Here is a 57,671-nt window from a genome sequence, read left to right on the forward strand (position 1 = left end):
CAACCTGCAGCGGTGTGTTGGACAGCGACCGGAGTATCTGAAGTTCCGTCTCCTCCTTAAGCGGCATCAGATTCAGCAGTCCGATCCTGATGGGGCGGATATCCTGATGTGTCGCCCGGAACTCATCCATCACAAATATATTCTCGCGCTCTAATATCTCTTTGACCGGAAGATCATTCTGTACTCTGATAGGCATCTTTATTTTCCCTCACTTTCCTTTTTCTCTGTCTTGTACTCTTCGGAATGGATATATTTTCCCTGATTGTCCACATAGCTCAGCATGTCATAGTATTTTGAGTCCGCCGGCAGCTTTTTCCGCTCAAGCTTGTTGTTCAATATCATCTGTACGATGTAGTAGATAACCGCAAATGTAGGGACTCCCATGATCATACCGACAAATCCGAACAGGCCTCCTCCGAGAAGGATCGCCACGATCACCCAGAAAGCCGACAGACCTGTGGAATCACCCAGAATCTTCGGACCGAGTATATTTCCGTCAAACTGCTGCAGCAGCAGTACAAAGAGAATAAAGTATATCCCTTTTACCGGGTCTGACAGCAATATGAGCACAGCGCTCGGTATCGCGCCGATATAAGGGCCAAAAAACGGGATCACGTTCGTGACGCCGATGATCACGCTGACAAGCACCGTGTAAGGCATGTTGAGAATGGAAAGGCCCATAAAACACAACACTCCGATGATCAGTGAATCAATGATCTTTCCTATAATAAAGCCGCCGAATATCTCATTGCTCTTTGTCGCCAGGTGCAGCAGCATATTGCCGTGTTCCGGTTTCATGAGCGCATAGACGGTTTTCTTGCTCTGCCGGGAGAAGGTCTCCTTGCTGAACAGTATATAGATAGATATGATAATACCGATGAGCGCATTGATGATCTCACTGATGATACTGATGACCCCTACCGTCAGATTGGACATGATGTCATTCGCCCTCGTCAGAAGGTCCGTTCTCAGCCATGTCTGCAGCATGTCTGTCCCTTCCTCCACTGCGGTCTTGATGAGCGCCCCTGTCGTAGAGTCCTCAAGCTTTACATTGTTAAGCTTGTCAACGAGCTCATTGAGCTGGCCCGGCAGTGTGAATACAAGATTACGTATACTGGAATATAATTCCGGTATGAGCAGATTGCACAGCGTAATGATCAATACAAAGAGAATAATGATGGACAGAAATATCCCGCATGCTCTCGAAAGCTTTCGCGCGCCGTCGTGTTTTTTTATCTTCTTTTCAAGGACCGGTCTAAGGTAGTTGTCTACCTGCTTCACAATGGGATTCATCAGATACGCAAACACACAGCCGTAAATGACAGGCTTTAGCACATCAAAAATCTTCGTAAATCCTTCCGACAGATTCGTCAGCCGCAGCAGCGCAAAGTAAAACAAAATACTTGCCGCCACTACAAGAAAAGCCGTCATTCCCCTGTTGAACTGCTGGCGGATCTTCGACGGACCCTTGCCCCCGAACCGGGGCTGTTTTGCATAATAGTCAGAACGCTTCCCTTTTTCCTGACTTTTTTCCTGACCGTCTTCCTGGTTGTTTTTATTTTCATTATCCATTTAAATGAGCACCTCTCTACGCAATTAAAATTATTATACCCTCTGTACAAAACCGCGTCAACCAAAAAGGGAAGCTTAATGCTTCCCTTTTTATCGTACGATACTATGCTTTTTTGGCTTTGATCCGTTCTCCGTCCGGGCCTTCGTATTCCCTTCCCCATCCGGTCAGCACGGAGAATACAAACACTCCGAACAGCGCGATACAGTGGAAGGTAGCGCCCGCCAGGGCGATCGGATTTATGGCCTGTATAAAAGAATATTCCTCCATCAGTCCGGTGATACAGCTGATCACAATAAAGATAAACGAACTGGTGAACGGGATGATGACCGACAGCGTGCTGGCAAATCCGTCCAGCAGGTTGGACCGCCGGTATGGGTGAAGCCCGCTCTCCTGCCCTATCTTGTCAGCGATCGGACCATACATGATGATGGCCGGTCCATTGGCAGAACCAAGGCAGATAGAAGTAAGGATGATACCGAAGCCGATGATGAATTCAGAACCGATGATCGACTTGTTCAGCTTGCTCTTTAGCAGCGCATCTATCATCTTCTGCATCATTCCGCTCTCATTGAGCACCCCGATAATACCCGCCACTGCATACAGATAGCCCACCGTTCCGAGCATGTTCTTGATACCGTCTATGGCAAACCCGGCGAGCGCTCCGTCTTCCACAGAGACGATATCAGCCGGCGTAAGGATCCCCGCCACAAGTCCGATGACCGTACCGGATATGATCCCCCATGTGACTGCGATAAAGATATCCCGCTTAATGATAGCTACCGTGAGGAGTACCGCAACCGGAATGAGCATGATAAGCCCCTTCGGGTCTTTGTAGGCTTCCAGTATCTCTTTGCCGGCCGGGTCGCCCGCGCCCGCGTTGCCGAGCACGAGGAAGAGGCCGCATGCGATCACCATGGCAATAAGAGCATACTTCATACGTGTAGCTACAACACCTCCGATATCCGCAGTACCTTTTTTGTTCTTATAACTCTGTGACGCGGCGGATGCGATCGTTGTGTCAGATATAGGCGCAACATTGTCGCCGAATATGGCTCCGGACAGGATTGCGCCTGCCAGATACAGCGGATGTGCTCCGAGCAGGATTCCTGACGGGTAGAGGATCGGAAATCCTGAGAACAGTGTACCGATGGATGTTCCGGTCGACATGGATATGATACTTGTGGCGATAAACGCGAATACGACGAACATGCCGCCGTGCAGTCCCATGGAATCTCCGAGCCATACAAACCCCTGGGCAACGCCGCCCCTTGACATCATTTTGGCGAAGATTCCTACCACGAGCAGAATCAGGGCAAGTGTGTTCATCATCTCAGATGTCATTCCCTTGACAACAGCGCGCCAGTAACGGCTCCAGTCCTTTGAGAACAGACTTCCGACGATCAGCACGAGTATACCGCCCATACAGAGGCCTTCCATCTCAAACACCTTAAAGACCACAAAGAGCATGATACAGACAACTACGAACAATATGAGCGGAAGTACGGCAAAAAAGCTACCTCCTCTGAATTCCAAACGTTTTTCTTTATTTTCTTCCATAAATTATGCACCCTCCTTTTCCTTTAAATTTTTCACACGGTTTTCAAAATAATTAGTCCCCCACACGCTCAGTATTATCAAACATCCCCCCACGATCTGGTACCAGTATAAATGTTCTTTCACAATGAGTACGCCGGCCGCAATGGATATGACGGTGGCAAGATTGATAAATACTGCCGCATTGACCGCTTTCAGCTTTGAAAGCATATAGTTCATACAGAAAAATGCCACGGCCGATGTACCGATACTGAGCTCCACAACCACAAACATCATTTTTGCAGAGCCAAACGGAATGAGATATGCCCTCCAGACATCCCGCTCGAAGATACCCTGGATGAATGAGATACAGGTAAATATAACAGCCCCCAGGCATATCATCGTGTACGTTATCTCAACGGATGAAAAATATTTGGAATATTTCCGCGAGAGTACGTTGTTGACAGAACCTCCGAGCACCGACACGAGCATCAGCAGTATTCCGAAAAACGTACCCTCGTTCCCGCTGCTCCTGGCAAATACGACCGTGACCAGCACCCCCGTCACTGACAGGATGATAAAAAACACCTGTATCCGCATCGGCTTTTCTTTCAGTATCACAATGCCGAACAATGTCACGAATATCGGCATGATCGATACAAGGATCCCTGCCTGGGAAGACGAGACATACTGCAGGCTGATCGTCTCAAAGAAAAACGAGATCCCGGGATAAAACACCGACAGGGCGATCACACCCATCACCGGCTTATTTTTATAACTGATATGTATGACGCCGAATGCCCTCAGAATTGTCATAAAAACCGCTGCCAGCGCAAACCTGAAGCTCATCAGGACCATAGGGGGTATCTCCGCCAGCCCCTGCTGTGTCACCAGAAAGGACAGCCCGAAGAATACTGCCATCACAACACCTGCCGCATACGGCAGAATACCTGTTTTTTTCATATTGCCCCTTTTCCTGCCCCCTCATCTTAAAATGCAGGCATTATTCCTTTATCCCTGTCCACTACGGCCGAACCGTCCCTGTATACCTTCCGTATGCGTTCCTTGTCCTGGAGGATCGTGATATCCAGGAGAGGGTTTCCGTCGACAAGGAGCATATCTGCGGTCTTTCCCGGCTCCAGGCTGCCGATATCCTCCTGAAGCAGCGCTTCTGCATTTACAGATGTGGCGGCTTTGATGGCTTCCATCGGTGTCATCCCGTTGTCTGTCAGACATTCCAGTTCATAGGCATTCTCCCCGTGATAATTGAACGGAGTGCCCGTATCCGTGCCGACTCCGACTTTTACCCCCGCCTCCAACGCCTTATGCAGGTTCACGTAGTGATGCTGCGCGAACATTTCCACCTTTTTAAGATGTTCTTCCGGCACGCCGGCTGTCGCTCCGTATTTGATCGTTCTGAAAGCGCACAGCGTACTCATGAGAAATGTCCCTTTTTCACTCATCCTGCGGATCGTCTCTTCGTTTAGAAATGTTCCGTGTTCGATCGTGCGGACACCGGCTTCCACGGCATTAAAGCAGCCCTCCTCGCCGATACAGTGCGCGGCTGTACAGATCCCGTTCTTAACGGCTTCCTGTACTGCCGCCGCCATCTCAGCGATATTCAGCTGGGCGACTGTAGCCGGCCCCGGAGACATCCCCCCTCCGGTGGCCATCAGCTTGATGTTGTCCGCCCTGCGCTTGATCCGCTTTCGCGCGCACTTTCTCACTTCATCCTCTCCGTCACAGACTTCCGCTATCCAGTCCGCTTCCATTGCACTATGTGAGAACATATCCCCGTGTCCTCCGGTGATCGTAAGCGCCTTCCCGCTCGCCAGAATACGGGGGCCTGCGATCGTGCCTTCCTGCACGGCCTGCCGGATATCCATATCGATCTCGCCTTTTTCACCGCAGCAGCGGATCGTCGTAAATCCGGCCTTCAGATCTTCCTGTGCTCTTTTTACACCGTGAATGACGGCAAGCCCCGCATTTTCCATGATCATATTGCGGAAATTGTCCGGTTCTCCGTTCATACAGAGATGTACATGCGCGTCGATCATACCGGGCATCACGGTCCGGCCGCCGGCATCTTCCATCTCCCAGCCGCGGTACATCTCAAGAGCTTCCGCCGTCTCCCTGCCCGCATAGCAGACCCGGCCCTCATCCACCGCCACCATGGCGTGGTCCACGCCTTCGTCTGCCAGACCGTCTATGAGAAAACAATTTCTGATTATATACATTTACACCACCGTCTTTCTTAGAACGGCCCGTAGTCGAGCATCTGGGCTATCACCAGACTGACGCTGCCAAGAACCGTTACTATCAACATGTACTTCCAGATAAATTTCACCCATTTCTGGTATGGGATCTTTGCAAAGGCCAGACATGCCATCAGTACCCCCGACGTCGGAAACAGCAGATTCGTAAAACCATCCCCCATCTGGGATGCCAGTATCATCGTCTGGCTGTTGATGCCGACCAGCGCTCCGAGCGGAGCCAGTATGGGCATAGTGATCAGGAACTGTCCGGAACCTGAGTTGACAAGGAAGTTAAACAACATCTGTATGATAAATATCCCGATCACCGCCAGTGACGGAGGAAGAATTCCAACTGCCTGAGACAGCGCATGGATGATAACATCAATAATGCTTCCCGCGTCCAGAATGACCATGATGCCTCTTGAAAGGCCGCATACGATCGCCGCGGCGATCACGCCCTTGGCGCCGTCTATCATATTCGTACAGACATCTTCAACCTTAAGCCTTCCTATGACCGCTGCAACGATAGCCGCAATGATGAACAGACCGTTGATCTCCTCCATATACCATCCTCTGGAGATGATTCCGTACACCATGACCGCCAGGATGATAACGAGCGCAAGGCCGATCAGCTTATGCCGGCCCGTAGCCTCGGTCTCACCGGTCTGATTCTCGTACCGTTTTGCCAGCGCGGCGCTCTCTTCATATACAAGGCTGCTCTTCGGGTCCTTTCTCACCTTCCTGGAGTAATGCAGGACATACAGGACACCTGCGGCATAGAACACGACCTGAAGAATGATCCGGAACCACGCGCCGGAATACAGCGGAAGTCCTGTGATCTCATCCCCGATGCCGACCGTAAACGGATTCGTCACTGACACGGAAAAAGCGGAGAAGGCGGATACAACCACCATACCGGTCGCCGTCATAGAGTCAAATCCGAGAGCAAGCATAAGCGGCATGACCGCCGGCAGATATACAAGCATCAGCTCAGCGCCCCCGATAATGGCAGCGATAAGCGCAAACACAAACATCAATATCGGAAAGATGAGCATCTCCTTTCCCTTCAGCTTCTTTGCGATGGAGTTGATCCCTACCGCAATCGCTCCTGTCGCATTGATGACCTGCCAGCACGCGCCGATTATCAATATCGTGAAAGCAACGAGCGACGCCCCCGTCAGCCCCTGTGTCACTGCCTTGAGCAGGAAAAACGGATTCAGGTAATCTTTGTCCGTATACTGGAACGAATCCGTCACCACCACCTGCGACGTACCGTCCTCGAGCACAGCCCGCTCATATGTCCCTGACGGTACGATCCACGTAGCGATGAGCGCTATGACCATCATCAGAAACAGGATGGCAAATATATGGGGAAACTTTCTTTCTTTTATCGATTTCACTTTTTCTTTCATAGGCTTATTTCTCCTCGGTAATCTTGATCAGAGCATCTACCCCTTTCGCTCCTTTGCCTTTCTCGTACAAAAACAAAGGATTAATGTCGATCTCCTCGATAGATGGCTGATCTACTGCGAGTTCCGATACCTTCAGGAGACTGTCCACGAGGGCATCCAGGTCATATTCCGTCCTCCTGGCCCCTCTGATTATCTGATACAGCTTTGTCTCCTTTATCATTCTCACTGCTTCTTTTCGGTCCACCGGAAGCAGGCGGAGCGCGATGTCCTGAAATACTTCCACATAGATCCCGCCGCTTCCCGTCATGAGCACTGGCCCGAACTGCGGGTCTTTCTTCATCCCGACGATGACCTCCAGCCCCTGCGCGGCCATCTCCTGTATGAGCACGCCGTCGACCGCCGCATCGGCCTTGTAGGATCTGGCATTCTCCAGGATCTTCTCATATGTTTCTTCTACCTCTTCTTTTTCCACGCCGAGACATACGCAGCCCGCCTCGGTCTTGTGCTGGATATCCGCGGACAGTATCTTCATGACAACGGGAAATTCCAGTTCCTCTGCCGCCCGGACCGCCTCTTCCTTCGTCCCGGCCACCATACTCTTTGCCATAGGCACGCCGTATTCAGAAAGAAGGTTCTTTGCATCCAGTTCATTTAAAAATCTACTCATCCGCCTCTTCCTCCTGACCTTTTAAGAATTGGCCGTAGGCCGTCATATGGCTCATGGCCTTCACGCAGTGGGCCGGGGTGTCAAACGTGTGTATCCCGCCCTGTTCCAGGATCTGCCTGCACTCCCACACATAGTTTCCTGCCATGATACAGATACAGACAGGTTTTTTCTTCCCGTAGCCTTCCTCCACGAGCAGGCGGAGCAAAGCTTCTGCCAGTTCCCGGCGGGGCAGGAATGTAGGTACGACGGTGACGAAGATCACGCTGTCCACCGCATCGTCATCCATGACTGCTCTGAGGCTCTCCACGTGGTGTGATACTGTGGCCGCCGCCGTGATATCCGCATACCCTTCCGGAGAACAGATATTTGCCATCGGCGGCAGAACGTCCGCGAGCCTGCGCTTTGTCTCCTCTGACACGAGTGGAAACTTAAGGATCTTCTCGTCCACAAATGCGTCTGTACAGTAGATGCCAGGGCCGCCGGCCTGCGTAAGCAGAAAACAGTTCCGGCCGGCCGGTATCTTCATGGCGTCAAACGCCTGCAGCGTATCCATCATATCCTCGATCGTGTACACTCTGATGATCCCAAACTGACGGAACGCCGCATCATATACGGAATCTGCTCCCGCGAGTGAACCGGTGTGTGAATTGGCCGCCTCAGCCCCGATACTGCTGCGCCCGACTTTCAGAATAACGACCGGCTTCTTCCGCGCGATCCTCGCCAGTGTGTCGATCAGTTTCCTGCCGTCCGGGTAGCCTTCCAGATACATGCCGATGACCTTTGTGTCCGCATCCTGTTCAAAATACTCCAGCAGGTCGATGCAGTCCACGTCCGCCATATTTCCGATGGAGATAAACTTGTTCATGGAGATCGGCGCCGGACCGGATGCACCCATCATCAGGATGGATGCCGCCATGGCCCCGCTCTGGGAGATAAAGCTGATCCCGCCTTTTTGTCCTCTCATCTCTTTCGGTATGAGTGTCTCCACGAAGGTCGTATCCACGCGGTTGATATTGTCGATGATCCCGATGCAGTTCGGTCCCACCACCCGTATCCCGTACTTCTCTGCTGTCTGAATGAGGCAGTCCTGCCTGCGGATCCCTTCCTCTGTCTTCGTCTCGCCATAATCTGCTGCAATGCACACGATCACCTTGACATCACGTCTCTTTTCCATGCGCACGGCAAGGTCGTCCATAATGTCATATATCATTTTCGCCGGTGTCCCGAGCACGACCAGCTCCACCGTCTCTTCTATCTCCGAGAGCTTCTTGTAACATTTCCGGCCGAGGATCTCATCGGCGGACATCGTAACGGGAAACACCTCTTTTGGATATCCGATCTGATTCAGGTTGTAGATCACCGTATATCCTGCCTTCAAAGGATTATTGCTGGCGCCGACCACCGCGATATTCTCAGGATCGAATAATGCGTCTAAATTATGTACCATGTATTCCTCCTTCTCCCGTTAAAGGCTGGCAAGCTTTGTGAGTCTGTTCCACTTGCGGTCGACCAGTTCCTGGATCTCCGCGGCCTCTTCCTCATTCAGATGTTTGAACTTCTTCATGCGGCTCAGATATTCTTTTACCGGCTTTGGCTCCTTGAATGTCTTATTGATCGTGAACGCTCCGTTCTCCACCTCATAGAGTGGGAAGAAATTGCTTTCCACGGCAAGTCTCGACACTTCGATGCTCGTATCCGGCCTGATCCCCCATCCGGTCAGACACGGATTGTATACGTGGAGATAAGCCAGCCCTGTTTTGGACGCTTCCATCGCCTTCTCCAACTTTCGCACCATATCCGGTATGTACGCCGGGGAACAGGTTGCCATATAAGGGATATCGTGCATGGCCATGACCATGGGGAAGTCTTTCTTGTGCTGCTTCTTGCCGCCTCTTCCTTCCGTGCTCACAGGAGTCGTCGTTGTCCACGAATATTTCGTCGTAGCGCTGCTTCGCTGGTATCCTGTGTTCATATATCCTTCGTTGTCATAACAGATATAGATCAATTTGTCCCCGCGCTCCGCGGCGCCGGACAGACACTGCATTCCGGCATCTGTGGATGCCCCGTCTCCTGCGAAAGCCACCACATTTACCTCTCTGCCCTGCTTTTCATAATGCATCTTGATCCCTGCCAGCATGGATGCCACATTGTCAAGCAGCGGGAAAAAAACCGGTATCTTGGAGCCGGATTCTGTATCCCAGCCCACGACACCCACGCCTCCCATGCATCCCGGCGGAACTGCATAGATCGTGTTCGGGCCGAGCACTTTCATACACGTGCGCAGCGTCAGTTCTACATTACATCCGACGCAGGCTGAAATGCCCGGAGAGACCATATCTTCTTTTGACGCTAATTTATCTACAATATTCATTCTCTTTACACCTGCCCCTCTTCTACCATAAGCCATACTGTCTCACTGTCTTTCTGTTCTTTCGCGGTGCAAACTACCGCATCGATGACGTCTCCCATCATCTGAAGCGAGATATCCTCCCCGCCGAGACCTCCGATCACCGGCACAGACGGTACGGTGTTTCCGCCGTACATGGCAGCTTTTACTTCCTGGTACACGATTCCTGTGTCACAGCCAAAGGACACATTTTTATCTACCACGCCGAAGGCTTTCACGCCTGACAGCGCTTTTCTTATTCTCTCCTTCGGGAACGGGCGGATCATGCGCATACGGATGAGGCCTGCCTTCACTCCTTCTTCCCGCTTTGCATCCACCATATCTTTTGCCGCGCCGGACATGGAACCGGTCGTTATGATGGCATACTCCGCATCTTCCATCCGGTACTCTTCGACTGCGCCTCCGTAGGAGCGGCCAAACAGTTCTCCAAATTCTTTGTCCACCTCGTCGATGACCTCCAAAGCGGCCTGCTGAGCCTTCAAATGTTTGTACCTATATTCCATCAAAAGCGCGCCGTTTGTAAGCGGGTCCACTGCCATAGGGCGCTCCGGATCAAGTATAATGTGTTCCGGACGGTAAGTTCCAAGAAAGGCATCCACCTTCTCCTGCTCAGGTACCATCACCCTCTCTGTCATGTGTGACAGGTAAAATCCGTCATAACAGATATTGATCGGAAGCAGAACCCGCTTATCCTCAGCGATCTTAAATGCCTGCACTACAAGGTCCAGTATCTCCTGGTTGTCTTCCGCATAGATCTGAAGCCATCCTGCGTCTCTGACGCTCATGGAATCCTGCTGCCCGCCCCACACACTCTGGGGCGATATCATCTCACGGTTGACGATGGCCATCACGATCGGCAGCCTGAGCGTCGACGCCCTGAAGTAAGGTTCATACATCAGGGACAGTCCCTGGGATGCCGTCGCCGTAAACGTTCTCGAACCGGCCAGGGAAGCTCCGGTCACCACGCTCATGGCCGACAGTTCAGACTCCACTTCGCTCATGGCCGCGTCGATCTTTCCGTCCGCCGCAAACTGTGTGAGATACTCTACGACCGGCGTCTGCGGTGTGATCGGATAAGCCGCGATGACGTCTGGTTTTGCAAGGGCCGCCCCGACGGCCGCGGCCATATTGCCGTTTAAAACATCTAATCTCTGCATTTATTTTCCCTCCTCCGGTATCATCGTGATCGCATTTTTCGGACACTCATGGGCACATATTCCACATCCCTTACAGTAGTCATAACAGATCGTAAATGTTCCGTCCGTCTTTCTTATAGAATTCACCGGGCAGTACAGAAGGCACGTGCCGCATGCAATACATGTCTCCTGGTCGAGTACCGGGCGCTGTGTCCTCCAGTCCCCTGTATTGAGCACATGGATCCCATCTGCTCCCACAGGCACGATATATTTACTTTTAAACTCCATCTTCTATGGCACCTCCCTTATCGCATATCCGCCGTCACGGCAGACTCATAACCTTTGTACAGAGCTTCTTTATTTTTGGTGCCCCACAGTTCTTCCACTTTTTTCGCCACCTCGTCCACCGACACAAGCCCTGTCGCCTGACAGAACGCGCCGAGCATAACCGTGTTCGTGATCGGCCTGCCGATCATATCAAGGGCGATCTTTGTAGCGTCCACCACGGTGACGGAAGCAATGTTTCCGGGTATATCCATATCTTTTGGGTCATGCGTCGTGTTGAGCACAAGGATACCGCCCTCTTTGACACCTTCAAACACATTGACCGCGTTCATGATCGTAGGGTCCAGCACAATAATGATATCGGGATGGTATACCCTGTTTTTTGGCCGGATGGGTTCTTCGCTGATCCTGACAAAGGCGGTTACCGGCGCTCCCTGGCGTTCAAATCCGAAAAACGGAATCGAATTGCCGTATTTCCCATCCATCACCGCAGCATACACAAGTGCCTCTGCTGCTTTCACCGCACCCATGCCGCCTCTGCCATGTATTCTGATTTCTTTCAAGTCAAGTTACCTCCTATCGCTTCACCATATGTCCTGACGGAGCGTCTGCTACGAGCATTCCGTTTTCCATCACGATACTGCCTCCCTTGACAGTCATCACCGGCCACCCGGTAAGACGCCTGCCCTCAAAGATAGAAAAATCTGAGCGTGAGTGCAGATCCCGTGCATGTACTTCCCTCGTCTCGTTCATATCTATCACCACAAGGTCCGCATCGCTTCCCGGAAGCAATGTCCCTTTCTGCGGATAGACACCGAATGTCTCCGCCGGACGTCTCGTCATATGGGTAATTAATGTTTCAATACTGATTCCTCTGTTGACTGCACCTTCTGTCAGTACCGACGCCAGATGCGTCTCCACTACGGAGTAGCCTGGAACGACGTCCCATATGGAACGGTCCGGCTGTTTTTCCTTCCTGTTCTCGCACACATTATCTGTTCCTATCGTATCGATGACGCCGTCGTCAAGCGCCTCCCATAGCGCGTTTTTGTCTTCCGCATTCCGAAGAGGCGGCTCCATCTTGTAGAGCGGGCCGTCGAACTGTTCACTTGTCACGGACAGATATGGACTCGTTGTTTCGATATGTACGTATTTGTTAAACGGTTTGATCTGGCGCAGTTTTTCAATTCCTTCCCTCGTGCCGATATGCACGAGATACACCGGAACCCTGCTCTTCTCGGCGAGATAAGAGATACGTACCGCCGCCTCCTCCTCTGCCATGGCAGGGTGGCTTTCCATCCAGTCCTTCACATCTGCGGCCTCACCGTATTTTTCTTTCGCGTCACGCAGAGCCCTCGATACGATATGCGTATTTTCCGTATGACAGCAGAGGATACACTGCCTGCCCGTGCGCTTCATCTGCTCCATGACATCGAGGATGAACCCGTCGTCCACGCTCGGGATCATACCCGGTATACCATTCATATATACTTTGAAGGATGTCACCCCGAAGTACCGCGCATAATCCGGGAGTTCCCGCATCTGTTCTTCATTTCCTATGACGAGGTGCGGAATGATATCCGTATAGGAACATCTTCCGGCCTGCTCCTCGATCTCCGGAAAGGTGGAAAAGTGGGAAGCCGCGCCGCCGAAGAATACGCCGGTCGTAGTGATCCCGCCCATAACGGCAGCCTTTGTCTCTGATGCCATATCCGTCTCCATCGGCGCAAACAGGCCGAGATGTACGTGGGGATCGATCAGGCCGGGGCAGACATATTTCCCTGACGCATCCACCGTCTTTGCCGCACGGATGCCCTCTCCCTGGCCCAGGGACAGGATCCGGCCGTCCTTGATAAAGACGTCGGCTTTAAAAATGCCGTTGCCGGGCAGTACCACCATTCCGCCTTTGACCGCAAGGTCCGCGCTGCCGCCCGCCGGCGGCGCCTGAAATGCCTGCATATCGGAAAGCTTCTGGCTGATCTCCCTGAGGACGTGTAACGTCTCGCCGCCCCCGTCTGTTTTTACCGGTTCCCGGTCCACAGCATATGAAAGGGCTGGACTGGCAGATGAATTATTCTGTTTTAAATTCCGGATGTAATCTGCAAATATATCATTTCCCATAAGCTATGTTCTTCCTTCCACACCTGTAATTGCCGCAATCGCAGCATCCCGTGCGCTTCTGACTTCACTTTCCGTCCCGGATATATACATTCTTCCGAACCGTCCGACCGGATCAAAGGTAACGACCTTGATGTCAGCGTTCTTCTCTGCTTCATTGACCGCTATGGATATATAAGCCGCAGGCTCCACTTCCATGATAAAGAGCGTCTCCCCCGGTACGAGGATGGAACCGTGCCGGGAATCCCTGTTGATGAGCTGTGCCTGATAGGCGTCCGTGTTGGAGATGATCTGCTCCGATACGATCTTCGGCTTCATGCGGTCCAGCACCGTGAGACTGCATGCATCCAGCACCGCCTCGCCTGCCTGTTTGACATCCTCGGGGGAATAGGAATGCAGCTCGATCTCCCCGTACTCTCTCTCCACGATCTGGAACGCCGGCTTTGCATTGGAAGACTTGAGCGCAGCGTTCAGCAGGTCGTAGACTCCGCTTCCCGGCGCCAGTTCAATGTACAGCTCGCTCATCCCGGCAAGCGGTATGTCTCCTTTGGACACGGTCCCTGTGACGGCCGCATACTGAGGCTGCATATTGTCAACAATGATAAAGGTTCTGAGATTTAAGTTTTCTTTCTTCACATCTTCCATAAGACACCCGCCTTACTGCAGGAATGAATCGATCTCGGCATCCGGCCTTGCGATAACATGAACGCTCACCAGTTCTCCGACTTTCTGCGCTGCTGCCGCTCCCGCATCCACAGCCGCCTTAACGGCTCCTACGTCGCCCTCGATGATGACGGTCACGAGTCCGCCGCCGATCATCTTCCTGCCGGCCAACGTCACGTTCGCCGCTTTCACCATTGCGTCAGCCGCCTCAATTGCTGCCACGAGACCTCTTGTCTCTATAAATCCTTTTGATTTCATATATTCTTTCCTCCTATTTCTCAATTACAGTCATAAGTGTCTACGATTCCCACAACGACCATATCGGCCGGACTCTCCGCGCCGAGTACGGCACGTGCGCCGGATCCTCTCGTCACAAGCACAGTCTCACCTACGCTGCACCCGATCGTGTCAACGGCCACAAGCATCTCGCCCACCGGACCTTTCGTCTTGTTCAGACGCTGCATCGTGATCAGGCTGCAGCCTTTCAGATGCTCATCTTTGATCGTGGAAACACATTTTCCCTGTACCTTGCAGATGTACATGCGACGCACCTACCTTCCTTCCAGAATGTCCTTGATACAATCCAGAGCGTAGTCTATCTCTTCCGGCTTCGTGTAGAAATGAGGCGCGATCCTTATTACGTCGCCTCTGCCTGAACCGATAACGTTTCTGTCTCTCAACAGTTTTTCCATTGTATGGGAATCTACCTTGTCGCAGCACACAATTGCGGTCGTGCCGCCTTTTTTGCTCACATCAAACGGGCTGATCGTCTTAAGCCCTCTCGCCGCCACGCCGTTCAGCGCATGCGCGCTCAGCATGTCGATCCTGTCCTTGATCTTGGGCACTGTGACCTCGTTGATGATCTCAAGCCCCGCCCTTGCCGCATAAGCGGTCAGTACAGGCGGCGTTCCTGTGTCGAACCGGCTCGTCTTGTTGGCCCAGTCAAGATATCTCGTCTGGAAGAGGAACGGATTCGTCTGGCCGAACCATCCGGTCACGGACGGCTTCAGTTCCTGTATGAGATTCTTATTTACATACATGAACGCCACGCCCGGAATGCCAAACAGATATTTCAGACATCCTGACACGAGAATGTCGATATTCATCTCTTTTACATTCAGCGGCTCTGTCCCGAGGCACTGGTACGCGTCCACGAGTATGAGGGAGCCCTTCCTGTGGGCAATGTCTGCGATCGCTTTTATATCCTGTTTAAATCCGTTCAGGTAATACACCTGGGTTATGGATGTCAGAAGCGTATCCTCGTCTATGTATCTTTCATATTCATTTATATCTATTTCATGATTCTCATTAACAGAGACAAAGTCTACCTTGGCCCCATGTCTCTGGTTGGCGAGCCATATGTAATCCACCGTCGGAAATTCCATATCCGTCACCACTACTTTTTTCCGCCTGCCTGTGTAGTCCAGTGAATTGGCGACAGAGCTTACAAGGTCTGACACGGAAGAAGCAATGGCGATCTCATCCGGCTCGGCGCCTATCAGTTTGGCAAACTCTGCTTTCGCAAGATCGATCTCCTCCATCCAGGAATCCCAGTCCATGCCCACGCTGCCCCAGTTGTCCAGATATCTCTGTATCCCGGCGAGCACCTGCTTTGACTGTGCGCTCTGGGAGCAGTTCCCGAGATGGGCCACTGATCTCAGGATCGGGAAATCTTCCCTCCACCGGTCGATCTCCGCCTCGCTCAACAGCCCCTTATAAGGCAGTGCCTTAACCTGAGGGTAAGAATAGGATGCCGCCGGAGCTGCGGCCGGTGCCGGCTGATATACAGGCGCGGCTGCCGGTGCCGGCGCCGGACGGACGGCCGCCGGCTGCGGGATACCCGCAGGCGCTGCCGCAGCTTCTCCCGCTGCAAAGCGTATCCCCTTTTTTTCGGCCTCCTCCCTCGCAATGGACGTCACCACGTCACCCGGATTGATATATATCACCTGTTCTCCTTTGGAGGCACTAAAATTAACATCTGCTGCTGTATAAAATTTCTTCAATCGTTACAACTCCTTTCCTGCTGCCGTATCATGCGGCTGCCTACGCCTCCTCTTTTTCGAGGAACAGATCGAGCAGGCCTTCGTTCGGCCTTGGAATCACGTGGGCGCTCACAAGCTCCCCGACTCTCTGCGCCGCCTCGGCTCCCGCGTCAACAGCTGCTTTCACCGCTCCTACATCACCTTTGATGGCAATTGTTATGTATCCTCCGCCAATCTCCATCTTTCCGGCCACTTCCACGTTGGCCGCTTTCACCATCGCGTCTGCCGCCTCCACACTGCCAACAAATCCTTTTGTCTCAATAAAACCGTATGAGTTCATACTCAAACCTCCTTATACATTTTTTCGATCGGCCATCCATCGTCCGGAAACAAAATCCGCGTCACCGGATCCATGGGGCTTGTTTCTTTTCTTATCCGGGGGACTACCTGTTCATATCCGTCCCCCCACGCCATTCCATAGCTTAACAAGTCTTTGAACTCTTCAAATTCCCACGCCGGGTTGTATCCCTTTTCTCTCAGCCGCGCATATGCGCTTTGAACTTCCGGGAATTTGTACAGGACCCACCAGTACACTCGTTTATCCTCTGGAATATCCGGATTTTTCTCCAGACAGAAAGATAAGCCCTGTTCTCTCATGATCCGTTCAGCCTCTGCCTCCAAATGTTTCAGATCAGAAGGGGGAAACGGAGGACTGAATGCTATCTTTTTCACCTCCTGGGCTACGCATTCACCGAAAGCCGCGATCATACCGCAGATAAAAGAATGCCGGTCAATCTCTGCCATGTTTTCATCTCCTTTCCTGTTCAATTATCTGTCAATTGTATTAATTGATTCTTATTGACAATTATAGTAATCATGCTATAATTTTTCTGTAAACTATTTTACAAACAGCCGTAATTTTATAATTTATTATTTAACAAACTTTAATCGTCGGAATATTTTATTATTTTTCGACTTTATTACAGTTAAAAGGAGTGTGCTGCTGATGCCCAAAAATAATTCTTCTGATCTGATCGCGCCTTATATGTCCCCGTGGCTGAGTATGGATGATGAAGACTGGGAATCGATCCTTAAGGATTCCACCGTCAAAACTTACGCCCGGGACGCCGTCATTTACCGGCAGGGCGATGAAACTCCCTATGTCTATCTCGTCAAAGAAGGCCGCGTCGTGCTTGACCTGTATGGAATAAACGGCAGGCGGCGCAGCATCTATATCGCCGACAAAGGCACCTGCTTCGGTGAACTTGCCTGTCTCGACCGGCTCGCCAACTACTGCACCGCCACAACATGTACAAAGACAACCTTGTATCTCATCCCCAAAAAACGGTTCATCGAAGAGATATACAAGAACCCGGATTTCAGCATGACGCTGTTAAAGGCGCTCTCGCTGAAGACTCGTCTCATAACAAGTCTATTAGAACAGATGAGTTTTAATGACTCCAGTTACCGTGTCTACCACTCACTCCTGAGCCTTATTCAGCTGTATGGTGTCCAGACAAAGGAAGGTTCCTACAAACTGAACATCAAATTCACCCATCAGGAGATGGCCTACCAGACCGGCCTGTCCCGTGTATCAGTGTCAAACATATTCCTGTCACTTACAAATAAGGGCTTGATAGAAAAAGAAAACGGGTATCTCATTGTCAAAGATATAAAGGCGCTGAAAGAGTACCTCATCAAAGAAGACTGGGAACTGGAATAAACATATTACGATCAAAAGCACAGGACGGCGGAAAACCGCGTATAAGTCTGTCACCGTCTTATACGCGGTTTTCCGCCGTCTTTTCCTTCTCTCTATTTTGGCCGAAAATACTCTGCGGCTTCTCACACTATGCTCTCATCATGCGGACCGCTTAGCCGGTTCATATAATTGTAAAAGTAGTCGACATCAAGTATGTAATAATAGCGGTTGACCTTCTCTATGACACCTTCCTTTTTCAGCCTGCTGAAAAAGCGTGATACCGTCACGCGGTTTGAATAGACGAGGTCCGCCATCTCCTGGTGCGTGAATGGAATATTGATCTTGATCCCTCTGCTGCACGGGGAACCGCTCTCCCGGATCAGATACAAAAATGCCCGCACGATCCTCGTATCCGCAGTCTGGAAAGAAAGGGAAGATATATTCCCCGCCAGTATCCTCATCTTGGCGCAGAGATCCTGTATGAGAAAATCCTTGAATCCTGGTATCTCCGCTGTCATCCTGGAAAATATCTGTCCCGTCGTGCGATAGAGACTGCAGCATTCTTCCGCCGTAGAAGCGGTAAAAAGGGAAGGATATCCGTCAAGGCTCGACAGATTCCCAAGCAGGCTTCCCGGGCCCGCTATCATGAGATGCTTTTCACTTCCGTTTTCATCGCCTGTCAGAATACGCACGACACCGGTCCTTACGATATAGACGTCCGGATTGTCCTCACCCTGCGTAAATAAAATCGTATTTTTCCTGCATGTACATAGTTCCATCTTTGACTGGATATCCTCCAGTAAAGATGGCATTTTCTTTGAAAAAAATAGCCATGGCGATTCATACTCCGGTAAAAGGACGTCAAAATCGGCCATGGTCTGTTTTAATGTTGTTATTTTAACCACCCCCATTAAGAAACCATCTTAATTATACCACCCATGCTTATATATGCCAATCCAAAAAATTTTCTTCTGTTTTGTAGTGCAGGCTACTTTCAGGCAGAAATGCAGGTGGTAGAATACTGACAATATACAAAAGCATGGTGAATAAACAGACAATATTCATTCAGGAGGTGAAATGATGAAACTAAAGTTAATACTCCCGGTGGCGGATACTCCTGCCACCCGCAAGGCGAACGAAGGGATCCCACTTGCACTGCGAACACTGAATCCGGAGACCGAGGTGTCGGTAAGTTTCCTGAAAAAAGGATTTGAGGCGCTGAACACGATCACCCGCATCGGCTACAACAGTCCCGGAATCGCAGAAGCGGCGGTAACGGCGGAGAAAGAAGGGGCTGATGGTATATTTATCAACTGTTTCGCAGATCCGGCCGTGGATATGGCGCGGGAACTGGTACACGTACCCGTCTTCGGTGGTTTCCGGTCCGCCATGATGGCTGCTCTCGGATGCGGCAAACGCTTTGCCGTCATGATTCCGGGCAAAGAAGACCCGGCAGGTACGTTTCTGCTCAACAAGGTCATCGAAAATAACCCGGAATTTAAAGACAGTATCGTACGCCGGGATTTTACAGATCTGGATGTGCTTGAGCTTCACGACAAGGAAAAGCTGCTTGAACGTCTGGCCGGCTTTGCAGAGGAATCTGCCTGCCGGTATGACTGTGACTGTCTCATACTGGGATGCACGGCCATGTCCTACATCATCGATGACTTAAGGGCCGGGCTCTGCCGGCGCGGATGCCGCATCACCGTGCTGGAGCCGCTGTCGACCGGGCTTAAGATGCTGGAGAGCTTTGTCACTCTCGGACTAAACAACAGCACCGCCCATCTCGTCAACAATGAAATGGATCAACTGATCAAATAGGAATGAGATCACGAATGAGTAAGGAGGAAATCATATGGCATCATTTTGGAAATTTCTCGAAGAAAAAGCATACGCCGGCGGAGACGATGACTTTGCGCGCAAGCCGGTACCTGAAGATAAGAAACGCGGATGGGCGAGCAGCGCCGTCGTATACATCGGCTGCGCCATCAGTATATCCGCTTTCACACTCGGAGGCAGCCTTGCCACCGGCCTCACACTGAACGAATCTATCATCGCCGTTCTCGTCGGAGCCCTCATCCTGGCGGCCATGGCCTGTCTCTGCGCGGAGCCCGCCATGTATACCGGACTCTCAACGAGTATGATAGGAAAGTTTACATTCGGCCTCAGGGGAGCGGCCCTCGTCGGCCTCCTCTATGCAGGCTGCGCCTGGGGCTGGTTCGGCGTACAGGCCGGACTGTTCGGAGATACGATCGGTCAGATGTTCCGGCTTATGACCGGCAGCGCCCTCTCTCCCTTTACAGTAAAAGTGATCATTGTGATCGGCGGCCTTCTGATGACGACCTCAGCCATTTTCGGCTTTAAATCCATTGAAAAGCTTAGCTGGGTCGCGATTCCGGCCATTGCCATCCTGATGGTGTCGTCGCTTGTCATGGTACTGAAAGGCCATACTTACGCCGACCTAAACACCTCGTTTATCACAAATCCCATGTCGCTTGGAACCGGCATCTCCCTTGTCATAGGTTCGTTTGCCGCCGGAGCGGTGGGAAGTCCGGATATCCTGCGTTATGCGAAAAACTTTAAAGATACGGTGAAGGCCATGGTCATCGGGCTTGTCATCGGTTACGGCATCACGATCGTGATAGCCGCCGCCTGCGCCAAAGCAGTAGGCGACGCCAACATCGTCACTGTCATGATCGGACTCGGCTGGGGCGTCCTTGCCATGGTCGTCCTCGTACTTGCGCAGTGGACATCCAATGACAATAACGTATACAGCGGTTCCCTCGGCCTCTCCGTCGTATTTGAGAAGATGCCGAAATACAAACTCGCCATATTTACCGGCGTCTCCGGCACTATATTTGCTGTGATCGGCCTGTCCAACATGATGATCCCGTTTTTTTCCGTGCTCGGGATCTTTACGCCTCCTCTCGGAGGATGTTATCTGGCCGACTTCTATCTGTGCAGGAAATTCTACAGCTTTGACCGGCTGAATAAGCTGAAAAAGGTGCGTATCGAGAGTATGGCCGCCTATCTCATCGCAGCTGCCATAGGCTTTATGACAACACAGACATCCCCGGGATTCGCGCTGTTTGAGATCACCACCATTCCAGCGATCGACTCTTTCGTGGCCGCATTTATCATGCAGATCGTCTGTGTGAAGCTGTTTAATAAAAATCACGGAAAAGATTGTTAGATCATCTGTATATAAGGAGGACTTGATATGTCAGTAAAAATGAACAGAGAACAATTATATGATATGACGAGCGGAGCAATCATTCTCGGCAGCGGTGGAGGCGGGGACGTCAAAACGAGCTACCGTCTGCTTGAAGACATCCTCGCGCTCACCGAAGAAGTAGAATTTGCCGGACTGGATGAAGTGCCGGACGACGCGAATGTAGCCATCATATCCGGCATGGGTTCCCCCGCAGCCACAAAGGAACGGGGATTCGACTGTATCGCGTGCGTCCACGCGCTGAAACGGCTGGAGGCCGTGACCGGCAGGAAGATCGACTATGTAGCCGCCTTTGAAGTAGGCGGAGGCAATTTTATGCCTCCCGTATACACGGCATGTTACACCGGGATCAAAGTCATCAATGCCGACGGTGTGGGACGCGCGGTCCCTGAGTCATTCATGATCATGCCGGAAATACATAAGATCCGCTCCGCCCCTTTTGCAATGGCGAATGAAGAGAACCTGAGCGCTGTTCTCTACTATGAGGACAGCAGTGACTGTGAGCTGATCGGGCGTCCTATCGTAAACGTATTCGGCGGCTCCGCCGGCGTAGCCAACTATATCATGGACGGAGCTGCCGCCAAAAAAGCGCTTGTGGCAGGCTCATATGAACTGGCCCGCTCCATCGGAGAAGCCGTGCGCCTCGGGATCGCCGCGGGCGGGCGCCCGGTGGAATGTATCGCCCGGGCCACCGGAGGTATCGAGATCATCGAGGGAAAGCTTACCGAACTCAATATGAAAACGGAAAACAGCCACGACTGGGGTTACGAGATCATCGAAGGAACGGGCAGCTATACAGGGAAAAGCATTAAGATCATGATTGAAAATGAAAATATCCTTGCCTTTGACCAGGACGGCGGCGTGCGCTGCGTAACACCCGACGCGCTCTGTGTCTTCCGGTCAGACGGAACGCCGCTTACTAACGCGGATCTGGAGCCCGGCATGGATGTGGCCTTCGTAGGCGTGCCGTGCAACCCGAAGTGGCTGGAAGGAGACGCTGTATCTGTCTTCCAGAAAGCATTCGATCATTTCGGTTATAAAGGCGGATACATACCTGTGACTGAACTGAATGCACATAGTTAGAGAGGGATCACCATGGAATATGTGTTAGACAAACTGATCGAGAAATACCGGGAAGATATTGTCCGCTGCACCAGGAATCTCGTCCGCATTCCAAGCGTCAAGGATACGCCCCTGCCGCAGATGCCGTTCGGGCGTCCCATCGGGGAGTGTCTCGACGAGACGCTGGCGCTCTGCCGCTCTCTCGGGATGCGCACGAAAAACTGTGGAGGTTATGCAGGATGGGCCGAGACCGGCAGCGGAGAAGAACTGTGCGGCGTCCTTGTACATCTGGATGTCGTACCGGCGGGGGACGGATGGACACACCCGCCCTTTGGCGGACTCATGGAAGACGGGAAGATCTATGGACGGGGGACGGTTGATGACAAAGGCCCCGCCGCCGCTTCTATCTTTGCACTGAAAGCGATCATGGAGAGCTCTCTTACGCTCTCCTCAAGGATACGGATCATCTTCGGCACAGATGAAGAAAATGACTGGGCCTGTATGGACCACTATAAAGAGCAGGAAGAAATCCCGTCCGCCGGGTTCTCCCCGGATGCAGAATTCCCGGTCATTTACGCCGAAAAAGGAATCCTCTTCGCCACACTTGCAAAAGAAGGAACGCTCCCGGAAGGTATACCGTATATACGAAGCCTGTCCGGCGGCCGCAGGGCGAATATGGTGCCGGACGAATGCCGGGCGGAGATCGCTCTGCCAGAGCCGGATGCCGCCTTTGTCCGTCAGCTCAAAGCTGCCGCGGACTCCGCCGGGGAAGCGGAAGTCACCGTCAGCGGCTCTCTGATCACGGTAAGAACAGCGGGGAAAACTGCGCACGGAAGTACGCCCGAAAATGGGGTGAACGCAATATCCGTCATGATGAATGTGCTCGCTCCTGTCATGACAGAAAATTCTTTTCAGAAGGATTTCCTAGATTTTTATATGTCACATATCGGCAGTGAGACCGACGGCCGCAGTATGTTCGGCAGCCTGAGTGACGAGCCGTCCGGAAAGCTTGTGTTAAACGCCGGAGTCCTCACCATGGATACACACTCTGCGGCGCTTAAGCTGAACATCCGCTATCCGGTCACTTACACCGGTACACATATCTGGCAGCGGCTTACCAAAGCTGCCGCAGACGCGGGCCTTCGCGCCGTCATCGACCTGAACAGCGAACCGTTATACGCGGACGCGGACAGTCATATCGTTCAGACGCTTCTGTCCGTCTATCACAGTTACTGTCCCGACGGCTCTGTCCCCATTGCTGTCGGCGGCGGCACATACGCCAGGAGCATGCCAAATTCCGTGGCGTTCGGTCCTGTCTTTCCCGGGAAAGCTGAACTGGCACACTGCCCGGACGAATACATCTCAGTGGAAGATCTGATTCTTTCCGCAAAAATCTATGCCGGCGCAATGTACCGCCTGGCAGGCAGAAAGGAGGATGTCTTATGATCCAGGACAGTATCACAAAGTATATTGACAGCAGCCGAAGCGATATGATCCTGCTTCTGGAAAAGCTGGTCAACACCGACAGCGGCTCATACACGACAGCCGGAGTGGAGAAGGTAGCCGGATTCATCTCCGAGATCCTCATACCGCTCAAATTTGATGTGCAGATGCTGCCGGGCGGAAAATACGCTCCGCATCTGCTTGCCTGCAGAAAGGGAAACGGGACGAAAAAAATAATGTTCCTTGGCCATATGGACACTGTTTTTGACGAGGGTACTGCACGAAAACGGCCGTTTTGCATAAAAGGTGACAGAGCCTACGGGCCGGGCGTATGCGATATGCAGGCGGGAATCGTCTGTCTGCTCTACGCGTTAAAAGCGCTCGAAGAAGCCGGGTTTACCGATTACGGTGAATTGAAAATACTGTTCAACAGTGATGAGGAACGCGGCAGTGAGACTTCCGAGAAATATATTATCGAAGAATGCAAAAAAAGCGATATGGTGCTTGTCATGGAACCGGGTATGCCGGATGATCACGTTGTGATCGAACGGCAGGGTGGCGGCATCTTCAACCTGGATATAGAGGGTAAGCCCGCACATGCAGGGGCATGTCCGCTCGACGGGATCCACGCCATCGATGAGGCGGCACATAAGATCCTGGCATTCCACGGTCTGACCGACTTAAGCCTCGGCAGATCCGTCAGCGTCGGCGTCATAAACGGCGGCACGAGAAGCAACATCATTCCCGAGCATGTCTTTATGGAGATCGACCTCCGCGCCAGATCACACCAGGACGGTCTGGAACTTATGGAAAAGATGCAGAAGATCGCAGATACCTCTTATGTACCCGGCACAAAAAGCACACTGAAAAAGGTGATGTACCGGCCGCCGATTGAAAAGACGCCGGGCAACGCAGCTCTTTACCGTACGCTCACTGCCGCCGCCCGGAAGCTTGGCATTACGGTAAGTGAAACATACTGCGGCGGCGGCAGCGACGGCAACTATACTTCAGCCGAAAGAATTCCTACCATTGACTCTCTCGGTCCTGTCGGAAGCCTGGAACATACAGACGGTGAATACATGCTCATCGAGACTTTATTTTCAAGATGCAAACTGACCGCGCTATTTATTGCGGAGCTTTCCGCCTGATCTGCCCCCCGGCATTTATGTATAAAAAAGTGCTGCCGCACTTACGATTATTTGATCGCAGATGCGGCAGCTCTTTTTTTCTAGCATCCACACTTGAATGTCGCACATTCAGTCTGGTCGCACTTACAGGCATTGCTGCCTTCCACACTGATCTTACCCGCGTGGCATTTGCATTCTTCGTTATACATACAGTCTGTTGCCTTGCAGTCGATACAGCTGCAGGCTGATGCGTTGTTCTGGCTGACATTGCTGTAAGAGTCGCCTTTACGCTCTTCGAAGCTGTCGCAGCAAGTCTCCTCCGCACGCTTTGCTGTGTTTCCTCCTACCTGGATCTTTTCAAGATCGCAGTAAAAGTTCTTATTGTGTGTACAGGTCTGTACGGTACATTTTAATTCTGGCATGATCCTACCTCCTTAGTTTGATATCAGAAGTAGTATCTGCATTTTAAGAACATAATATTCTTTTTTCATTTTATTGTTTATTTTTATGATCGCACAGTCCTTTGGCAAACACATCGTGGAACTCCAGGCAGCACTGCTTTAAAGAGACCGGCTTGCCTGACTCATTGATGAAGCAGTGCCTGGTAAGCCCGCGGCAGTGGACCATCTCCGTCTTTTCGTCCACCACCTCATACACGATCGTCATCTTGATACCGTTATATTCCTTAATATACGCATTTATGGCCACTGTATCCCCGAAATGTACCATGCGCAGGTAATCTGCCTCCACCGAAAGGACCGGACTCATGATCCCCCGCTTTTCCATCTCTTCATAACCCATTCCCATCTGTGCCATCAGATCCGTTCTGGCTTCTTCAAACCAGCGGATATAATTGGAATGGTGTACGATCCCCATCTGGTCTGTCTCATAATACTGTACTTTATGTCTGTATGGTTCTGCTGTATTCATTTTATCCACCTTCCGTTCACAGTCTATGGCTGCCGCCGTCCTCAGCCTTCTTCCTCATTTCCCTGATCTCTTTCACGACCTTCCCGTCGATCCCGCGCACGGTCACGTCCGGCCTGGCGACGTAGAACCCCTGGAGATAATCGATCCCAAGTGATATGAGCGTCTCCATCTCCGCGGCCGTCTCCACGCCCTCAGCAATCACCTTTATTCCTCTCGGTCTCGCGTAATTCAGCGTGCTCACCGCCAGCGCCTGCCTGTCTTTATCCTTGTGGATGTCTCTAACGATACTCATATCGATCTTGACATAGTCAGGCTGCATATAGAGCAGCGTCGACTCTGAGCTGTAACCCGCGCCAAAATCATCTACCGCAAGCTCTGCCTGGAATTCCTTCAGCATCTGGATCTTATCTTCCATGATACCGATGTCTGTCTGCTCGCTTTCTATCATTTCCACTACGAGCATACCGGCTCCTATCTGATAACGCTCGAACAGACCGTACATCAATTCCTCTGAAAGAATCTGGTTCGGTATCGAGTTGATGAAAAGCTTTCTGTCACCGAATGCGTCCCTCTGTGACGCGTAATCCTCCAGCGCTCTGCGGAACGTAAGCTTCTCGATGTCCGGAAGCCTCGACTGGGCGATCGCAAGCCGCATGACATCCGCCGGAGATGACAGATTCTCCATCATAGGGCGCATGAGCGCCTCATATGCGAATATAGAACCGTCGATCGTGCTTACGATCGGCTGGAACGCATAGTTGACCATCTCATCCTCGATCAGTTTGTTGAGCTGCTCCCTGCCCTGCAGAAGAAATGCATCCTTCTCATATGCTTTCTTATCAAACTCCTTAAATTCTCCTTTGTAGCTGTTCTTCGTGTCATACATGGCGAAATCCGCGTATTTTCTCAGCTCATCCAGACTTCTGCCGTCATCCGGATACCACGCGATGCCGCCGGAAGCGCGCACGGCAATAGACTCTCCGTCGGGCATGACAACTCTTGTATTGTTCAGCTGCCGCTTGATCTCTTCTACTTTTTCCAGAAGACGTTCCCTGCTCCCGCATTCCGGGACAAAGGCCAGAAACTCATCCCCCGAGATACGGCCGACGATACCTCCGTCTCTGGCCAAACCTCCGAAGACAATAGCAGCCCTCTGAATATACTGGTCCCCATAGTCATGGCCGTACGTATCGTTGACATATTTCAGGTTGTCAAGGTCCCACATGATCATTGCGCCCAGCGTCAGGCGGCTGCCTTCCTGCAGCACCTGCTTCATACGCCGGTTAAATGCCCTCCGGTTCAGAAGATGCGTCAGAATATCGTAATCTCTCTCGTACTCTATCTTCTGCCTCTCATAGATATCTTTCGTGATATCCAGAACCGTGATGAGCGTCTTGTCCTCGTCCGCAAGTGACTTCAGATGCACCCATCTCTGCTGGATCGTATGGGCGATCTGGTAATCCTTTTCCCCTGATCTCTCAAGCAGAACGTCAAGCCCCGCCTCACTCAGGTAATCCTCAAAGTATTTCCGGTCCAGATATCCCCGGCTGTAATATTTTTTATCCATCATGAACATCTTGATGACTTTTTTCGTACAGAACACTTTTTCCGCATCTCTTTGATATTCCACAACACCGAGCGGCAGGTTCACCAGTTCGATGATCTGTGACACTTTCGACGCGTTCTGTCTGACATTGGCATTGAGCGAGGCGATGGCATTTTCCAGCGCGACGATCTCCCGCACATTGGACGACTTAAATTTCAACTCTTCGTTGACGTCCTTGCTCCGTATCTCATCCACCATCTGCTCGATCGGCCGGGTGAAGAAGTAACTGCCGACCACAGCGCCGGCAACGCCGAGCAGAATGGAAGCCGCAAATGCTACCATCACCGTCATATGGAGCCGGTCTGTCGAACGGAACAGCGTACTGTCAGGAAGCACGCCTATGACCGCCCACTTCTCCCTGCTGAAAGGCGAGGTCCTCCTGTACATATCAATATTCTGCACATTGCCGTAATTCCCCTCTGCATCTTCCAGCTGATACACTTTGCCGTTAGCCGGTTCATTTTTAAACGTGATCTTGTTATCATCCGCCGCCAGCTCCTTTGCGACAATGCCGGTGGAAAATATTGACTCATACGATTTCCCGTCCGTCGTCCTCGCAAGTACAAACGAACCGGTATTCCCGGCATCCAGTTCCTGGGGAGACAGCATCGATTCCAGATAATCCTCGGACACGGTAATTCCCATGACTCCGTAGACCGTCCCGTCCTTAACAAGCGGTACAGAATAGGACATCACTTTGATATCCTCCGGTGACCACCGGAAGAAACCGGACCAGTACCCGAGCTCTGAACCTGATTTATCCGTGTACTTTTCACCTGCCGCAGCCGGCTTGTCGTACCATGTACGGTCCGCCATATCACGGAAGACAAAACGGGAAGACCAATATGAATCCATTGGAATCCCGTATTTTTTTGATATCTCGGAGGAGCCGGTCTCCAGCAGAAATCCCTTGGAATTGGCGTTGGTCCCCTGATCCAGATTACGGATGAGCAGACCGCAGTGTTCCTGTGCGTCCCGGTCTCCATATCCGCCCAGCACTATGTATACCTCCGTGGTGGAATTGTAACGGAGCATATCGATCATATCCTCCGTCACATCCAGCAGCAGGCCGTTATTCAATTCTTTATCCAACGCAAGATCCGAGAGGTCTTTTCCTTCTTCAGCCAGTTTCGCGCTGACCGAGGCCTGTACTTTCTCCTGATACTCTTCCAGATTCGACCATTTATTGAACATAAGGTTCTCGATCGCATTTTTTCTGGCGAGCGTTGTATTGGAAAAGCTTGTGCAGACACTCTTTTTCAGATATTCAAAACCACCGTTAAATGTTAGCGCTGAAAAGCAGAGTATCCCCTGCAGCATGACCACGAGCAGCATAACGGCAAGCAGTTTTTTCCGGATCGAAATTCTTTTTATATTCATCATTACGACTTCCTAACTTTGAACAGCTTCCCTCAACTGTGTACTCAGTTCATTATACCACGTCTCAAAGTTCTCTTCCGTCACCAATCCCGAGACAGCTTCCTCAAGTGTCTTTCCTGTCTCCATCAGCCCTTTTGCCGTCTCCCGGTCTGCCGCCGCCTTGTTCTGCAGGGAATCTTCGACAATATGACGGCAATTGTCACTTCCCTTAAACGGAGTCATCGTATATAACTCATATGTATTGCACTCTTCAAAGCCCACTTCTATCGTATCCCGGACGATATCATTCCATTCAATCTTATTTTTCTCAACGATCTTTTCCAGAGATTCCATATCATTGGAGCTTTTTTTGACCGGCAGATAAGACGAGGCCATACTGAACCTGCTGTTTGCATCCACATCTGTAAACCATTTCAGGAATTCGGCCGCGGCCGCCTCTTTCTCCTTATCTGTCTTTACAACTGCCATGCCTGCCCCCTGCTGTGTCACCACCGGGTCTGTCCCTTCAAAATTAGGCACCGGCATGACCATCGTCTCGATCGGATACGGATCATCATCTCCCACGGTGACCTCCTGCGCATAATAAGAACCGCCGGAAGAGGAACCGATGGCGACAATGAGATCGCCCGTCTTCATGTCATCAGAGCGGTATCTTCCGATACTGGTAAAATATCCTTTGACATACGGAACATAATAGTTATCCCAAAGCTTTTTCATCATATCCTTGTCCATGCTGATGCTGACATCCGTGTCTTTTATATCAAACATGTCTTCTCCGAGCTGATGCGCGCCTGCAAGCATATAGTTGGCAAATGCATCCCGCCCGAAAAGTGCTTTTCCACCGGACCATTCAAAATATGCCTCCGCCGTATCTGTCAGGCCTTCCCACGTCGAAAGCTGTCTTAAGTCTGCGCCGGTATCCACCGCAAACTTATCCCAGTCCGTCTTGTTGATCGTCATCACTTCCGTTGATTTCGCTATCGGAAAGACGACGAGGGCGTTATCCTTTCCCACTCTTCCTTCCTCGATATACTCGTCTACATATTCACTCAGTTCATCCTTTGTAAAGTAATCATCCAGATCAGCCAGAAGACCTTCCTCCTCAAATTCCAGAGCATTTGACCCATAACAGCTGAAGATATCCGGCAGATCTCTGTCCTTCGCGTCTTTCTCCAGCTCATCGTTCAGATTCTGGAAAAGCTCGCTCATATCTCCGCTGCTGCTCGCCTTGACGAATATTCCCTTTTCGTCTCCGACTGTGTTGTTGAACTCTTCCACCAGCTCATCGAGCGCGATCTTGGCCGCCCCGTTGTAGTACGTCTCTATCTCTATCACAGTAGGATTGTCCGAATCCGTACCCCCGCCGGTCTTTCCGGCGCAGCCTGCCGCCAGGCCCGTCGCCAGAGCTATGATACATGCACAAGCAATTCTTCTTTTCATGGTTTTCCTCCCTGACCAAATTTATTTCAAAAAATAGAAAAAAATAGCAATATACTATAATATAGCATATTACTATTGTTAAATCAAAAGTTTATATTGTGCGGAACTGTTTATGTACAATAAATACTCATATCTGCTGCCGGTGTCAGCATGGCAGCCACAATCTGCACACAGCAAAGAATTCCCGCACCATATAATTTGCAAACAGCAGCGGACTGCAGTCTGACGGAATGCGGCACACATTTTTATACCCGGTTCTTCCGGCATAACAGCACGCGCGGTACATGTGAAAATTGTTGGATACGATCCCCACCTTCACAGTCATGTCCGGCAGATACGCAGCCGAAAACCTGAGATTTTCCTCTGTAGACTTTGATCGGTCCTCCAGCAGTATCCTGCTTCTTTTGATACCGCAGTCTGCCAGAAAATCGGCCATCGCCTCCGCCTCCGCTATGTCTTCTCCCGGACCCTGCCCTCCGGAAACGATCACCTTAGTGCCCGGATTTTCAGATAAATACGCGGCCGAACGCTTAAGCCTCCTTCTGAGAGAATCCGTGATCTTCGTCCCCTTTACCTGTGCGCCGAGTACAATGAGGTACGGTATGTCTTTTTCTTCCGTGGAAACCATTCCCGCCGCAATGCGTATTTCAACAGCAGCAAACACTGCCGCCGGAATCCAGAGCAGTTTCCACAGCGGGCTTCCGGCCAGTTCCGGGCGAAGCTGAAACAGCTCCCAGAGCGCCCCGCAGGCAAGCCCTGCCGCCAGCCAGAATCTTGCGAAAGTAGAGTTCCACCGGCGCAGACGTATGCTGACTGCCCCGTAGTATGACAGGCAGACAGCTCCTGCCGCTGGCAGCGCTATCTTCCACAGCATTTCTTATATTTCTTGCCGGAACCGCACGGACATGGGTCATTGCGTCCCGGTTCTTTCTCTTTCCTGACCGTACCGGACTGTTTCTGTTCCTTGTACAGAGCTTTCAGCTCATCCTCTGTATATATATCCTTCCACTGCGGCAGCTCATATAACCAGTCAGCCTTGGCCGCCACCATATTCTTATAAAGCTTTTCTTTATCAAATGCAAGGCTTACCACCGTATCCTCTTCCATCGTATCGATAGGATTGGGTTCCTTCAGACTGTCGTTGATACCGTCGAGGAAGCCGGCCATTGTAAAGACTTCCTGGCCATACTTTTCGGCGAGCTCCTTAACCGTTCCCTTTACTTCTACATCAGGCTGCTCAAGAAGCTGTTCATATATTTCCTTCTCGATCTGGAAATACGCTGCCCAGAACTTCTGCAGTTCTCCTCTGTCCGCCTGCTCATTATAGGCTGTATCTCTCCACTGTTCTAATAATGTACGACTCATATTACATACTCCTTCTGTATTCATTTGCAATTTTATCTTGCTCTTTATATAATATACTAAAGACTTGATTAGATGTAAAGGATGATTCTGATGAAAAAGCTGAAACGTATCACAGCGCTGGCCGGCGCGGTACTGCTTGCCGGCATGTACATGAGCACGCTTATATTCGCCCTTCTGGACCGCTCGGAGACAATGGGCCTTTTAAAGGCATCTGTTGTGTGCACGGTCCTGCTGCCAGTTCTTCTGTACGCCTATACCCTCGTATACAAGATCACGAAAGGTGACGGCGGCGGTGAAGACGGGCCTTCTTAATATCACACATAAAGCTGTGCCAGCATCCACGCAGAGCGTTCTTTTTCTGCGCCCTTTTTCCGTCCCTTTTGTTCTTTTTCCCTTATTTTTTGTCTCTTGGTAAGGTATTCTTCCATTGATATCACTTCTGGGTAATTTGACTCATTTCTCTGCTGCATAGTAGATACCTCCATTTCCATTATTCATACTCTCGGGACGCAAAGTCCCGACTCCCGGCTTTATTATTATATTGTTACTTCCCCCGTAATATGCCTGTTTTATGAGCACGGATTCATTATAATCAAAAAATGTGTCTACACTGTGGCAGGAATCTTAAAATTTGCTGAAGCAGTCTGAACCAAAAGAAAAGACGGATGTGCTAAGACACCCGCCTTTCTTCTCTTTTATAAAACATCAGCCGCCCGATTCGTATATATGATATCCTCTCTGCCAGGTCCGTTTGAGACCATAGTGATCGGATAACCAATCTGTCCTTCAATAAATTCTATATATCTGCGGCAGTTTTCCGGAAGCTTGTCATATTCCTTAATGCCGCGGATATCGCAGTTCCATCCAGGAAGCGTCTCAAGGACAGGCTTCGCTTTCTCAAGCAGATGCGTTGTCGGGAAATCTGTCGTCACTTTCCCGTCGATCTCATAGCCGACGCATACCGGGATCTCTTTAAGATAACCGAGCACATCCAGCACTGTAAATGCCACATCAGTCGTTCCCTGCATTCTGCATCCGTATTTGGAAGCGACGCAGTCAAACCATCCCATACGTCTCGGTCTTCCTGTCGTGGCCCCGAATTCTCCGCCGTCTCCGCCGCGCCGTCTCAGCTCGTCCGCCTCTTCCCCGAAGATCTCACTCACAAACGCACCTGCGCCTACCGCGCTGGAATATGCCTTGCACACTGTGATGACTTTTTTGATCTCATACGGAGGGATACCGGCTCCGATCGCCCCGTAGGCGGCCAGTGTGGAGGAGGATGTCACCATCGGATAGATTCCGTGGTCCGGGTCTTTTAAGGAGCCGAGCTGTCCTTCCAGCAATATCTCTTTTCCTTCTTTTACCGCATTGTGCAGGAATAAAGACACATCGCATACATATGGCTCTACCATCTTTTTATATTCTTGTAACTCATCATATAGTTCATCAGGATCGATTTCCGGTTTATGATACAGGTGTTTCAGCAGCACATTTTTAAGCTCTGCGATGCGCACAGTCTTCTCTTTCAGCAGTTTATCATCAAACAGTTCGCTCACCTGGAAGCCTACCTTGGCATATTTGTCGGAATAAAACGGAGCAATGCCCGACTTGGTGGAGCCGAATGACTTTCCGCCCAGCCTCTCCTCTTCATATGCGTCAAAATTCTTGTGGTAAGACATGACGATCTGCGCCCTGTCAGACACAAGTATCTTCGGCGCGGGAACTCCCTTTTCTATGACAGACTGTATCTCACTGAACAGAACCGGTATATCGAGAGCGACTCCATTGCCGATCACACTCGTCGTGTGGTCATAAAACACGCCTGACGGCAATGTATGAAGCGCAAATTTTCCATAATTATTTATAATCGTATGCCCCGCATTGGCTCCGCCCTGGAATCTCACGATGATGTCCGCCTCCTCGGCGAGCATGTCGGTGATCTTACCTTTTCCTTCGTCACCCCAGTTGGCACCTACTACTGCTTTAACCATATCAATTCCTCCTGTGTTATCAACATAACTTTGCCTATAGCATTATACTATATTTTACCGTTCATGTAAAACAAAATTCATCTGATCTTCTAATATCTACATGAGCGGCGCAAACAGCCGCAGCACCTGTCCCATGATCTTTGTCAGCATCGTCCTTTTCTTCACTTCCATCAGCGTCACTTTATGACATTTGGCGAGCGTCCTCTGGAAGTCCCGTTCGATCTTGTCCACTTCCGAATTATTGTAAATGAACACCCCGCATTCAAAGTGAAGATACAGGCTCCTGTAATCCAGGTTTATCGTGCCTACAGTCGCGGTATCGTCATCCGATACGAATATCTTGGCATGGACAAATCCCGGCGTGTATTCAAATATCTGTACGCCGCCCTCAATGAGTTCTTTATAGTATGTTTTGGCAACGGCAAACGCATACCACTTGTCCGGTATATGGGGCATGATGACGGCGACCTCGATCCCGCTTTTCGCCGCGCGGGTCAGCGTCGTTATCATCTCATTGTCAAGAATGAGATACGGCGTCATAATATGTACATACTTCTTCGCGTGATTCAGTATATGGAAGTATACCTCTTCCCCTACATTCTCATCGTCAAATGGGCTGTCCCCGTACGGGATGATATATCCGAGTTCTCTGCGCAGGCCCGGCGTCTTCTCCGTCAGATACTTGCCGTAGCCCTCCGCCCGTCTTTCATCCACATTCCACATCTGCAGGAACATCATCGTAAGACTTTGGACCGCGTCGCCCTTCAGCATGACGGCCGTATCCTTCCAGTGGCCGAATCTCACCTTCTCATTGATATATTCATCCGCAAGATTCACACCTCCCGTGAATCCGACTTTGCCGTCGATCACGCAGATCTTTCTGTGGTCACGGTTATTCTGTACTGTGGAGAGAAACGGCTTTACCGGACTCACCATCTTGCATTTGATGCCGTATCTGCGTATCTGTTCCGGGTAATTATACGGGAGCATGGATATGGCGCACATACCGTCGTACATGAACCGCACTTCCACCCCTTCCCTCACCTTCTCTTTCAAAATGTCGAGGATCGTATTCCACATCCGTCCTTCTTCCACGATAAAATATTCGAGAAAAATAAACTTCCGCGCTTTCTTCAGTTCTCCGGTCATTGCCCGGAACTTGTCCTCACCGAGCGGGAAATATTCCACCTCTGTATTCCGGTAAGTAGGAAATCCAAGCTGGTTGGACAGATAATAGGCAAGCTGCGCGTTGGCCGAACGGCTCGCCCATATGGCGTCCACGATATTCTGGTCCTGCTCCATATACGGGTCTGTCTCCAGCTTCAGATGTGCCAGCCGGTGCTTCATATAGCGTGTGCCGAACTGTGTCTTCGCAAACAGATAAAACAGCGTACCGATGACAGGCAGCGCAAGTACACAGAGCATCCACGTCATCTTAAAAGCCGGATTTCCCTCTGAATTGATGATGTATATAAGGACGATGATGCCCAGTATCGTAAAAGCACCGTATATATATGCCATATATTCTGTCAGATATATAGTTGTTCCTATAAAAATACCGATCTGAAGCAGAAGCAGCAGCAGAATAATTCCGGTTCTGCTGAAAATTATCCTGAACAGCCCTTTTTTAGCTGTTCCGCGGGCTTCATTGTGCATAAATGTGTAACTTCCTTTCTTTTCTTGCTATCTGTACAGTTTAACATACTTTTTTTCTGTCCACAATACAGATAAAGGCACCCTTTTTACCAAAAAAGAAGCCTTTTCCCTTTTCTTTTTCAGCAAAAAGTATTACAATAAGGATTAGTACATGAATGTAAAATTCAGGAAGGAGTTATGATTATGTCCAAGTGGGGTAAAAGATTACTGGGGCTTGCAGCGATCGGAAGCGCGGTTGCAGGACTTGTCTATTATTTTAAGAAGAAAAATATGTGCGATGAGGAAGATGAATTTGAAGATGATTTCGAGGATGAAGATTTTGACCTCGACAATGATCTGAAATCAGCGGCTGACCGGGAATATGTACCGCTGAACCCGTCAGGCAAAGCGGAGGAAGACACCGGCGCTGACGCTGCTTCTGATCCTGCACCGGAAGATAAATAAGACTAAGAAACTATATGTGGCAGGCTCCGTTCCCGGACGCCTGCCATTTTAAACACTGTTTATCTCCAGCAGTCCGCAAGAATACGGACTGCTTCTTTTATCTGCTCTTCCGTCAGATTCGCATAGCCGAGCAGTACAGTACGGCTTGTCTCCTTCGTACCTTGTATCATATAGTCCGAAAGGCCGTACACACGTATATCCCTCTTTGCCGCCCTCTCGATCAATTCTCTCTCCATAAGGCCGTTCCTGAATGTCAGTAGCAGATGTACGCCCGCATGCTCCCCGGATATGCTGCAGATGTCAAGGAGCGGTCTCAGTTCTTCAATGAGCACGTCGTGCCGGCTCTTATAGAGCGCCCGCGTCTTGTTCAGATGCCGCTCATAATACCCCTCTTCGATAAACTTCTGGACGATAAGCTGATCTACCTTGGAAACGGTTGAATTGACAAAACGGCTCTTCTTATTGTACGCATCAAGAAGCGGCTCCGGAAGCACCATATAGCTCAGACGGATGGCAGGCGCGATCGACTTGGAGAACGTGCCGAGATAAATGACCTTTCCGTCAGCGTCATACCCCTTAAGCGCCGGGATCGGCTTGCCCTTATACCGGAATTCACTGTCATAATCATCCTCGATAATATAGCGGTCTTCCCGCTCCTGCGCCCATTTGAGAAGTTCAAGCCTGCGTCCGATCGGCATGACGGTCCCGGTCGGATACTGGTGGGACGGAGTCACATAAGCGACGTCAGCCTCCGCACCGGCCAGTTGCGAGATGCACATCCCGCTCCGGTCCATCCCCACCGAGACTGTCTCATAGGACAGGCTCTTAAAAAGACGGTATGCCTGCATATAGGCAGGGTCCTCAAAAGCGACCTTAAGTCCCGGGCCAAGCACCGTACTGAGCAGCATCAGAATATAATCATTCCCTGCCCCCACGATAACCTGTTCCGGCGTACAGTTCACGCCGCGCGCCTGATAGAGATAACTGCATATGGCGCTTCGGAAACTGTATTCTCCCTGGGAGTCGCCGGAACGGAACAGCTCTGTCCTGTCGTCCGTCAGGATCTCCCTCGAAAGCTTCCTCCACACATTATACGGAAAGCTTTTCAGATCTACTCCGTTCGGCGTAAAATCATACCGGTAGCTCCGCTGTTCTGCCCTGCGTCTCCCGGTCTGCGGCTCTGCCCTCTTGAGATAGTACAGTTCCTCGATCTCGGACACGAAGAATCCCCTGCACGGCCTCGATTCTATATACCCCTCTGAAAGAAGCTGCTCATACGCCAGCTCTACCGTACTCCTGCTCACCTCCAGATAGCCGGACAGCGACCGGGTGGAGGGAAGTTTCTCTCCGTAAGGTATACGCCCTGACTGGATGTCATTCTTAATATAATCGTAGATCTGCTCATAGAGCGGCGTTGCGGAATTCGTCTTAAGATTGATCGTCAGCTCATTCATGGCCGTCTACTTCGGCAGCCTGAAGGAGCTCTTAAGAGATACGATCCTGTTGAACACAAGCTGTCCCGGCGCAGAGTCCTTCGAGTCGATACAGAAGTATCCGTTGCGTACAAACTGGAAGCTGTCACAGCCCTCCGCACTGTCAAAGCTGTCCTCCACATAGCAGTTTTCCAGCACCTCCAGCGAATTCGGATTCAGGTTAAGGGAGCCGTCCTCCTTATTGTACACACCTTTTTCTTCATCCACGAGATTCTCATACAGCCGCACCTGGGCCGGTTTTGCGTACGGCGCCGCAACCCAGTGGATCGTTCCTTTTACTTTGCGCCCGGTGAAGCCGGTGCCGCATTTCGTCTCCGGATCATACGTACAGTGAACGACCGTCACATTACCGTCTTCGTCCGTCTCAAAGCTCTGGCAGGTGACAAAATAGGCGTGCATGAGCCGCACTTCATTGCCCGGGAACAGACGGAAATACTTCTTCGGAGGTTCTATCATAAAGTCGTCCCTCTCAATGTAAAGCTCACGGCAGAACGGTACTTTGCGCGTCCCAAGCTCAGGGTTTTCCATATTGTTGTCCACTTCCAGATATTCTACTTCTCCTTCCGGATAGTTGTCGATCACAAGCTTGATCGGATGAAGCACCGCCATCATGCGCGGCCTCTTAAGCTTCAGATCTTCCCGGATACAGTGCTCCAGCATCGCATAGTCCACCGAGCTCTGGCTCTTGGATACTCCGCACATCTCCACAAACATCCGGATAGACTCCGGCGTAAATCCTCTTCTTCTGAGCGCAGCGATGGAGACGAGCCTCGGGTCGTCCCAGCCGTCCACGACGCCGTCCTGTACAAGCTTTTTGATATAGCGTTTTCCTGTCACCACATTAGTCAGATACAGCTTGGCAAACTCGATCTGGCGCGGCGCGGGATCAAACTCACACTCTTTTACCACCCAGTCGTACAGCGGCCTGTGGTCCTCAAACTCCAGAGTACAGATAGAATGCGTGATCTTCTCCACCGCATCCTCGATCGGATGGGCAAAGTCGTACATCGGATAGATACACCATTTATCCCCGGTATTGTGATGTGACATACGGGCGACACGGTAGATGACCGGATCACGCATGTTAATATTGGGGGAGGCCATATCTATCTTTGCCCGGAGCACTTTCTCTCCGTCCTTATATTCCCCGTTCTTCATGGCCTCAAACAGTGCAAGGTTCTCCTCCACCGTGCGGCCGCGGTAAGGACTGTTCTTTCCCGGTTCCGTCAAAGTTCCCCTGTACTCTCTGATCTCTTCCGCACTCAAATCACAGACGTACGCTTTTCCCTTTTTTATAAGCTTGAGCGCACACTCGTACATGACGTCAAAGTAATCGGACGCAAAATACAGGTGTTCCTTCCAGTTTGCGCCGAGCCATTTTACATCCTCTTTGATAGACTCCACGTACTCTGTGTCTTCTTTCGTCGGGTTTGTATCGTCAAACCTGAGATGGAACGTGCCGTCATACTTCTGTGACAGCCCATAATTCAAAAGAATGGATTTGGCATGTCCTATATGGAGATATCCGTTCGGCTCCGGCGGAAATCTCGTGCAGACCTCCGTATATACCCCCTCCGCCAGGTCTCTATCTATCTCCTGTTCAATAAAATTTCTGGAAATTGTCTCTTCTCCCATTTATAGTCCTCCTTATGGATTCTGTAGCGTTTATGTTCCTTATCTTATCATAAAATAATAGGCAGAACAAGGTCGATCATACACGTTTTTTCAGGGTCAGAAGCGCCTTTATGATGATAGCGGCATGGCGGCGTCTTTCTTCCTCCTTCCGGGCATCCAGTTTCCTTTCCAGGCGTACAGCAGAATGAGCACAGCCCCCACAAGCCATGACACCGGGTATGCCGTCATGACCCAGTCAAGCTTATGTTCTATGGCAAGCGCGCCCCATATCCAGGCAACACGCAGGATACAGAGAGAAAACAGAAAGACGAGCATCGTCTCCAGCGTCTTCCCGGCGCCCCGTATCGTCCCTGAAAGCACCTGCAGTATGCCGAGCAGCCAGTAAAACGGACAGAAGTACCTCATAATATAGACCCCGTAGCCCACCACATCCGGATTCTTGGTAAATACGCCGATCACCTGCGGCGCAAAGGTAAGCAGAAGTATGCCGGTCAAAATCGTGTAGACGACGCCCATGCCGACTGAGACGTACATCCCCTTTTTCACCCTGTCATACTTGCCCGCCCCCACATTCTGCCCTGTGAATGTCGCCGCCGCCATTCCAAAGCTTAAGACAGGAAGTATGTTAAACCCGTCTATCTTGATATATGCGGCAAAGCCCGCCATCGCGACAGCTCCGAAGCTGTTGACACTCGACTGCACGATCACATTGGAGAAAGATATCACGATATTCTGTATTCCGGTCGGCAGCCCGATACGGATGATCTTGGACAGGAGATTATCATAAAAACGGATCTCCTTTATATTTACATGATACACCTCTTTACTTTTTACAAGATATAATATAATGAAGACACACGACAGGAGCTGGCTTATGTCTGTGGCAAGCGCGGCCCCGACGATCCCCATTTTAAGTACGATGACAAACAGAATATCGAGTACGATGTTGGAAAATGCCGCGATCATCAGATATACGAGAGACCGCCGGGAGTTGCCGACCGCATTCAGGATGCCGGCAGACATATTGTAAATAACAGAAAATACAATGCCTCCGAAATACACCTGCAGGTAGACGACTGCCTCCCTGAATACTTCCGCCGGCGTTCCCATCGCCCTCAAAATGACCGGCGCAAGCGCGATGCCGGCCACAGTCAGTATGACCCCGGCCGCGATGGAAATGGCGACGGTCGTGTGGACTGCCTTTTTTAAGCCGTTCTTATCTCCGGCCCCGTAAAACTGCGATATCACAACACCGGCCCCGGCCGATGCGCCGATGCAGAACCCGATCAGCAGATTGATGATAGAAGAACTGGAGCCGACTGCTGCCAGCGCCTCGCTTCCGATATAATTTCCCACGATGATCGAGTCCACCGTGTTGTACAGCTGCTGAAACAGATTCCCGAGGATCAGCGGAATGGAGAAAAACAGAATCTCCTTCCAGATGACCCCTTCCGTCATAACTGTTGATTTTTTCATTTGACATACCCTCTCTCACATTACGAAAAAAAATACTCCCTGAAAGGGAGTAATCAAGCTGCCTAGCGGACTTGAACCGCCGACCTCCGCCTTACCAAGGCGACGCTCTACCGACTGAGCCAAGGCAGCACATGCATGCGATATGCAACGTTAATAATATACAATATCACATGACAGTTTGTCAATATCTTTCACCTATTTTCTGCCCTCTTTCGCGAGAATCTTTTCCGTCTTGCTCTTAATGCGCTGCAGCGCATTGTCCACGGTCTTCGGGCTTTTGTCGATAAGCTTGGCGATCGTGCGGTAATCTGTCCCCATCAGATGCAGATAGAGCACCCTGCTCTCCAGATCGCTCAGCTGTTCCTCCAGCTCGCTCTCCAGCAGGGATACATACTCCTTGCTCAAAAACAGTTCTTCCGGATTGCTCTCGCCCCCGGCCTCCATCGTCTCCAGCAGAGAACCCTTTTCATCCTCCTGGTCGTAAAGCGATATATATGAGTTCAGCGGGCTGTGCTTCTTTCTGCGGGAAGCCTCGATGGCAGAGTACATCTGCCGGGTGATGCACAGCCTGGCAAAGCTGAAAAACGACGCCTGCTGCTCCACGTCATAGTCCTCCACCGCTTTGAACAGGCCGATCATGCCCTCCTGGATGAGGTCGTCGTTCTCCCCGCCCAGCAGATACATGGCATTGGCCTCTTTCCGTACGAGATTCTTATACTTGTCCATAATGTAATCGACGATCGCCTTGTCCCCGGCTCTCAAATTACGGATCAACTGTTCGTCTGTCATTGTTTCATAGTCAGACATAACTGCACCTCTCTACTTCTGAATGCGCTGCCGTACAATCTCATAGGCGAGCACTCCTGCAGCTACCGATGCATTGAGAGAATCTATATTCCCCTTCATCGGGATTCCTGCCGCAAAGTCACACGTTTCCTTTACAAGACGTCCGACTCCCTCGCCCTCATTTCCTATCACTAACCCTATCGGCCCTGTAAGGTTCAGACGGTACATGGACTCTCCGTCCATATCCGCACAGACAAACCAGAGTCCCTTTTCCTTCAGTTCTTCCATCGTCTTTACGAGGTTTGTCACCTTCGCCACGGGTGTGTAATTCAGCGCTCCGGCCGACGTTCTGGCCACCGTGGCCGTAAGCCCCGACGCCCTCCGCTTCGGAATGATCACCCCGTGGGCGCCCGCAAGATTGGCGGTACGGATGATCGCGCCAAGGTTATGTGGATCTTCGATGTTGTCGAGCAGGAAGATAAACGGGTCTTCGCCCCGTTCTTCTGCCAGGGCAAGCATATCATCTACCCCGGCATATTCATAGGCCGCGCCGTATGCGATAACGCCCTGGTGCCTGCCGGTCTCCGACATCTGCGAAAGCCGTTCCTTTGTCACAAAGTTCAGCACCGTATCGTGCTTTTTGGCCTCTCTTACGATCGTGCGCACCGGACCGTCCTGACACCCGTCCAGCACGAACAGCTTATCGATCGGCCTGCCTGAGCGGAATGCCTCCAGCACCGCATTGCGCCCTTCGATCATCAATTCACTTTCCTTCATCTCACTCATTCATTTTCTCCTTTTATACTGTCCAGTCCCAGCTTGACCAGATCAAGCATCCGCTTATAGTCCCGCCTGAGATACAGATATCCCATGAGCGCCTCAAAGCCGGTGGCCCGCCTGTAATCTGTCAGCGACTGGTTTTTGGCAGGTGACACACTCTTTGCGTTCCTGCCTCTTCGGTAGACAGCGTGTTCCTCCTCGGTCAGCTGCCCCTGCAGCGTCCGCATCATCTGCGACTGGGCGGAAGCCTGCACAAAGGCGCTTGTCTCCTTATGAAGCTTGTTCACCTGCCTGTTGCCCTCATTGACCACGAGACTCTTGATCATCAGATCATAAATACTGTCCCCTATATACGCCAAAGTAAGAGGTGAATACTCTTTCATATCCACCTCTTTCATCTGAAAAATCTCGCGCATATACGAATCAAACTGCCATTCTATGCCTTTTTCCATTTTACTCCTTCACGTGTATCTTCCAATATGATCCCTTTCTCAAGCAGAGTGCCGCGGATCTCGTCCGCGCGCGCAAAGTTCTTTTCCTTTCGCGCCGCCTGGCGCTCTGCAATGAGCTTTTCTATCTCTTCTTCCAGCATATCCTCTTTTTTGTCAACAATCAACCCCAATACATCCGTTAATTTTACGAGGCGGGAAAGCAGCGCCTGCAGATAAGCTCTGGAGCTGTGCGCATCCGCCGTCGTGTTGATATATTTCACAAGCTCAAACACTGCCGCCACAGCGTCCGCCGTGTTAAAGTCATCGTCCATCGCCGCCTCAAAGCCTTTGACAAACTCCTCCGATCCTGCAAAAGCCTCCCGCTCCTGGGCAGTCATTTCCTCACTCTTTGCGCTGCCCATGAGGAACTTCAGGTTGCCGGCCGCATTGACGATACGTTCCAGCCCGTTCCTGGACGCCTCCATCAGATCCGCGCTGAAGTTCAGCGGACTTCTGTAGTGGGCGCTCAGCATAAAGAACCGGAGCACCTGCAGGTCATACTGTTCGCTGATCTCCCTGACCGTGCGGAAATTGCCGAGAGACTTGCTCATCTTATGGTTGTCGATATTTAAGAACGCGTTGTGCATCCAGTATTTCGCAAATTCCTTCCCGTTGGCCGCCTCACTCTGGGCGATCTCATTTTCATGATGTGGAAATACGAGATCCTCGCCGCCTGCGTGAATGTCGATCTGTTCACCGAGGTATTTCCTTGACATGACGGAACACTCGATGTGCCAGCCGGGACGGCCGTCACTCCACGGGGAATCCCATGCCGGCTCCCCTTCCTTCTTCGGTTTCCAGAGGACAAAGTCAAGCGGATCTTCTTTTTCATCCTCCCCGGTGACGAGAAGAGAACGTTCTCCGGTGCGCAGGTCATCCAGATTCTTGTGGGAGAGCTTCCCGTAATCTTTAAAGCTCCTCGTGCGGAAATACACTGTCCCGTTCTTTTCGTAAGCATAGCCCTTCTCGATAAGCGACCCTATCATCTCCACCATGCCGCATATCTCTTCCGTGGCGAGCGGATGCTTTGTGGCCGGTTTTACATTCATGCCCTCCATATCCTTCTTGCACTCTTTGATATACCGCTTGGATATCTCATCCGCGGACACGCCTTCCTCGATGGCTTTTTTAATGATCTTATCGTCCACATCAGTGAAGTTGGATACATAATTTACATCAAAGCCCTTATATTCAAAATACCGTCTCACCGTGTCAAACACGATCATCGGCCTCGCATTGCCGATATGGATGAAGTTGTAGACCGTAGGCCCGCACACGTACATCTTGACCTTTCCTTCCTCCACCGGTACAAATTCTTCTTTTTTTCTTGTCAGTGTGTTAAACAGTTTCATATTATTCCTTTTCCTCCTCTTTCAATATTACTATATTGTCTTCCCGCATACACCTCATGCGCTTCTCCATCTCCTGGATCTGACGGTGCATACGTATATTGTCCTTCTGAAGTTCCCGGATATCGTTGCTGATCGGGTCAGGCAGATGCACCTGGTCCATATCCACACGCGGGATCCTCTGGTCGCCCATCTTGACCACCCGGCCCGGCACGCCCACTACCGTACAGTTGGGCGGCACTTCCTCGAGCACGACCGAACCGGCGCCGATCTTGGAATTCTCCCCGATCGTAAACGAACCGAGTATCTTGGCCCCTGCGCTCACCATCACATTGTCTCTGAGCGTCGGATGCCGTTTGCCCTGCTCTTTTCCGGTCCCCCCAAGCGTCACTCCCTGGTAAAGGGTGACATTGTTCCCGATCTCCGTCGTCTCCCCGATGATCACTCCGCTCCCGTGGTCGATAAAAAGCCCCTTCCCGATCCTGGCTCCCGGATGGATCTCTATGCCCGTCTTTCTCGCCGCGCGCTGAGAGATCCATCTGGCCAGGAAAAAGTGCTTTTTCCGGTACAGCTTATGGGCGATCCGGTATCTCAGTATAACCTTGAAGCTCGGATACAGGAACACTTCCATATTCGATTTGATCGCAGGGTCTCGTTCCCTGATTACTTTCACTTCTTCTCTTACATAGGATATTATACCCATAATCAACACCTCTGAAATAAAAAAGCCCCGTCTCTTAACACAGATCAAGAGACGGGGTCTGCCCGCGGTTCCACTCTTGTAGAAGCCGGTGCTTCCACTCGATACACGTAACGTGTGTGACCCGTATCCGGCTACTTGTGTGACCTGTTCGCCGAATCGACTCCCGAATGCACTTCATATGTCCTTCCCTCAAAACTGCTTTCAGCCAGTGACAGCTTCTCTCTGTTAGTTCCGGTACATATTACTCTCTTCGTTCCCTGTCTTTACCATATATATCATATAATATGAGAAAAAGCAGTTTTTGTCAACACTGCTTTTTTCTCCATCACTTATTCATTATTCTTACAGTACGCCGCCGCGTTGATCGCCGCCACCGCTCCGTCGGCCACCGCCGTTGCCGCCTGGCGCACCTGCTTGACACAGATGTCTCCCGCGGCGTAGACGCCCGGTACATTCGTCTGCTGCCTGCTGTCTGTCACAAGATAGCCGTCTTCCTGCAAAAGCCCGGGATAGATCCCGGTATTCGGCGTGGAGCCCGCATAGATAAACACACCGCAGCCTTCGGAGCGGATGATCTGCGTCTGACCGGTATGCACATCCTCAAGTTTCAGCGCCTCCACCTCTTTCTCTCCTGTAAGTTCCACAAGCCTTGTATGCAGCAGCAGTTCAATGTTCTCTGCCTTCTCTGCCTTTTCTGCAAATTCCGGGATCGCTCCGAGCTTATCTTCAAAATGGATGATCCTAAGCTTCCCTGCATATTTTGCAAGAAAGAGCGCCTCCTTCACTGCTCCGTCGGCGCCTCCGACGACAAAGACGTCCCTGCCTTCATACTTTTCTGCCGCCTTCGCCGCGTTCATTCCGACACCGTGCCCGCAAAGTTCCTTCTCTCCCGGTATCCCGAGCTTTCTCGGCGTTGTTCCCGCGGCGATGATCACTGCTTTTGCCTTATATGTCCCCGCATCTGTCACGATCGTCTTTACGTCTCCCTCTAACTCGGCCGACAATACTTTTTCTCTTCGTATGTCAATACCGTATGACTCGGCCTGACGCTTCAGCCGCTCTGCAAACGACGCCCCGGTCTCTCCTTCAACGATACCGGAGTAGTGGGTCACTGTCGACACGCCGCCGAGCAGTCCTCCTACTTCTTTTTCTTCCAGAACCACCGTCTCAAGCCCGCGGCTCGCCGCGTACACCGCGCTGCTGATCCCTGCCGGACCTGCGCCTATCACACAAATATCATACATAATTCTTACCTCGCTTTCGAGTATAGTATAGCACCGAATAACGATTCGTAAAAATTATAATATATTATTTTTTCATAAGTTCTGCTTATCCTGCAACTTTTTACATTTTCCACCGGATCTCTGCTTTGTAAAGATCTGCCTCCGTCTCTATCTTAAGCTTTCCGCCCTGCAGTTCCACAAAGCTTTTCGCTATGGCGAGTCCGAGACCTGAGCCCTCTGTATTTCTGGATGCGTCCCCGCGCACGAAACGTTCCGTGATCTCATCCGGATTAAAGTCAAGTTCTGCGGCCGATATGTTTTTCATCCGCACCACCGCGTCGTCTCCCTCCCGCAGAAGCTCTATATATACCCTCGTGCCGGGCATGGCGTACTTGACGATATTTACGAGCAGATTCTCAAATATCCGGTATGTCTTCTGGCTGTCCAGTCTGAGCACCAGTTTTTCTTCCGGATAACTTAAGCGGAATTCAAGCTTCGCCTCCTCGATCTTATCCTCCAGTTCAAGTTTGACCTGTTTGAACAAATTGACAATATCTACATTGATAAGATCCAGCGTCACATTTTCACTGCTCGCCTTGCTTATCTCAAACAAATCCTCTATGAGCAGCTTCAGCCTGTTTGACTTCTGCTCCAGCACCTTGATATAAGACTGCCGTTTCTCCTCGTCTTTTTCTTCTTTCAGAAGATTCACATACGTAATGATCGCAGTCAGCGGCGTCTTCAGGTCATGGGAGACATTCGTGATAAGCTCCGTCTTCATCTTCTGGCTTTTAACTTCCTCGTTCACCGCCATCTTAAAACCGTTCTGTATCTTTTCGATCTCTGTGCGGAACGGACTGAATACGCCGAGATCGCCTTCTATCTCTGTGTCCAGGTTGCCTTCCGCGATCTTGTTCGTAGCCTTTAGAAGAAGCGCGTACTTATCCTTCAGATCGTTAAAATACTTCTTAAGTACAATGAACAAAAGGACAGAATATACGATGAGGCCGATGATCCCGAACAGCCAGAGGGAGCAGAGCACGAGCAGTATCACAAAGTTGATGAGTACGATCTTTATGATGATCTTGTTGCTCCTGTCATTAAAGTCGATCTCATCCATGGACCGGTACAGTCTGTTCATCTTCTCCCTGCACCACTCCCAGAGCCGCCCTCCCAGTTTTTTTGTCTCACGCCAGAGCCTAAGGGCAAGCACTTTTTCCTGCACGTACCCCCGGATCCCAAGCACTTTGATCTGCCGCAGACAGCACGCTCCCCAGTAGACCGATGCAAAGAAGAACGTCCACAGCACAAAGTCCGCCATATCGGGAATCCCTTTATTTCTGCCCAGTATGACGTCCACATTGGACAAAATAAGGCAGAATGAGATCAAGGGTACTCCGGCCGCGGCCTCGAAAGGCACATGGAATATCTTTTCTTCTCCTGTGTGAAAAGACGGGCGGCTCGGAAAATATACCGCGGCCAGACACATGAGAAGTATAAGGGCAAAAATGCCGTAGACAATGGCATCCGGAGCAAAGCCGTAATAGCCAAGTGTCTCGTCGAGAAAATCGTTAAGGTTCTGCTCGGACATTACATATGTGTAAGTCCTGTCTGCGGGCCGGAGAAGCTGCGGGGCGTCATATTCCATGGCGTAGTCGGCATACAGATCCTCGCCGGACATATTGCTGATAAGCCTTTTCAGTTCTATCATCTGACTGTCTTTATACTCCCCGGTGACCGACGTCACAGACGGCGTACCGTTCTTGTCGTATGAGATGACGATTCCAACCGCGTATCTGTCCATGTCAGAATCTTTTAATTTCTCCGCAGAACCTGCAAGGCTTTTATCGATCACCTTTCCGCCGGCGTCCTGCACCTGATATTCGGTATACGGATATATCTGCTTAAAACTATCCATCAGCGAAGGATAGTTTTCGTCCAGACTGCTGTCCTGAAGATTCCCTGCCTCCTCTATATTGTAGAGAGCATAGTTGCTTTTCAGAAATAAATCAAGAAACTCCTCAGAATGGAGGTAGCCTTCCTTTACCTTCTCTTCTGTCCTGCGGCTGTCTCTGTATGACTGGTCGTACTGGCCTATCATAATACATGCGGACAACAGTATCATTATTACGATCATACCGACGGCAAGTTTATGCCTGTTTTTCAATTTTGTATCCAACGCCCCACACCACCTTCAAATATTTTGGTTCTTTTGGATTGATCTCTATCTTCTCACGGATATTTCGGATGTGTACCATGATCGTATCTGTCGTTATGGCCCGTTCATTCCACACCCGCTCATATATCTCCTCCGCCGAGAATACTCTGCCCGGACTCTTCATGAGCAGAAGCAGTATCTTGTACTCTATCGGCGTCAGTTTCACCGGTTCTCCGTCCACTGCAGCCTCCACCGTGTCTTCATTGATCTCCAGTCCGCCGATGACATGGACATTGGCAGAGGCTTCTTTTTCATTCAGCTTCTCAGCAAATTTACGGTATCTTCTCAGCTGGGAATTCACCCGCGCCAGCAGTTCCATCGGCGTAAACGGCTTCGTGACGTAATCATCTGCTCCGATATTAAGTCCCATGATCTTATCCACTTCTTCTGATTTAGCCGACAGCATGATAACCGGAAAGTCATGCTTCTCTCTCAGTCTGACCACCATGGTGATGCCGTCCATCCTTGGCATCATCACATCCACTATCGCCAGATGTATGTCTTCTCTCTCAATCACTTCCAGCCCTTCTCTGCCGTCCGCTGCCTGGTATACCTCGTATCCCTGGCTCTTCAGATATATCTCAACACCTTCTCTGATCTCTTTGTCATCTTCCACTATCAATACATGATTCATTTCCATCGTCGTCCGCTCCTCATCTCATATGTTCTGTATGGCCTCAGGCCACATCCGGAATTAATAAATAACACCTCCCTTTTGCACCTTGTAGTATTACCTTACTATCGGATTCTAAAGGGAGGCCTGATAAAAAACTAAAGATTTTCTAAACATGCAGGGTTTCCAGAAATTGTACCATCCGGTCGACATTTACCTGCCCCGGCGCAGACGCTTTGCCTGCCGCCGCAAATGTGACCGAAGAACCGAAGACTTCTCCCGCCAGTCGGCTTACCGTGCCCATGCTTCCCATGGACATTGTGATCACCGGGCGGCTGTCCGGCTCTTCCCTCACCGTGAGTGTGGCGTCAAGGAGCGTGAGCACATCGCGGCCGCAGTTCGGCATGACGGCGATCTTCCATATATCCGCTCCGAGCTCCTTCATATAATGCAGTCTGCCGAGCAGTTCTTCCTTCGGCGGCGTCTTATCAAAGTCATGGCTGGATGCCACCGCCTTGACTCCTGCGCTCTGTACTTCTCTGATGATACTGCGTGCCTGTCCGGCAAAGGAACATACTTCCACGTCAATGAGATCCGCATATCCGGACCGGGCCACCGCCGTATTGAGCTGTACATATTCTGCTTCGCTTATCCGTGCAGCGCCGCCCTCCTTCGCTGTCCGGAAGGTAAAGAGAAGGGGAATATCTCCGAGCGCTTCCCTGAGCTGTGCGGCGGTCTCCACTGCCTTGCCGCAGTCTTTTGCGTCTGTGTACCAGTCTGCCCTCCACTCCGCCATATCCAGCGGAAGATCAGCCAGAGCTCTGGCCTGTGCAGCGATCTCCTCTTTTCCTGTCTCCACGATCGGGACGCAGATCTTGGGGCGTCCTTCTCCTATTTTTATATTTCTTACGGTCACTGGATCCATACAGTTCTCCTTCCTTTACACAACTTCGTTGATATATATTTCTGACAGTGGTATGACTTTGTTCAGTTCCTCTTTCATGCGTTCCGACATGTGCGCCCCTTCTCTCCTGCATGCATCCTCTGCCGTGCATGCGCCGAATATAAGTTCACCGAGAACGGATATGGGAATCGTACCTTCGCTGTTCTCTTCCTTCCCCTCCATCAGCATGACACCGGAATGCTCCGTCCCTGTGAGAACGACGCAGCGGCAGTTGTCCTCTATGACAGGGTCTGTGATGCAGAAGCATACTGCAGTCAGGCTTCTGAGGCTCAGGCTCATGAGCAGCCGGCGCGCGTCGACGGGGCGCACCATGATCAGCGGCCTGCCTGTCTCTACTTCCGGAACATACGGGCGGCAGTCCGTGATCACTCCGTCCCGCCGGTACAGCATAAGCTTCCCGCCGTCTGCACCGTACTCCTTTTTAAGCCGCTCATAATAGGCGGCGCTTCGGACGGCAAAGACATCGTAACGGCTCTCCAGATACCGGTTTGCAGCCTCTGCGAGCTCCTGGCATTCTCCATATGAGAGTTCGCGGATGTCCGTATCCGCACATGCTTCATCCGGGCGCTGCCCGTCTGCACACGCACAGAAGCTTCTCTTCTGCTCATACACCGTGCGGAAATCATAGGGCAGATAGATCGCCTCCGCCGCCGGCATCAGAAAGGTGAACGTCTCGCCTGCCTCATACATTGCCTTGAGCGCGCTGTTCAGAAGCAGCCCCATATAGCCCCGCCTGCGGTAAGCCGCCCTCGTGGCCACCGCCACAATATAATGCGCCGTCTGCCTCCTGCCGTTTACACTCATCTCATAAGGATTGAGGTGCAGCATCGCCTGGATGTCCCCGTCTTCTTCTATCACATATATCTTGTTGTCTTTTATCTTCTCTGTGTAATAATAATCTACAAAGCTGCCGCTGTCATCTGGAAACACTTCTTCATAGAGCGGCCTTGTCAAAACGTGTTCTTCCCTGGATAGTTTTCTGATCTTCATCTATTTACTCCTTTTTAAGGCTAACTGTCTCGTTCAATATAAGGAATATGTCTATGTTATAAAAATAGACTGCGCACTGCGCAATCTATCTCTGTCAACTCCTTACATTCTGCTGCGCGGACAGCCGGAACATCCGCCGCACCCGCCTTCCGCCGGGCCTACCGCGTAGCTTGCATTCGCGATCGTCTCGATGCCTGCAACGGCCTGTGCCGATATTCCTTCTCCGGCCCCGGTAAATCCAAGCCCTTCTTCCGTGGTCGCCTTTATATTCACCTGGCTTACGTCCAGATGCAGCGCGGCTGCGACATTTTCCCGCATCTTTTCTATATGGGGCGCCATCTTCGGCCGCTGCGCGATTATCGTCGCGTCGATGTTGCCGATGACATAAAGCTCTTCCTCGACCAGCCCGCCGACACGTTCCAGAAGCTTCATGCTGGATGCCCCTTCATATTCCGGGTCCGTATCCGGGAAATGCCTTCCGATATCTCCAAGCGCAGCTGCTCCAAGCAGCGCGTCCATGATGGCATGGAGGAGCACGTCCGCGTCAGAATGTCCGAGCAGACCTTTCTCATGAGGGATCTTCACTCCACCGACGATCAGCTCTCTTCCTTCCACAAGCTTATGAACATCATAGCCCATTCCTACCCGCATATTATTACTCCTTCTCTTCGTCAGTCTCTTCTATATTGTTGCCATCTTCCGGAGTTTCTACCACTTCTGCCGTGTTTTCTTCAATTTCCTCCGACGCCGTCTCCTCCTGCGCCTCTTCTATCACATCGTCATCCACCGGCTCCTGCGGCCCTTCTTTCAGATAGGTCCTCACTCCCGTCAGAAGCCAGCCAATACCTATCACCGCAAATGCAGCCCCCGCCAGCGTGTACCACGTATAGTTCTTCGGCATCTCCGTCAGGGCATCCTTGATGAGTCCGATTCCAAGATACGCGAGATATCCTCCTGTGATAAGCCGGAATACAAAACGTCCTTTTGTCATAATTTTTATCTTCTGCCTCCTGTTTTCTGTACATTTCGTCTCTCTTAAACCGATTAAAAAAACTATATCATAAACTATAATCGAATGCAATAACGGCAGAAAAAGCGCATCGGAAAAAAATTACAAATTTCCTCAAAAAAAGTGTTGACATTTTCCCGATTTCAATAGTATAATAGCAAAGCGGGTTGCGAGAGAACAACCTCAAAAAATGGGATCATAGCTCAGCTGGGAGAGCATCTGCCTTACAAGCAGAGGGTCATAGGTTCGAGCCCTATTGGTCCCATTTACAAAAAAAGATTTATCTTTTTTTGTGTCAATTTGATATCTGGCGGGATAGCTCAGTTGGCTAGAGCATACGGTTCATACCCGTAGTGTCGCTGGTTCAAATCCAGTTCCCGCTACTTTAAAGACTCATCTGCTGTGATGAGTTTTTTTGTTTGGAAATTCAAAAGGATCGACGATGGGGTCAGGCCCCTATGGAATATAACTCCATAGGGGCCTGACCCCTTTGCGCGGATCTATGTTCTGTCAGAGAACTTTTTTCTATACGATTCCCTGGGCCGTCATTGCTTCTACTACTTTTTCAAAACCTGCGATGTTGGCGCCTACTACGTAATTGCCTTCAGCATCGTAGCGTTTTGCGGCGTCGGCCATATTGTGGCAGATATTTATCATGATTCCCTGCAGCTTTGAATCTACCTCATCAAAGGACCAGCTTAAGCGCTCGCTGTTCTGGGACATCTCGAGGGCAGATGTGGCAACTCCGCCGGCATTGGCAGCTTTGCCGGGCGCAAACAGCACGCCGTGGCTCTGAAGGTATTCCGTCGCCTCCAGCGTCGTCGGCATGTTGGCTCCTTCCGCAACTGCGATACATCCGTTTTCTGTGAGCTGTTTCGCGTCTTCGATGAGAAGTTCGTTCTGTGTCGCGCACGGCAGTGCGATGTCAGCCTTTACGGACCACACGCCGCGTCCTTCATGATACTCGGAGTTTGGACGGTAGTTCTTATATTCCGTCAGTCTTGCACGGTTCACTTCCTTGATCTCTTTGAGCGCGGACACATCGATGCCGTCCGGGTCATATACCCATCCGTTGGAATCGCTGACTGTCACGACTTTTGCGCCTAGCTGCTGTGCCTTCTGGGTCGCGTAGATCGCCACATTTCCGGAACCGGATACAGCGATCGTTTTGCCTGCGATGTCATGCCCGTTGATCTTCAGCATTTCTTTCGTGAGGTATAACAGGCCATATCCTGTCGCTTCTGTCCTTGCGAGGGAACCGCCGTAGCTCAGCCCCTTCCCTGTAAGTACGCCTTCATATACGCCGCGGATCCTCTTGTACTGTCCGAACATATAACCGATCTCTCTGGCTCCTGTTCCTATGTCTCCGGCCGGAACATCCGTATCCGCGCCGATATATTTACACAACTCTGTCATAAAGCTCTGGCAGAATGCCATGACCTCTCTGTCTGATTTCCCCTTCGGGTCGAAATCAGAACCGCCCTTTCCTCCGCCGATCGGCAGACCTGTCAGCGAATTCTTGAATATCTGTTCAAACCCGAGAAATTTGATGATTCCGAGATTTACAGACGGATGAAGCCGAAGTCCTCCCTTGTAAGGTCCGATCGCACTGTTGAACTGCACGCGGTATCCGGTGTTCACCTGCACCTGGCCTTTGTCGTCCACCCACGGCACACGGAACTTAAACTGGCGCTCCGGTTCAACAAGCCGCTCAAGCAGCGCGTCTCTTCTGTACTTTTCCTCATTTGCTTCCACCACTACTCTGAGCGATTCGAGCACTTCCTTTACAGCCTGGTGGAACTCCGGTTCCGCCGGGTTCTTGGCAACTACTTTCTCCAGCACTTCATCAACGTAAGACATATTAACTCCTCCTTGGTTTTCATATTCATTCAGGCGGGCAGATCGTGTTTTCTGTTATAGCAAAAGAGGAATAGACCGACTCGGCTATTCCTCCTGACCTCTCTGTCCATTTACCATCTTAAAGTATTCCGATGGAAATGACAAGAATTTTTTTTGGTTTTTTCCACTTTTTTGCAACTTTTCCATTTCATTCTTGCAAACATATTGTTTTTTATGCAGTATTCATGGTTTTCGCATCTCAAATTGCATGTTTCTAAAATATTTTCTTCAAATCACTCCCCTTTTTCTTTCTCATTTCCCCGGCTTCGCAGCTTTTTCCCGGCGACAGCCGTTATCACAGCAAGGGCACAGACTGCTGCCAGTATATAGACTGCCGCCGGAGACTCATCTCCTGTCGCCAGACTTCCCGCCCGATCTGTCTCAGCCGGACTGCCATGTCCAGACGCGCCGTACGCACCGTCCGCGCCTGCCCCGCCACCGTTCGTTCCGGGACGCAGCGCCGGACTTCCTCCCGGCTCTTCCGGGTCAACGCCGCCCGGCAGGCCGCTGCCGCCATTGATATCTCCGCCTGTTCCTGGCTGCACATCTTCATATATAAGTGTGTATACAGAAAACCGGTCTGTCTCTATCGTCACGGTATCTGCCTCTGTATCCAGGTCCTGAAGCACATCCGCAGTCAGCGCTCCGGCGGCGGATCCGTGAACGCGCACGACGGAGAATGTCCGCCGTTTTGCATCCGCCCTGTATGCCTCCGGCACACCGATCACGATGCGCATCGGCACGCCGGGCTCGGCGATCTTCGTCTCCGCACCGTTCTTTATCTTGAAGAAATTAATATCAAGGCTTGCCGCCACGGCCTGATTTTCCTTCATAGCTCCTTCTGTCGCGGCTTTCACGCTGCTGTCCATATGATCCACTTCATGGACGCGCAGTTCAAATCCGATCACGCTGCCGTCCGTGATCTCCTTTTTTTCTTCCTCCGTCAGAAGTGCATCCGCAAGCCGCCTGGAATCTTCTACATTTACCTTTATCCCTGCGGCGCCCTGCCCCATATTCACTTCCACATTCTGGTCCGGACCTGTTTGTTTCCTGATCTTCCAGAGTGAAGCCGTGTCTGTTACCTCGTACGAAAGCTCACCGTTCTTCAGGACGAACCAGTCTGCGGCCGAGTCCGTGTCTGCGCACGATACGAGAACTTCTCCCGGTTTTACTCCCTGATTGATAAGCTGGGCCGGCACCCCGTCTTTCTTGCCGAGATACGCCCTGATCGCAAGCGGACGGTTGAGCGCAATGTCGTCAAAGCACGTAAGTGTATCCGTCACCGTACTGTCTGCCAGCACGAGAGAAGAAGTACACGCGGACGCTGAAGGATTCCCTTTCGTGTCCACATGTCCGCCCCAAACATTCTCAGCTGTCACAGCCTGTAATACAGTCTTAATTTTCTCCGGCGCACTGCTGCTTTTATCCTGGCCGTCGCTCTCCCCGGCGGCGTAAACGGACGGATAACACTGCTGCCCCGCGTCTCCCAGCTCCTTGCAAAAATATCCGGAGATATCGGAAAGTTCGATACGGACCGCTCCGGAGCGGGCCGTCCCCCCTGAGGAAGCCTCACCGCTGCCATAGATATTTCCGGCGACTTCACCTTTGCTTACAGCCAGACTCACAGCCCCCTTTATATCCGCCGAGGAACCGCTTCCGGATGCTTCCCCGCCTCCGTAGAACGCATGGCATACCCAGTAGTCTTCAAACTGCTCCTCCACCGGTGTGACGCACGCCGTCACGTCGATATCCACGGACCCGGCCCGGGCGCTGCCTCCGCCGGACGCCGTCCCTCCGCCGTACAGATAACCGTACAGATTAAAACAGTTCTGCACCTGTATGGATATGTTGCCCGCCACATCCGCGCACGCTTCTTTGTCAGCGGTTCCCCCTCCGCGCAGGATCATCATCTCGTTGCCGTCCACAGTAATCTCCACAGCTCCTGCTTTTGCCTGTGCCCCTGTACCGGACGCGGCTCCGGCCCCGTATACTTCCCTTATATCCACCTTGCTAAGCGCGATCGTGACTTTGCCTTTCACATCTGCCCGCGCAGTGCCCGACGCTCCGGCGGCAGCTGACGCGCTTCCTCCGCCTCTGACCGAGTAGGTGCAGCCGTACACAGACAATGTTGTACTCCCCACATCTGCGCATGCGTCAAATGCGCCCGCCGCATACGCCTTCCCTCCCCCATATATATAATGATGGTAGTTCGCCGGTTCATCCAAAGCGGATATGGCAGCACTTCCGGACACATTCGCAGAGGCATTCCCCTTCTTTCCTTCTGCGTAACCGCCGCCATACACAGAACCTGCGTCTGCGCTGCCGGTGATCCGTATGGAGACACTGCCGTCAACATCCGCACTGCCCGTACCGTCGGAAAAGCCTCCCCCATAGACGGTGCTCACGTACACGCCGTCTATCGTGATGCTGACATCCCCCTTCACAGGTTCATTTTTTCCGCCGCCGTATACGGTGTTCAGGGAGCTGACAGGCGCATCTATAAGCTTGTTCTCTCCTGTCCCGTCATATACATAAGTGCCTCCGCTGACACTGTCCTTTTTAAGCGTCACTGCCGCCCCGTATGTGTAGAGCGTGCCGCCTTCCAGAAGGACCGGCTGTCCGGCGCTCTTTTCGTCCGTCTCCTTCAGAGACGCCGGCGAAGTGTTCACGGGATCGCCCTGCCCCTGCGGAGCACGCTCAGTCCCGCCGTCCGCCGCCTCTTTCTGAGGTTCCGTCTCCTCCTTTTCCGGTTCCGGTGTCCCGCCTGTATCCGCGGTGTCTTCAGGACCGGCCGATTCGTCTTCCGCCTTGCCTGTACTGTCCCCTGTCTTATCTGCGCTGTCATTTGCCGTCCCCGTCTCTTCCTGCTTTGTCCCCGGCTCTCCTGCCGCGCCGTCTTCCTGTGCAAATGCGGTACAGACAAGATTGACGGACAGCAGCAACGCGGCCATGACTGCGCATATTTGTCTTTTTCTTTTCATCCCTTACTCCCCCGTTCTGAATTTAATGTCACCTTGTGTTATGATTATCATTTTATGCAATTGTGTCCTGTATGCCACGGAGAAATGCGGATGCAAAGAAAAAACATACCCTGATGTGAGGTATGCCGGGCGGAAGGGCAGAAACTCCCCTTTCCATGAGTGCAGCCGGCTGCCATACATGTCATTTCTGCTTAGGCCCTCTGGCTTTGTCAAATATTTCTATATATTTCCATCTGTTCACGCGCAAAAAGGACGGGCAGTTAAAATTGCCCGTCCTTTTCTCGGTCTTGTCTGTCTTATTTAAAATATTTCACGCCGGATTCAAAGATCTTCATATCCTGTTCTCCGTATATGTTCACTGCCACAGAGCGCCCGCGTCTCTCAGAGTGCGCCATCTTGCCGAGCACACGTCCGTCCGGGCTCGTGATGCCTTCGATCGCGTAATAGGAGCCGTTGACATTCCATTCTTCGTCCATGCTTATATTGCCGTCCGGATCACAATACTGAGTCGCCACCTGTCCGTTTGCAAACAGACGGGCGATCGTCTTGTCGTCCGCCACAAATCGGCCCTCGCCGTGGGACGCCGGATTCGTATACACTCCGCCGAGTTCTGCTCCCGCAAGCCACGGTGACTTATCCGTCACGACTTTCGTGTACACCATCTTGGATATATGGCGTCCGATCGTATTGTACGTAAGCGTCGGGGAATCTGCATTCTGTCCGACGATACCGCCCTCCGGCACAAGTCCGAGCTTAATAAGCGTCTGGAAACCGTTGCATACGCCGAGCGCCAGCCCGTCGCGCTCCCCGAGCAGCTTAAGCACTGCCTCCTTCATCTTCTCATTTTGGAACGCCGTCGCAAAAAACTTTGCGGAACCGTCCGGCTCGTCCCCCGCGCTGAATCCGCCCGGGAACATGATGATCTGAGACTGGCCGATGGCCTTCGCAAACACATTCACAGAATCGGTGATGTCCGCCGCGTCCATATTGCGGAATACCTTTGTGACCACCCGCGCCCCTGCGCGCTCGAATGCTCTCGCGCTGTCATATTCACAGTTCGTTCCGGGGAACACCGGTATAAACACGACGGGCTGTCCGATCTTGTGGGTGCACACATGTACGTTTGACGTGCGGAAGCACCCGTCCTCTCCGAGTCTGCCGTCCTCCGACGCTTTTCCGGCCAGAAAGAACGCTGTCGGGCCGCCTTCTGCCTCTGATCTGGTCGGGAATACTTTCTCAAGCGTCTCTGTCCACGCGGCGCCGGCCTCACAGAGGTCTATTCTCATATCGCCGTAGGAAAGCGCGGCATCCGCTGTCACTTCCCCGATAACTGTATACGTAATGCTCAGTTCTCCGACTTTGTCCGCCGGAACTTCCGCGATAATATCTCCGAATGCAGGGGCGAACAGATCCCGCGCGTCCACGTTGTGTTCGATCTTAACGCCCATTTTATTTCCGAACGCCATCTTGCTCACTGCCGCGGCGATCCCGTGCCGGTCAAGCGCATAGGCGGATATGATCTTTCCGCTGCGGATGTCGCCGGTGAACTTTTTGTACTGATCCATCACCTGACTGTACACCGGAACGTCATACGCATCCGTCTCGATGCGCAGCCACACGAGCTTACTGCCTGCCTTCTTAAGTTCCGGCGT

General features: G+C 51.4%; 55 protein-coding genes, 3 tRNA genes, 1 riboswitch and 1 other annotated feature (2 of these 60 running past the window's edge). Of the genes, 10 read left to right on the forward strand and 48 right to left on the reverse strand.

Annotation, left to right across the window (positions count from 1 at the left end):
• The 19 genes from metA to LAJLEIBI_RS09945 form a co-directional block, all read right to left on the reverse strand.
• Positions 1-196: the beginning of a homoserine O-acetyltransferase MetA gene (gene metA, locus LAJLEIBI_RS09855; RefSeq protein ID WP_006441679.1), read on the reverse strand. It extends 725 nt beyond the left edge of the window; the window shows 196 of its 921 coding nt (coding positions 1-196); it begins with the start codon at positions 194-196; its stop codon lies off the left edge, out of view.
• Positions 197-198: 2 nt separating this feature from the next.
• A complete protein-coding gene (locus LAJLEIBI_RS09860; protein WP_006441680.1) occupies positions 199-1,572 on the reverse strand; it encodes an AI-2E family transporter in 1,374 nt (457 codons plus the stop codon).
• Between the two features lie 103 nt (positions 1,573-1,675).
• Positions 1,676-3,130: a Na+/H+ antiporter NhaC family protein gene (locus LAJLEIBI_RS09865; protein WP_006441681.1), complete on the reverse strand. Its 1,455-nt coding sequence runs from the start codon at positions 3,128-3,130 to the stop codon at positions 1,676-1,678.
• A 3-nt stretch (positions 3,131-3,133) separates the two neighbouring features.
• Positions 3,134-4,069 (reverse strand): DMT family transporter, encoded by a 936-nt coding sequence (locus LAJLEIBI_RS09870; RefSeq protein ID WP_006441682.1) that lies wholly within the window; start codon positions 4,067-4,069, stop codon positions 3,134-3,136.
• A 26-nt stretch (positions 4,070-4,095) separates the two neighbouring features.
• Complete coding sequence (locus LAJLEIBI_RS09875) at positions 4,096-5,343, reverse strand: metal-dependent hydrolase family protein (RefSeq protein ID WP_006441683.1); 1,248 nt, start codon at positions 5,341-5,343, stop codon at positions 4,096-4,098.
• Between the two features lie 17 nt (positions 5,344-5,360).
• A complete protein-coding gene (locus LAJLEIBI_RS09880; RefSeq protein ID WP_006441684.1) occupies positions 5,361-6,773 on the reverse strand; it encodes a YfcC family protein in 1,413 nt (470 codons plus the stop codon).
• Positions 6,774-6,777: 4 nt separating this feature from the next.
• Entirely contained in the window at positions 6,778-7,440 is a 663-nt protein-coding gene (locus LAJLEIBI_RS09885) for an acetate--CoA ligase family protein (RefSeq protein ID WP_006441685.1), read from the reverse strand.
• Positions 7,433-8,887 (reverse strand): acetate--CoA ligase family protein, encoded by a 1,455-nt coding sequence (locus LAJLEIBI_RS09890; protein ID WP_006441686.1) that lies wholly within the window; start codon positions 8,885-8,887, stop codon positions 7,433-7,435. Before LAJLEIBI_RS09890 ends, LAJLEIBI_RS09885 begins: the two co-directional genes overlap by 8 nt.
• 18 nt (positions 8,888-8,905) lie before the next feature.
• Positions 8,906-9,847 (reverse strand): thiamine pyrophosphate-dependent enzyme, encoded by a 942-nt coding sequence (locus LAJLEIBI_RS09895; protein WP_243132944.1) that lies wholly within the window; start codon positions 9,845-9,847, stop codon positions 8,906-8,908.
• Positions 9,817-11,004 carry a transketolase C-terminal domain-containing protein gene (locus LAJLEIBI_RS09900; protein ID WP_006441688.1) on the reverse strand — a complete coding sequence of 396 codons (1,188 nt, stop codon included), beginning with the start codon at positions 11,002-11,004 and terminating at the stop codon, positions 9,817-9,819. The genes LAJLEIBI_RS09895 and LAJLEIBI_RS09900 overlap by 31 nt, the downstream gene beginning before the upstream one ends.
• A complete protein-coding gene (locus LAJLEIBI_RS09905; protein ID WP_006441689.1) occupies positions 11,005-11,271 on the reverse strand; it encodes a 4Fe-4S binding protein in 267 nt (88 codons plus the stop codon).
• 17 nt (positions 11,272-11,288) lie between these two features.
• Positions 11,289-11,831, reverse strand: coding sequence for a 2-oxoacid:acceptor oxidoreductase family protein (locus tag LAJLEIBI_RS09910; protein ID WP_040434619.1), 543 nt, complete (start codon positions 11,829-11,831; stop codon positions 11,289-11,291).
• Between the two features lie 13 nt (positions 11,832-11,844).
• Complete coding sequence (locus LAJLEIBI_RS09915) at positions 11,845-13,389, reverse strand: dihydroorotase (RefSeq protein ID WP_006441691.1); 1,545 nt, start codon at positions 13,387-13,389, stop codon at positions 11,845-11,847.
• 3 nt (positions 13,390-13,392) lie between these two features.
• Positions 13,393-14,031 (reverse strand): BMC domain-containing protein, encoded by a 639-nt coding sequence (locus LAJLEIBI_RS09920; RefSeq protein WP_006441692.1) that lies wholly within the window; start codon positions 14,029-14,031, stop codon positions 13,393-13,395.
• A gap of 12 nt (positions 14,032-14,043) precedes the next feature.
• A complete protein-coding gene (locus tag LAJLEIBI_RS09925; RefSeq protein ID WP_006441693.1) occupies positions 14,044-14,307 on the reverse strand; it encodes a BMC domain-containing protein in 264 nt (87 codons plus the stop codon).
• Between the two features lie 20 nt (positions 14,308-14,327).
• A complete protein-coding gene (locus tag LAJLEIBI_RS09930) occupies positions 14,328-14,591 on the reverse strand; it encodes a EutN/CcmL family microcompartment protein (RefSeq protein ID WP_006441694.1) in 264 nt (87 codons plus the stop codon).
• A 9-nt stretch (positions 14,592-14,600) separates the two neighbouring features.
• Positions 14,601-16,052 carry an aminotransferase class V-fold PLP-dependent enzyme gene (locus LAJLEIBI_RS09935; protein ID WP_006441695.1) on the reverse strand — a complete coding sequence of 484 codons (1,452 nt, stop codon included), beginning with the start codon at positions 16,050-16,052 and terminating at the stop codon, positions 14,601-14,603.
• Positions 16,053-16,092: 40 nt separating this feature from the next.
• A complete protein-coding gene (locus LAJLEIBI_RS09940; protein ID WP_006441696.1) occupies positions 16,093-16,371 on the reverse strand; it encodes a BMC domain-containing protein in 279 nt (92 codons plus the stop codon).
• 2 nt (positions 16,372-16,373) lie between these two features.
• Positions 16,374-16,835 carry a hypothetical protein gene (locus LAJLEIBI_RS09945; RefSeq protein ID WP_006441697.1) on the reverse strand — a complete coding sequence of 154 codons (462 nt, stop codon included), beginning with the start codon at positions 16,833-16,835 and terminating at the stop codon, positions 16,374-16,376.
• 202 nt (positions 16,836-17,037) lie between these two features.
• Here LAJLEIBI_RS09945 and LAJLEIBI_RS09950 point away from each other — a divergent pair, with 202 nt between their 5' ends.
• Complete coding sequence (locus LAJLEIBI_RS09950; RefSeq protein ID WP_006441698.1) at positions 17,038-17,754, forward strand: Crp/Fnr family transcriptional regulator; 717 nt, start codon at positions 17,038-17,040, stop codon at positions 17,752-17,754.
• 122 nt (positions 17,755-17,876) lie between these two features.
• On the opposite strand, the gene LAJLEIBI_RS09955 is transcribed toward LAJLEIBI_RS09950, so the two are convergent.
• The gene (locus tag LAJLEIBI_RS09955) at positions 17,877-18,545 is read right to left on the reverse strand and encodes a Crp/Fnr family transcriptional regulator (RefSeq protein WP_167534338.1); all 669 of its coding nucleotides are present in this window, start codon (positions 18,543-18,545) and stop codon (positions 17,877-17,879) included.
• 265 nt (positions 18,546-18,810) lie between these two features.
• Here LAJLEIBI_RS09955 and LAJLEIBI_RS09960 point away from each other — a divergent pair, with 265 nt between their 5' ends.
• The 5 genes from LAJLEIBI_RS09960 to LAJLEIBI_RS09980 are packed head-to-tail and all read left to right on the forward strand — an operon-like array spanning position 18,811 to position 24,618.
• The gene (locus LAJLEIBI_RS09960) at positions 18,811-19,554 is read left to right on the forward strand and encodes an aspartate/glutamate racemase family protein (protein ID WP_006441700.1); all 744 of its coding nucleotides are present in this window, start codon (positions 18,811-18,813) and stop codon (positions 19,552-19,554) included.
• Between the two features lie 34 nt (positions 19,555-19,588).
• Positions 19,589-20,926, forward strand: a complete 1,338-nt coding sequence (locus LAJLEIBI_RS09965; protein WP_006441701.1) for a cytosine permease — start codon at positions 19,589-19,591, stop codon at positions 20,924-20,926.
• Positions 20,927-20,953: 27 nt separating this feature from the next.
• Positions 20,954-22,048, forward strand: coding sequence for a DUF917 domain-containing protein (locus LAJLEIBI_RS09970; protein WP_006441702.1), 1,095 nt, complete (start codon positions 20,954-20,956; stop codon positions 22,046-22,048).
• 12 nt (positions 22,049-22,060) lie between these two features.
• Positions 22,061-23,473 carry a dipeptidase PepV gene (gene pepV / locus LAJLEIBI_RS09975; protein ID WP_006441703.1) on the forward strand — a complete coding sequence of 471 codons (1,413 nt, stop codon included), beginning with the start codon at positions 22,061-22,063 and terminating at the stop codon, positions 23,471-23,473.
• Positions 23,470-24,618 (forward strand): M20 family metallopeptidase, encoded by a 1,149-nt coding sequence (locus tag LAJLEIBI_RS09980; protein ID WP_006441704.1) that lies wholly within the window; start codon positions 23,470-23,472, stop codon positions 24,616-24,618. The genes pepV and LAJLEIBI_RS09980 overlap by 4 nt, the downstream gene beginning before the upstream one ends.
• 80 nt (positions 24,619-24,698) lie before the next feature.
• Here LAJLEIBI_RS09980 and LAJLEIBI_RS09985 read toward each other — a convergent pair whose 3' ends face one another.
• The 6 genes from LAJLEIBI_RS09985 to LAJLEIBI_RS10010 form a co-directional block, all read right to left on the reverse strand.
• Positions 24,699-25,019, reverse strand: a complete 321-nt coding sequence (locus LAJLEIBI_RS09985; protein ID WP_006441705.1) for a DUF1540 domain-containing protein — start codon at positions 25,017-25,019, stop codon at positions 24,699-24,701.
• Between the two features lie 70 nt (positions 25,020-25,089).
• Complete coding sequence (locus tag LAJLEIBI_RS09990) at positions 25,090-25,527, reverse strand: acyl-CoA thioesterase (RefSeq protein ID WP_006441706.1); 438 nt, start codon at positions 25,525-25,527, stop codon at positions 25,090-25,092.
• Positions 25,528-25,543: 16 nt separating this feature from the next.
• Positions 25,544-28,516: an EAL domain-containing protein gene (locus LAJLEIBI_RS09995; protein WP_006441707.1), complete on the reverse strand. Its 2,973-nt coding sequence runs from the start codon at positions 28,514-28,516 to the stop codon at positions 25,544-25,546.
• Between the two features lie 9 nt (positions 28,517-28,525).
• The gene (locus LAJLEIBI_RS10000; RefSeq protein WP_006441708.1) at positions 28,526-29,953 is read right to left on the reverse strand and encodes an ABC transporter substrate-binding protein; all 1,428 of its coding nucleotides are present in this window, start codon (positions 29,951-29,953) and stop codon (positions 28,526-28,528) included.
• A gap of 145 nt (positions 29,954-30,098) precedes the next feature.
• Complete coding sequence (locus tag LAJLEIBI_RS10005; RefSeq protein WP_006441709.1) at positions 30,099-30,827, reverse strand: YdcF family protein; 729 nt, start codon at positions 30,825-30,827, stop codon at positions 30,099-30,101.
• On the reverse strand, positions 30,812-31,318 hold the full coding sequence (locus tag LAJLEIBI_RS10010) for an SEC-C metal-binding domain-containing protein (protein ID WP_006441710.1): 507 nt from the start codon (positions 31,316-31,318) through the stop codon (positions 30,812-30,814). Before LAJLEIBI_RS10010 ends, LAJLEIBI_RS10005 begins: the two co-directional genes overlap by 16 nt.
• A gap of 90 nt (positions 31,319-31,408) precedes the next feature.
• On the opposite strand from LAJLEIBI_RS10010, the gene LAJLEIBI_RS10015 reads away from it, so the two are divergent.
• Positions 31,409-31,630 carry a hypothetical protein gene (locus tag LAJLEIBI_RS10015; RefSeq protein WP_040434623.1) on the forward strand — a complete coding sequence of 74 codons (222 nt, stop codon included), beginning with the start codon at positions 31,409-31,411 and terminating at the stop codon, positions 31,628-31,630.
• Between the two features lie 2 nt (positions 31,631-31,632).
• On the opposite strand, the gene LAJLEIBI_RS18085 is transcribed toward LAJLEIBI_RS10015, so the two are convergent.
• The 3 genes from LAJLEIBI_RS18085 to cls form a co-directional block, all read right to left on the reverse strand.
• Complete coding sequence (locus LAJLEIBI_RS18085) at positions 31,633-31,788, reverse strand: hypothetical protein (protein ID WP_167534339.1); 156 nt, start codon at positions 31,786-31,788, stop codon at positions 31,633-31,635.
• Between the two features lie 225 nt (positions 31,789-32,013).
• Positions 32,014-33,309, reverse strand: coding sequence for an adenylosuccinate synthase (locus LAJLEIBI_RS10020; protein ID WP_006441714.1), 1,296 nt, complete (start codon positions 33,307-33,309; stop codon positions 32,014-32,016).
• Positions 33,310-33,405: 96 nt separating this feature from the next.
• Positions 33,406-34,965, reverse strand: a complete 1,560-nt coding sequence (gene cls, locus LAJLEIBI_RS10025) for a cardiolipin synthase (RefSeq protein WP_006441715.1) — start codon at positions 34,963-34,965, stop codon at positions 33,406-33,408.
• Between the two features lie 183 nt (positions 34,966-35,148).
• On the opposite strand from cls, the gene LAJLEIBI_RS10030 reads away from it, so the two are divergent.
• Positions 35,149-35,409: a hypothetical protein gene (locus tag LAJLEIBI_RS10030; RefSeq protein WP_138263905.1), complete on the forward strand. Its 261-nt coding sequence runs from the start codon at positions 35,149-35,151 to the stop codon at positions 35,407-35,409.
• A 59-nt stretch (positions 35,410-35,468) separates the two neighbouring features.
• Here the strand turns inward: LAJLEIBI_RS10030 and pdxR are convergent, their stop codons facing one another.
• The 16 genes from pdxR to LAJLEIBI_RS10110 all read right to left on the reverse strand — a co-directional run bounded on the left by pdxR (position 35,469) and on the right by LAJLEIBI_RS10110 (position 51,121).
• Positions 35,469-36,863 (reverse strand): MocR-like pyridoxine biosynthesis transcription factor PdxR, encoded by a 1,395-nt coding sequence (gene pdxR / locus LAJLEIBI_RS10035; protein WP_149301913.1) that lies wholly within the window; start codon positions 36,861-36,863, stop codon positions 35,469-35,471.
• Positions 36,864-36,869: 6 nt separating this feature from the next.
• Complete coding sequence (locus LAJLEIBI_RS10040; protein WP_006441719.1) at positions 36,870-38,537, reverse strand: glutamine--tRNA ligase/YqeY domain fusion protein; 1,668 nt, start codon at positions 38,535-38,537, stop codon at positions 36,870-36,872.
• 108 nt (positions 38,538-38,645) lie between these two features.
• A complete protein-coding gene (locus LAJLEIBI_RS10045) occupies positions 38,646-40,013 on the reverse strand; it encodes an MATE family efflux transporter (RefSeq protein ID WP_006441720.1) in 1,368 nt (455 codons plus the stop codon).
• Positions 40,014-40,069: 56 nt separating this feature from the next.
• Positions 40,070-40,142 (reverse strand) — tRNA-Thr (locus LAJLEIBI_RS10050).
• A 66-nt stretch (positions 40,143-40,208) separates the two neighbouring features.
• The gene (locus LAJLEIBI_RS10055) at positions 40,209-40,820 is read right to left on the reverse strand and encodes a sigma-70 family RNA polymerase sigma factor (RefSeq protein WP_006441721.1); all 612 of its coding nucleotides are present in this window, start codon (positions 40,818-40,820) and stop codon (positions 40,209-40,211) included.
• Positions 40,821-40,832: 12 nt separating this feature from the next.
• A complete protein-coding gene (rlmB, locus tag LAJLEIBI_RS10060; protein WP_006441722.1) occupies positions 40,833-41,585 on the reverse strand; it encodes a 23S rRNA (guanosine(2251)-2'-O)-methyltransferase RlmB in 753 nt (250 codons plus the stop codon).
• Positions 41,582-42,031: a Mini-ribonuclease 3 gene (locus tag LAJLEIBI_RS10065; protein WP_006441723.1), complete on the reverse strand. Its 450-nt coding sequence runs from the start codon at positions 42,029-42,031 to the stop codon at positions 41,582-41,584. The genes rlmB and LAJLEIBI_RS10065 overlap by 4 nt, the downstream gene beginning before the upstream one ends.
• Positions 42,016-43,422, reverse strand: coding sequence for a cysteine--tRNA ligase (cysS, locus tag LAJLEIBI_RS10070; protein ID WP_006441724.1), 1,407 nt, complete (start codon positions 43,420-43,422; stop codon positions 42,016-42,018). Before cysS ends, LAJLEIBI_RS10065 begins: the two co-directional genes overlap by 16 nt.
• Before the next feature lies 1 nt (position 43,423).
• On the reverse strand, positions 43,424-44,122 hold the full coding sequence (epsC, locus tag LAJLEIBI_RS10075) for a serine O-acetyltransferase EpsC (protein WP_006441725.1): 699 nt from the start codon (positions 44,120-44,122) through the stop codon (positions 43,424-43,426).
• A gap of 44 nt (positions 44,123-44,166) precedes the next feature.
• Positions 44,167-44,389: a binding site (T-box leader), on the reverse strand.
• Between the two features lie 62 nt (positions 44,390-44,451).
• The gene (locus tag LAJLEIBI_RS10080) at positions 44,452-45,366 is read right to left on the reverse strand and encodes an NAD(P)/FAD-dependent oxidoreductase (protein WP_006441726.1); all 915 of its coding nucleotides are present in this window, start codon (positions 45,364-45,366) and stop codon (positions 44,452-44,454) included.
• Positions 45,367-45,466: 100 nt separating this feature from the next.
• Complete coding sequence (locus LAJLEIBI_RS10085; RefSeq protein ID WP_006441727.1) at positions 45,467-47,482, reverse strand: sensor histidine kinase; 2,016 nt, start codon at positions 47,480-47,482, stop codon at positions 45,467-45,469.
• Positions 47,483-47,495: 13 nt separating this feature from the next.
• Positions 47,496-48,203 (reverse strand): response regulator transcription factor, encoded by a 708-nt coding sequence (locus LAJLEIBI_RS10090; protein WP_006441729.1) that lies wholly within the window; start codon positions 48,201-48,203, stop codon positions 47,496-47,498.
• A gap of 142 nt (positions 48,204-48,345) precedes the next feature.
• Complete coding sequence (aroD, locus tag LAJLEIBI_RS10095) at positions 48,346-49,101, reverse strand: type I 3-dehydroquinate dehydratase (RefSeq protein ID WP_006441730.1); 756 nt, start codon at positions 49,099-49,101, stop codon at positions 48,346-48,348.
• A 15-nt stretch (positions 49,102-49,116) separates the two neighbouring features.
• The gene (locus LAJLEIBI_RS10100) at positions 49,117-50,130 is read right to left on the reverse strand and encodes a GNAT family N-acetyltransferase (RefSeq protein ID WP_006441731.1); all 1,014 of its coding nucleotides are present in this window, start codon (positions 50,128-50,130) and stop codon (positions 49,117-49,119) included.
• Positions 50,131-50,232: 102 nt separating this feature from the next.
• Positions 50,233-50,781: a 2-C-methyl-D-erythritol 2,4-cyclodiphosphate synthase gene (gene ispF, locus LAJLEIBI_RS10105; RefSeq protein ID WP_006441732.1), complete on the reverse strand. Its 549-nt coding sequence runs from the start codon at positions 50,779-50,781 to the stop codon at positions 50,233-50,235.
• A 4-nt stretch (positions 50,782-50,785) separates the two neighbouring features.
• Positions 50,786-51,121, reverse strand: a complete 336-nt coding sequence (locus LAJLEIBI_RS10110) for a hypothetical protein (RefSeq protein ID WP_040434626.1) — start codon at positions 51,119-51,121, stop codon at positions 50,786-50,788.
• Positions 51,122-51,331: 210 nt separating this feature from the next.
• Here LAJLEIBI_RS10110 and LAJLEIBI_RS10115 point away from each other — a divergent pair.
• A tRNA-Val gene (locus LAJLEIBI_RS10115) sits at positions 51,332-51,404 on the forward strand.
• A 44-nt stretch (positions 51,405-51,448) separates the two neighbouring features.
• Positions 51,449-51,522, forward strand: a tRNA-Met gene (locus LAJLEIBI_RS10120).
• 142 nt (positions 51,523-51,664) lie between these two features.
• Here LAJLEIBI_RS10120 and gdhA read toward each other — a convergent pair.
• The 3 genes from gdhA to LAJLEIBI_RS10135 form a co-directional block, all read right to left on the reverse strand.
• Entirely contained in the window at positions 51,665-52,999 is a 1,335-nt protein-coding gene (gene gdhA / locus LAJLEIBI_RS10125) for an NADP-specific glutamate dehydrogenase (protein WP_006441734.1), read from the reverse strand.
• 272 nt (positions 53,000-53,271) lie between these two features.
• Entirely contained in the window at positions 53,272-56,019 is a 2,748-nt protein-coding gene (locus tag LAJLEIBI_RS10130) for an ICP22 family protein (RefSeq protein WP_006441736.1), read from the reverse strand.
• Positions 56,020-56,176: 157 nt separating this feature from the next.
• A riboswitch (cyclic di-GMP riboswitch) is annotated at positions 56,177-56,259 on the reverse strand.
• 56 nt (positions 56,260-56,315) lie between these two features.
• Positions 56,316-57,671, reverse strand: partial view of a phosphoribosylformylglycinamidine synthase gene (locus tag LAJLEIBI_RS10135; RefSeq protein WP_040434628.1) — the 3' portion only. The gene runs 2,442 nt beyond the window's last position; 1,356 of the gene's 3,798 nt are visible here — the last part of the coding sequence; its start codon lies beyond the right edge, outside the window — the gene reads right to left on this strand; its stop codon occupies positions 56,316-56,318.

Source organism: [Clostridium] hylemonae DSM 15053, assembly GCF_008281175.1.
GTDB lineage: Bacteria > Bacillota > Clostridia > Lachnospirales > Lachnospiraceae > Extibacter > Extibacter hylemonae.

Excerpts from the sequence above, each read along its gene's own strand:
- LAJLEIBI_RS10020 (WP_006441714.1), bottom strand. The coding sequence starts at position 33,309 with ATGGTTAAAGCAGTAGTAGGTGCCAACTGGGGTGACGAAGGAAAAGGT.
- LAJLEIBI_RS09880 (WP_006441684.1), bottom strand. The coding sequence starts at position 6,773 with ATGAAAGAAAAAGTGAAATCGATAAAAGAAAGAAAGTTTCCCCATATA.
- LAJLEIBI_RS10015 (WP_040434623.1), top strand. The coding sequence starts at position 31,409 with ATGAAAAAGCTGAAACGTATCACAGCGCTGGCCGGCGCGGTACTGCTT.
- LAJLEIBI_RS10030 (WP_138263905.1), top strand. The coding sequence starts at position 35,149 with ATGTCCAAGTGGGGTAAAAGATTACTGGGGCTTGCAGCGATCGGAAGC.
- LAJLEIBI_RS09915 (WP_006441691.1), bottom strand. The coding sequence starts at position 13,389 with ATGGGAAATGATATATTTGCAGATTACATCCGGAATTTAAAACAGAAT.
- LAJLEIBI_RS10045 (WP_006441720.1), bottom strand. The coding sequence starts at position 40,013 with ATGAAAAAATCAACAGTTATGACGGAAGGGGTCATCTGGAAGGAGATT.
- LAJLEIBI_RS10055 (WP_006441721.1), bottom strand. The coding sequence starts at position 40,820 with ATGTCTGACTATGAAACAATGACAGACGAACAGTTGATCCGTAATTTG.
- LAJLEIBI_RS10110 (WP_040434626.1), bottom strand. The coding sequence starts at position 51,121 with ATGACAAAAGGACGTTTTGTATTCCGGCTTATCACAGGAGGATATCTC.
- LAJLEIBI_RS09970 (WP_006441702.1), top strand. The coding sequence starts at position 20,954 with ATGTCAGTAAAAATGAACAGAGAACAATTATATGATATGACGAGCGGA.
- LAJLEIBI_RS09965 (WP_006441701.1), top strand. The coding sequence starts at position 19,589 with ATGGCATCATTTTGGAAATTTCTCGAAGAAAAAGCATACGCCGGCGGA.
- ispF (WP_006441732.1), bottom strand. The coding sequence starts at position 50,781 with ATGCGGGTAGGAATGGGCTATGATGTTCATAAGCTTGTGGAAGGAAGA.
- LAJLEIBI_RS09925 (WP_006441693.1), bottom strand. The coding sequence starts at position 14,307 with ATGAAATCAAAAGGATTTATAGAGACAAGAGGTCTCGTGGCAGCAATT.
- LAJLEIBI_RS10010 (WP_006441710.1), bottom strand. The coding sequence starts at position 31,318 with ATGAGTCGTACATTATTAGAACAGTGGAGAGATACAGCCTATAATGAG.
- gdhA (WP_006441734.1), bottom strand. The coding sequence starts at position 52,999 with ATGTCTTACGTTGATGAAGTGCTGGAGAAAGTAGTTGCCAAGAACCCG.
- LAJLEIBI_RS09955 (WP_167534338.1), bottom strand. The coding sequence starts at position 18,545 with ATGCCATCTTTACTGGAGGATATCCAGTCAAAGATGGAACTATGTACA.
- LAJLEIBI_RS09950 (WP_006441698.1), top strand. The coding sequence starts at position 17,038 with ATGCCCAAAAATAATTCTTCTGATCTGATCGCGCCTTATATGTCCCCG.
- epsC (WP_006441725.1), bottom strand. The coding sequence starts at position 44,122 with ATGGGTATAATATCCTATGTAAGAGAAGAAGTGAAAGTAATCAGGGAA.
- LAJLEIBI_RS09985 (WP_006441705.1), bottom strand. The coding sequence starts at position 25,019 with ATGCCAGAATTAAAATGTACCGTACAGACCTGTACACACAATAAGAAC.
- LAJLEIBI_RS18085 (WP_167534339.1), bottom strand. The coding sequence starts at position 31,788 with ATGCAGCAGAGAAATGAGTCAAATTACCCAGAAGTGATATCAATGGAA.
- LAJLEIBI_RS10100 (WP_006441731.1), bottom strand. The coding sequence starts at position 50,130 with ATGAAGATCAGAAAACTATCCAGGGAAGAACACGTTTTGACAAGGCCG.
- LAJLEIBI_RS09890 (WP_006441686.1), bottom strand. The coding sequence starts at position 8,887 with ATGGTACATAATTTAGACGCATTATTCGATCCTGAGAATATCGCGGTG.
- LAJLEIBI_RS10080 (WP_006441726.1), bottom strand. The coding sequence starts at position 45,366 with ATGTATGATATTTGTGTGATAGGCGCAGGTCCGGCAGGGATCAGCAGC.
- rlmB (WP_006441722.1), bottom strand. The coding sequence starts at position 41,585 with ATGAGTGAGATGAAGGAAAGTGAATTGATGATCGAAGGGCGCAATGCG.
- LAJLEIBI_RS09945 (WP_006441697.1), bottom strand. The coding sequence starts at position 16,835 with ATGGCAGAGATTGACCGGCATTCTTTTATCTGCGGTATGATCGCGGCT.
- LAJLEIBI_RS09960 (WP_006441700.1), top strand. The coding sequence starts at position 18,811 with ATGATGAAACTAAAGTTAATACTCCCGGTGGCGGATACTCCTGCCACC.
- LAJLEIBI_RS09870 (WP_006441682.1), bottom strand. The coding sequence starts at position 4,069 with ATGAAAAAAACAGGTATTCTGCCGTATGCGGCAGGTGTTGTGATGGCA.
- LAJLEIBI_RS09900 (WP_006441688.1), bottom strand. The coding sequence starts at position 11,004 with ATGCAGAGATTAGATGTTTTAAACGGCAATATGGCCGCGGCCGTCGGG.
- LAJLEIBI_RS09930 (WP_006441694.1), bottom strand. The coding sequence starts at position 14,591 with ATGTACATCTGCAAGGTACAGGGAAAATGTGTTTCCACGATCAAAGAT.
- LAJLEIBI_RS10065 (WP_006441723.1), bottom strand. The coding sequence starts at position 42,031 with ATGGAAAAAGGCATAGAATGGCAGTTTGATTCGTATATGCGCGAGATT.
- LAJLEIBI_RS09995 (WP_006441707.1), bottom strand. The coding sequence starts at position 28,516 with ATGATGAATATAAAAAGAATTTCGATCCGGAAAAAACTGCTTGCCGTT.
- LAJLEIBI_RS10005 (WP_006441709.1), bottom strand. The coding sequence starts at position 30,827 with ATGCTGTGGAAGATAGCGCTGCCAGCGGCAGGAGCTGTCTGCCTGTCA.
- aroD (WP_006441730.1), bottom strand. The coding sequence starts at position 49,101 with ATGGATCCAGTGACCGTAAGAAATATAAAAATAGGAGAAGGACGCCCC.
- pdxR (WP_149301913.1), bottom strand. The coding sequence starts at position 36,863 with ATGAATGAGCTGACGATCAATCTTAAGACGAATTCCGCAACGCCGCTC.
- LAJLEIBI_RS09920 (WP_006441692.1), bottom strand. The coding sequence starts at position 14,031 with ATGGAAGATGTGAAGAAAGAAAACTTAAATCTCAGAACCTTTATCATT.
- LAJLEIBI_RS09980 (WP_006441704.1), top strand. The coding sequence starts at position 23,470 with ATGATCCAGGACAGTATCACAAAGTATATTGACAGCAGCCGAAGCGAT.
- LAJLEIBI_RS09895 (WP_243132944.1), bottom strand. The coding sequence starts at position 9,847 with ATGGCTTATGGTAGAAGAGGGGCAGGTGTAAAGAGAATGAATATTGTA.
- cls (WP_006441715.1), bottom strand. The coding sequence starts at position 34,965 with ATGCACAATGAAGCCCGCGGAACAGCTAAAAAAGGGCTGTTCAGGATA.
- LAJLEIBI_RS09860 (WP_006441680.1), bottom strand. The coding sequence starts at position 1,572 with ATGGATAATGAAAATAAAAACAACCAGGAAGACGGTCAGGAAAAAAGT.
- LAJLEIBI_RS10130 (WP_006441736.1), bottom strand. The coding sequence starts at position 56,019 with ATGAAAAGAAAAAGACAAATATGCGCAGTCATGGCCGCGTTGCTGCTG.
- LAJLEIBI_RS09875 (WP_006441683.1), bottom strand. The coding sequence starts at position 5,343 with ATGTATATAATCAGAAATTGTTTTCTCATAGACGGTCTGGCAGACGAA.
- LAJLEIBI_RS10040 (WP_006441719.1), bottom strand. The coding sequence starts at position 38,537 with ATGGGAGAAGAGACAATTTCCAGAAATTTTATTGAACAGGAGATAGAT.
- pepV (WP_006441703.1), top strand. The coding sequence starts at position 22,061 with ATGGAATATGTGTTAGACAAACTGATCGAGAAATACCGGGAAGATATT.
- LAJLEIBI_RS09990 (WP_006441706.1), bottom strand. The coding sequence starts at position 25,527 with ATGAATACAGCAGAACCATACAGACATAAAGTACAGTATTATGAGACA.
- LAJLEIBI_RS09885 (WP_006441685.1), bottom strand. The coding sequence starts at position 7,440 with ATGAGTAGATTTTTAAATGAACTGGATGCAAAGAACCTTCTTTCTGAA.
- LAJLEIBI_RS09905 (WP_006441689.1), bottom strand. The coding sequence starts at position 11,271 with ATGGAGTTTAAAAGTAAATATATCGTGCCTGTGGGAGCAGATGGGATC.
- cysS (WP_006441724.1), bottom strand. The coding sequence starts at position 43,422 with ATGAAACTGTTTAACACACTGACAAGAAAAAAAGAAGAATTTGTACCG.
- LAJLEIBI_RS10085 (WP_006441727.1), bottom strand. The coding sequence starts at position 47,482 with ATGATCGTAATAATGATACTGTTGTCCGCATGTATTATGATAGGCCAG.
- LAJLEIBI_RS09940 (WP_006441696.1), bottom strand. The coding sequence starts at position 16,371 with ATGAACTCATACGGTTTTATTGAGACAAAAGGATTTGTTGGCAGTGTG.
- LAJLEIBI_RS10000 (WP_006441708.1), bottom strand. The coding sequence starts at position 29,953 with ATGAAAAGAAGAATTGCTTGTGCATGTATCATAGCTCTGGCGACGGGC.
- LAJLEIBI_RS10090 (WP_006441729.1), bottom strand. The coding sequence starts at position 48,203 with ATGGAAATGAATCATGTATTGATAGTGGAAGATGACAAAGAGATCAGA.
- LAJLEIBI_RS09865 (WP_006441681.1), bottom strand. The coding sequence starts at position 3,130 with ATGGAAGAAAATAAAGAAAAACGTTTGGAATTCAGAGGAGGTAGCTTT.